This window comes from Pseudoalteromonas sp. PSi26 (assembly GCF_054960575.1).
On sequence record NZ_JBHNYT010000018.1, the window covers coordinates 1 to 57,671 of the forward strand.

Annotated in this window: 48 protein-coding genes and 6 tRNA genes (1 of these 54 running past the window's edge); 31 read left to right on the forward strand and 23 right to left on the reverse strand. The window is 39.5% G+C overall.

The window, feature by feature from the left end:
* Positions 1-128: 128 nt before the first annotated feature.
* From ACFI34_RS16455 to murB, 7 genes are all read right to left on the reverse strand, one after another.
* Positions 129-204: transfer RNA gene (locus ACFI34_RS16455), tRNA-Thr, on the reverse strand.
* A gap of 11 nt (positions 205-215) precedes the next feature.
* Positions 216-290, reverse strand: a tRNA-Gly gene (locus tag ACFI34_RS16460).
* Between the two features lie 45 nt (positions 291-335).
* Positions 336-420, reverse strand: a tRNA-Tyr gene (locus tag ACFI34_RS16465).
* A gap of 40 nt (positions 421-460) precedes the next feature.
* A tRNA-Thr gene (locus ACFI34_RS16470) sits at positions 461-536 on the reverse strand.
* 126 nt (positions 537-662) lie between these two features.
* On the reverse strand, positions 663-1,373 hold the full coding sequence (locus tag ACFI34_RS16475) for a type III pantothenate kinase (protein WP_462674268.1): 711 nt from the start codon (positions 1,371-1,373) through the stop codon (positions 663-665).
* Entirely contained in the window at positions 1,370-2,374 is a 1,005-nt protein-coding gene (gene birA, locus ACFI34_RS16480; RefSeq protein WP_462674269.1) for a bifunctional biotin--[acetyl-CoA-carboxylase] ligase/biotin operon repressor BirA, read from the reverse strand. The genes ACFI34_RS16475 and birA overlap by 4 nt, the downstream gene beginning before the upstream one ends.
* On the reverse strand, positions 2,371-3,381 hold the full coding sequence (gene murB / locus ACFI34_RS16485; protein ID WP_462674270.1) for a UDP-N-acetylmuramate dehydrogenase: 1,011 nt from the start codon (positions 3,379-3,381) through the stop codon (positions 2,371-2,373). Before murB ends, birA begins: the two co-directional genes overlap by 4 nt.
* Before the next feature lie 142 nt (positions 3,382-3,523).
* Between murB and ACFI34_RS16490 the strand changes: the two genes are divergently transcribed.
* Positions 3,524-5,365, forward strand: a complete 1,842-nt coding sequence (locus ACFI34_RS16490; protein ID WP_462674271.1) for a M1 family metallopeptidase — start codon at positions 3,524-3,526, stop codon at positions 5,363-5,365.
* Positions 5,366-5,426: 61 nt separating this feature from the next.
* On the opposite strand, the gene ACFI34_RS16495 is transcribed toward ACFI34_RS16490, so the two are convergent.
* Positions 5,427-6,029, reverse strand: coding sequence for a DUF2057 domain-containing protein (locus ACFI34_RS16495; protein WP_462674272.1), 603 nt, complete (start codon positions 6,027-6,029; stop codon positions 5,427-5,429).
* Between the two features lie 92 nt (positions 6,030-6,121).
* On the opposite strand from ACFI34_RS16495, the gene ACFI34_RS16500 reads away from it, so the two are divergent.
* The 3 genes from ACFI34_RS16500 (at position 6,122) to ACFI34_RS16510 (ending at position 9,626) form a co-directional block, all read left to right on the forward strand.
* Positions 6,122-6,493 carry a histidine triad nucleotide-binding protein gene (locus tag ACFI34_RS16500; RefSeq protein WP_462674273.1) on the forward strand — a complete coding sequence of 124 codons (372 nt, stop codon included), beginning with the start codon at positions 6,122-6,124 and terminating at the stop codon, positions 6,491-6,493.
* A gap of 196 nt (positions 6,494-6,689) precedes the next feature.
* Positions 6,690-7,346: a helix-turn-helix transcriptional regulator gene (locus ACFI34_RS16505; protein ID WP_008132268.1), complete on the forward strand. Its 657-nt coding sequence runs from the start codon at positions 6,690-6,692 to the stop codon at positions 7,344-7,346.
* A gap of 123 nt (positions 7,347-7,469) precedes the next feature.
* The gene (locus ACFI34_RS16510; RefSeq protein WP_462674274.1) at positions 7,470-9,626 is read left to right on the forward strand and encodes an ATP-binding protein; all 2,157 of its coding nucleotides are present in this window, start codon (positions 7,470-7,472) and stop codon (positions 9,624-9,626) included.
* A gap of 28 nt (positions 9,627-9,654) precedes the next feature.
* Here ACFI34_RS16510 and ACFI34_RS16515 read toward each other — a convergent pair whose 3' ends face one another.
* The 5 genes from ACFI34_RS16515 to ACFI34_RS16535 form a co-directional block, all read right to left on the reverse strand.
* Positions 9,655-11,070: a mannose-1-phosphate guanylyltransferase/mannose-6-phosphate isomerase gene (locus ACFI34_RS16515; RefSeq protein WP_462674275.1), complete on the reverse strand. Its 1,416-nt coding sequence runs from the start codon at positions 11,068-11,070 to the stop codon at positions 9,655-9,657.
* A 76-nt stretch (positions 11,071-11,146) separates the two neighbouring features.
* Positions 11,147-11,920, reverse strand: coding sequence for an amidohydrolase (locus ACFI34_RS16520; protein WP_462674276.1), 774 nt, complete (start codon positions 11,918-11,920; stop codon positions 11,147-11,149).
* Positions 11,908-13,050 (reverse strand): methionine aminotransferase, encoded by a 1,143-nt coding sequence (locus ACFI34_RS16525; protein WP_462674277.1) that lies wholly within the window; start codon positions 13,048-13,050, stop codon positions 11,908-11,910. The genes ACFI34_RS16520 and ACFI34_RS16525 overlap by 13 nt, the downstream gene beginning before the upstream one ends.
* Before the next feature lie 71 nt (positions 13,051-13,121).
* Entirely contained in the window at positions 13,122-14,603 is a 1,482-nt protein-coding gene (locus tag ACFI34_RS16530) for an FMN-binding glutamate synthase family protein (protein ID WP_462674278.1), read from the reverse strand.
* 88 nt (positions 14,604-14,691) lie between these two features.
* Positions 14,692-16,473, reverse strand: a complete 1,782-nt coding sequence (locus tag ACFI34_RS16535; RefSeq protein ID WP_462674279.1) for a DUF885 domain-containing protein — start codon at positions 16,471-16,473, stop codon at positions 14,692-14,694.
* A 533-nt stretch (positions 16,474-17,006) separates the two neighbouring features.
* On the opposite strand from ACFI34_RS16535, the gene ACFI34_RS16540 reads away from it, so the two are divergent.
* The 14 genes from ACFI34_RS16540 (at position 17,007) to mdoH (ending at position 33,411) form a co-directional block, all read left to right on the forward strand.
* Positions 17,007-17,993, forward strand: a complete 987-nt coding sequence (locus tag ACFI34_RS16540; protein ID WP_006793865.1) for a GGDEF domain-containing protein — start codon at positions 17,007-17,009, stop codon at positions 17,991-17,993.
* A gap of 83 nt (positions 17,994-18,076) precedes the next feature.
* Positions 18,077-18,832: a bifunctional demethylmenaquinone methyltransferase/2-methoxy-6-polyprenyl-1,4-benzoquinol methylase UbiE gene (gene ubiE, locus ACFI34_RS16545; protein WP_006793864.1), complete on the forward strand. Its 756-nt coding sequence runs from the start codon at positions 18,077-18,079 to the stop codon at positions 18,830-18,832.
* 11 nt (positions 18,833-18,843) lie between these two features.
* Positions 18,844-19,518: a ubiquinone biosynthesis accessory factor UbiJ gene (locus tag ACFI34_RS16550; protein WP_462674280.1), complete on the forward strand. Its 675-nt coding sequence runs from the start codon at positions 18,844-18,846 to the stop codon at positions 19,516-19,518.
* Positions 19,519-19,527: 9 nt separating this feature from the next.
* Positions 19,528-21,129, forward strand: coding sequence for a ubiquinone biosynthesis regulatory protein kinase UbiB (gene ubiB, locus ACFI34_RS16555; protein ID WP_462674281.1), 1,602 nt, complete (start codon positions 19,528-19,530; stop codon positions 21,127-21,129).
* 80 nt (positions 21,130-21,209) lie between these two features.
* Positions 21,210-21,449, forward strand: coding sequence for a Sec-independent protein translocase subunit TatA (gene tatA / locus ACFI34_RS16560; RefSeq protein WP_033035675.1), 240 nt, complete (start codon positions 21,210-21,212; stop codon positions 21,447-21,449).
* Positions 21,450-21,454: 5 nt separating this feature from the next.
* The gene (gene tatB / locus ACFI34_RS16565) at positions 21,455-21,787 is read left to right on the forward strand and encodes a Sec-independent protein translocase protein TatB (protein ID WP_462674282.1); all 333 of its coding nucleotides are present in this window, start codon (positions 21,455-21,457) and stop codon (positions 21,785-21,787) included.
* 48 nt (positions 21,788-21,835) lie between these two features.
* A complete protein-coding gene (gene tatC, locus ACFI34_RS16570) occupies positions 21,836-22,576 on the forward strand; it encodes a twin-arginine translocase subunit TatC (protein WP_462674283.1) in 741 nt (246 codons plus the stop codon).
* A gap of 1 nt (position 22,577) precedes the next feature.
* Positions 22,578-23,081, forward strand: a complete 504-nt coding sequence (locus ACFI34_RS16575; protein WP_462674284.1) for a hypothetical protein — start codon at positions 22,578-22,580, stop codon at positions 23,079-23,081.
* A complete protein-coding gene (locus ACFI34_RS16580) occupies positions 23,081-23,866 on the forward strand; it encodes a TatD family hydrolase (RefSeq protein ID WP_462674285.1) in 786 nt (261 codons plus the stop codon). Before ACFI34_RS16575 ends, ACFI34_RS16580 begins: the two co-directional genes overlap by 1 nt.
* A complete protein-coding gene (locus ACFI34_RS16585) occupies positions 23,866-25,719 on the forward strand; it encodes a sensor domain-containing diguanylate cyclase (RefSeq protein ID WP_462674286.1) in 1,854 nt (617 codons plus the stop codon). The genes ACFI34_RS16580 and ACFI34_RS16585 overlap by 1 nt, the downstream gene beginning before the upstream one ends.
* Positions 25,720-25,731: 12 nt before the next feature.
* Positions 25,732-26,742 (forward strand): porphobilinogen synthase, encoded by a 1,011-nt coding sequence (hemB, locus tag ACFI34_RS16590; RefSeq protein ID WP_462674287.1) that lies wholly within the window; start codon positions 25,732-25,734, stop codon positions 26,740-26,742.
* A gap of 130 nt (positions 26,743-26,872) precedes the next feature.
* The gene (locus ACFI34_RS16595) at positions 26,873-29,599 is read left to right on the forward strand and encodes an ExeM/NucH family extracellular endonuclease (protein WP_462674288.1); all 2,727 of its coding nucleotides are present in this window, start codon (positions 26,873-26,875) and stop codon (positions 29,597-29,599) included.
* A 259-nt stretch (positions 29,600-29,858) separates the two neighbouring features.
* Complete coding sequence (locus ACFI34_RS16600) at positions 29,859-31,478, forward strand: OpgD/OpgG family glucan biosynthesis protein (RefSeq protein ID WP_462674289.1); 1,620 nt, start codon at positions 29,859-29,861, stop codon at positions 31,476-31,478.
* A complete protein-coding gene (gene mdoH, locus ACFI34_RS16605; RefSeq protein WP_462674290.1) occupies positions 31,450-33,411 on the forward strand; it encodes a glucans biosynthesis glucosyltransferase MdoH in 1,962 nt (653 codons plus the stop codon). Before ACFI34_RS16600 ends, mdoH begins: the two co-directional genes overlap by 29 nt.
* 149 nt (positions 33,412-33,560) lie before the next feature.
* On the opposite strand, the gene fusA is transcribed toward mdoH, so the two are convergent.
* Entirely contained in the window at positions 33,561-35,645 is a 2,085-nt protein-coding gene (fusA, locus tag ACFI34_RS16610) for an elongation factor G (protein ID WP_058404706.1), read from the reverse strand.
* 505 nt (positions 35,646-36,150) lie between these two features.
* Here fusA and ACFI34_RS16615 point away from each other — a divergent pair.
* Positions 36,151-39,129 carry a DUF3857 domain-containing transglutaminase family protein gene (locus ACFI34_RS16615; RefSeq protein WP_462674291.1) on the forward strand — a complete coding sequence of 993 codons (2,979 nt, stop codon included), beginning with the start codon at positions 36,151-36,153 and terminating at the stop codon, positions 39,127-39,129.
* 374 nt (positions 39,130-39,503) lie between these two features.
* Here ACFI34_RS16615 and ylqF read toward each other — a convergent pair whose 3' ends face one another.
* Positions 39,504-40,448 (reverse strand): ribosome biogenesis GTPase YlqF, encoded by a 945-nt coding sequence (gene ylqF, locus ACFI34_RS16620; protein ID WP_462674292.1) that lies wholly within the window; start codon positions 40,446-40,448, stop codon positions 39,504-39,506.
* A gap of 91 nt (positions 40,449-40,539) precedes the next feature.
* Here ylqF and ACFI34_RS16625 point away from each other — a divergent pair, with 91 nt between their 5' ends.
* Both ACFI34_RS16625 and ACFI34_RS16630 read left to right on the forward strand, forming a co-directional pair.
* Complete coding sequence (locus tag ACFI34_RS16625) at positions 40,540-41,076, forward strand: YaeQ family protein (RefSeq protein ID WP_462674293.1); 537 nt, start codon at positions 40,540-40,542, stop codon at positions 41,074-41,076.
* A 22-nt stretch (positions 41,077-41,098) separates the two neighbouring features.
* A complete protein-coding gene (locus ACFI34_RS16630; protein ID WP_058404709.1) occupies positions 41,099-41,704 on the forward strand; it encodes a PGAP1-like alpha/beta domain-containing protein in 606 nt (201 codons plus the stop codon).
* Here ACFI34_RS16630 and ACFI34_RS16635 read toward each other — a convergent pair.
* Positions 41,701-41,910, reverse strand: a complete 210-nt coding sequence (locus tag ACFI34_RS16635) for a hypothetical protein (RefSeq protein WP_008128335.1) — start codon at positions 41,908-41,910, stop codon at positions 41,701-41,703. The genes ACFI34_RS16630 and ACFI34_RS16635 overlap by 4 nt on opposite strands.
* 312 nt (positions 41,911-42,222) lie before the next feature.
* On the opposite strand from ACFI34_RS16635, the gene ACFI34_RS16640 reads away from it, so the two are divergent.
* Positions 42,223-42,696 carry a Dps family protein gene (locus tag ACFI34_RS16640; protein WP_010558088.1) on the forward strand — a complete coding sequence of 158 codons (474 nt, stop codon included), beginning with the start codon at positions 42,223-42,225 and terminating at the stop codon, positions 42,694-42,696.
* Between the two features lie 256 nt (positions 42,697-42,952).
* On the opposite strand, the gene ACFI34_RS16645 is transcribed toward ACFI34_RS16640, so the two are convergent.
* Entirely contained in the window at positions 42,953-45,895 is a 2,943-nt protein-coding gene (locus ACFI34_RS16645) for a TonB-dependent receptor domain-containing protein (RefSeq protein WP_462674294.1), read from the reverse strand.
* A 225-nt stretch (positions 45,896-46,120) separates the two neighbouring features.
* On the opposite strand from ACFI34_RS16645, the gene ACFI34_RS16650 reads away from it, so the two are divergent.
* Entirely contained in the window at positions 46,121-46,879 is a 759-nt protein-coding gene (locus tag ACFI34_RS16650) for a LytR/AlgR family response regulator transcription factor (RefSeq protein ID WP_462674295.1), read from the forward strand.
* A 43-nt stretch (positions 46,880-46,922) separates the two neighbouring features.
* Here ACFI34_RS16650 and ACFI34_RS16655 read toward each other — a convergent pair whose 3' ends face one another.
* The 3 genes from ACFI34_RS16655 to ACFI34_RS16665 all read right to left on the reverse strand — a co-directional run bounded on the left by ACFI34_RS16655 (position 46,923) and on the right by ACFI34_RS16665 (position 50,554).
* Entirely contained in the window at positions 46,923-48,998 is a 2,076-nt protein-coding gene (locus ACFI34_RS16655) for a S9 family peptidase (protein ID WP_462674296.1), read from the reverse strand.
* Between the two features lie 144 nt (positions 48,999-49,142).
* Positions 49,143-49,703 carry a chitin-binding protein gene (locus ACFI34_RS16660; RefSeq protein WP_462674297.1) on the reverse strand — a complete coding sequence of 187 codons (561 nt, stop codon included), beginning with the start codon at positions 49,701-49,703 and terminating at the stop codon, positions 49,143-49,145.
* A gap of 194 nt (positions 49,704-49,897) precedes the next feature.
* A complete protein-coding gene (locus ACFI34_RS16665; RefSeq protein WP_462674298.1) occupies positions 49,898-50,554 on the reverse strand; it encodes a cytochrome b/b6 domain-containing protein in 657 nt (218 codons plus the stop codon).
* A 98-nt stretch (positions 50,555-50,652) separates the two neighbouring features.
* On the opposite strand from ACFI34_RS16665, the gene ACFI34_RS16670 reads away from it, so the two are divergent.
* The 3 genes from ACFI34_RS16670 (at position 50,653) to ACFI34_RS16680 (ending at position 52,370) form a co-directional block, all read left to right on the forward strand.
* Entirely contained in the window at positions 50,653-51,357 is a 705-nt protein-coding gene (locus ACFI34_RS16670) for an AzlC family ABC transporter permease (RefSeq protein WP_462674299.1), read from the forward strand.
* Positions 51,354-51,653 (forward strand): AzlD domain-containing protein, encoded by a 300-nt coding sequence (locus tag ACFI34_RS16675; protein WP_462674300.1) that lies wholly within the window; start codon positions 51,354-51,356, stop codon positions 51,651-51,653. The genes ACFI34_RS16670 and ACFI34_RS16675 overlap by 4 nt, the downstream gene beginning before the upstream one ends.
* Before the next feature lie 219 nt (positions 51,654-51,872).
* A complete protein-coding gene (locus ACFI34_RS16680) occupies positions 51,873-52,370 on the forward strand; it encodes a glutathione peroxidase (protein WP_462674301.1) in 498 nt (165 codons plus the stop codon).
* A gap of 115 nt (positions 52,371-52,485) precedes the next feature.
* Here the strand turns inward: ACFI34_RS16680 and ACFI34_RS16685 are convergent, their stop codons facing one another.
* Entirely contained in the window at positions 52,486-52,671 is a 186-nt protein-coding gene (locus tag ACFI34_RS16685) for a PA3496 family putative envelope integrity protein (RefSeq protein ID WP_010558095.1), read from the reverse strand.
* A gap of 381 nt (positions 52,672-53,052) precedes the next feature.
* Here ACFI34_RS16685 and ACFI34_RS16690 point away from each other — a divergent pair, with 381 nt between their 5' ends.
* From ACFI34_RS16690 to ACFI34_RS16710, 5 genes are all read left to right on the forward strand, one after another.
* The gene (locus ACFI34_RS16690) at positions 53,053-53,850 is read left to right on the forward strand and encodes a YggN family protein (protein ID WP_462674302.1); all 798 of its coding nucleotides are present in this window, start codon (positions 53,053-53,055) and stop codon (positions 53,848-53,850) included.
* Between the two features lie 784 nt (positions 53,851-54,634).
* Entirely contained in the window at positions 54,635-54,775 is a 141-nt protein-coding gene (locus tag ACFI34_RS16695) for a hypothetical protein (protein WP_008128321.1), read from the forward strand.
* Positions 54,776-54,992: 217 nt separating this feature from the next.
* Positions 54,993-55,083 (forward strand) — tRNA-Ser (locus tag ACFI34_RS16700).
* A 49-nt stretch (positions 55,084-55,132) separates the two neighbouring features.
* A tRNA-Ser gene (locus tag ACFI34_RS16705) sits at positions 55,133-55,225 on the forward strand.
* Between the two features lie 309 nt (positions 55,226-55,534).
* Positions 55,535-56,023 carry an RNA-binding protein gene (locus ACFI34_RS16710; RefSeq protein ID WP_462674303.1) on the forward strand — a complete coding sequence of 163 codons (489 nt, stop codon included), beginning with the start codon at positions 55,535-55,537 and terminating at the stop codon, positions 56,021-56,023.
* Here the strand turns inward: ACFI34_RS16710 and ACFI34_RS16715 are convergent.
* Both ACFI34_RS16715 and ACFI34_RS16720 read right to left on the reverse strand, forming a co-directional pair.
* Positions 56,007-57,131 (reverse strand): aminotransferase class V-fold PLP-dependent enzyme, encoded by a 1,125-nt coding sequence (locus ACFI34_RS16715; protein ID WP_462674304.1) that lies wholly within the window; start codon positions 57,129-57,131, stop codon positions 56,007-56,009. The genes ACFI34_RS16710 and ACFI34_RS16715 overlap by 17 nt on opposite strands.
* Position 57,132: 1 nt before the next feature.
* Positions 57,133-57,671 carry the end of a PrnB family protein gene (locus ACFI34_RS16720; protein ID WP_341219111.1) on the reverse strand. 631 nt of this gene lie beyond the right edge of the window, so the window shows 539 of its 1,170 coding nt (coding positions 632-1,170); its start codon lies off the right edge, out of view; its stop codon occupies positions 57,133-57,135.

The following is a 57,671-nucleotide window of genomic DNA, read 5'->3' on the forward strand; positions in this document are numbered from 1 at the left end:
GACGGAACCTATCAGTTTTGTGTATCTAGATTACATATGAAAATAATCCACCGAAGGTAGATTAAGTTAATTTTTTCAAATAGTATTTTCTGACAGATAAAGGAAGTAATCAAGAAGATTCTTAAGACTGGTGCTGATAGGCAGAGTCGAACTGCCGACCTCACCCTTACCAAGGGTGCGCTCTACCAACTGAGCTATATCAGCAACACAAGAACTGGAGCGGGCAGCGGGAATCGAACCCGCATCATCAGCTTGGAAGGCTGAGGTAATAGCCATTATACGATGCCCGCGTTAGGAATCTGTTCTTAATCTACCTCTAACCGTCAAGAATAAAGTGGTGGAGGGAGCTGGATTCGAACCAGCGAAGGCTGAGCCGTCAGATTTACAGTCTGATCCCTTTGGCCGCTCGGGAACCCCTCCACGATAATTCTCTACTAATTCACTTTCGGTAAAAGGAAAGTGGTGCCGACTAACCGAGTCGAACGGTTGACCTACTGATTACAAGTCAGTTGCTCTACCAGCTGAGCTAAGTCGGCACTGCTTTAGTACGGGGCGAGATATTAGAGTAAGGTTTATTGGGATGCAACTATAAAATTAAAAAAAATGCGATTTTATTGGTTAAATGTTCAATATTCATGCAAAAGTTGCTTATTTTTCTATTTTTAGCTTGTTTTGCTTAAATTTCGCCAAAAATTTAAGCCTTTCATTACTAATAAAGAATCAAAAATACTACCTTCAAATTGCTGCTGTAATAACGCGCCATAACCACCAGCAAAAACAATTTGTATTGTTTGGGTGCTATTTTTTGCACCTAAATGTAATTTAGCTTGTTCAACTGCGCCTATAGTGGCCACTAGCGCACCATTTTTTAAGCCGTTAGGGGTGTTTTTCCCTAATTGATTCTCAAAGGGGGTTTTTTCGTCATCAAATACTCGTTGGGTGTTTTGTGTCAGCGATGAAGTCATTAAATCGAGCCCAGGTAAAATCCACCCACCTAAATGCTGACCTTCACTGGTTAACACATCAATCGTTGTGGCGGTACCCGCATCAACCACTATGCACGCTTTATTTGGGTGCAATGTAAATCCAGCAATAAGCGCAAGCCATCTGTCTATACCCAGGTTACTTACTTGCTCGTATGCGCAGCTTAATCCTTGAAGTGTTTTAGTTACCGTGGCTTCATAACATGTCACTTGATGCATAGCAGCTTGAGCTAATATTTTATTGAGTAAATCATTTCGACCTACACACGCGTATACAACTTCTGTTATTTTCAGCCAGGGTAACTTATTTAAATCGGCTGGTTGTGCCTGCTCGTTGAACCAAAGCACGGCTTTTAAAGATGTGTTACCTACATCGATGAGTAATCTCATAGCTGTGCCTTTCTCAGTGATATTTCACCGCCATAATAGCTTTTTACTTCGCCGTCTTGGCGAATACGAATCCCTCCTTGAGGGTCAATTCCTTCGCATATTCCTCGCCAACTTCTATGGCCTGTATTTAACTCTACGCACTCACCGGCAAATGCATTAAGCGAATTCCATTGCTCGTGCATTGTGTGTAACCCACTTTTACGATACTGATCTAACCGGTGCTCTAAGTGGTAGGTGAGTGATGCCACCAGCTCGTTTTTATCTAGCTGCTGGGTATGCTGGCTTAGATCAGTCCATGCTTGATCTATGTGTTGACTAAAGTTCTGTGGCATTTGCAAATTAATACCAATTCCTAACACTAACTGACACGGCCCTTGCGGCTGCCCATCTAGCTCCACAAGTACACCAGCAAGTTTTTGTTTATTTAGGTAAATATCATTTGGCCACTTAAGCTCTAACTCTATGTCGTAAAGCGCTTTAATTGTATCGTATACCGCTAATCCGACCGCAATCGACACCCCCATAGCCGCTTGAAGACCATCATCTAAACGCCAAAAATAGCTGTAATAAAGGTTTGCACCAAACGGTGACTGCCACACACGGCCTCGTCGTCCTCGGCCAGCCTGCTGCATTTCAGCCACAATCACGGTACCCGACTCAAGCGCTGTTTTAGCTTGTATCCGCCTCATAAGTTCGGAATTGGTTGAGTCGATTATAGGGTGTACTTCTACGTTCGCTGGCTGTGACTTTAACTGGCTAGTTAATTGATTAAAATGCTGCTGTATTTTGGTTTGATTTAAAAGCCCAGCATGGTTATTTAAGCTATAGCCTTTACCCGTTACTTTAAAAATATCTAAACCCATAACTTGTAAGCTATTTATGTGTTTACTCACTGCCGCGCGACTAATACCGAGCTGCTCACCTAGCGCTTGGCCAGATACAAAACCGGGTTGATTTAACGCATTCAATATAGCGAGTTTATTGCCATCGGGTGCTTTCACTGTGTAACGTCTCCTTGTATGTAGCATTCATCGGTTGTGTTTATTAACCGTACTTCATGCTCAAGCAGTATGTTGTAACGCGAATGCACAACATGCTGAATATGCGTGATCATAGCAATCAAGTCTTTACCTTCACTGTTACCATGATTAACCAATACCAGTGCTTGTTGTCTATGAACCTCAATACCCGCTACGCGATAACCTTTAAGGTTTGCGTTATCGATTAGCCAACCCGCAGCTACCTTATGCTCACTTTGCCCATAGGCGTAATACGGTGCATCAGGAAACTGCTTTAACAACGTTGCTAACTGTTGACTGGTAATTATCGGGTTTTTAAAAAAACTACCCGCATTTGGTAACGTGTATGGATCTGGCAGTTTACTATTACGAGTTTGAATAACGTGCTCAAATACAGCGCGTGGAGTCACGTTTGTTAGCTGTTTTAATGGCCCATAACTCAGTACAGGTTGCCATTGCTTTGGCAATGCTAGCAATACACGTGTGATAACGGCTTTATTTTTTAGTCCATGTTTAAATACAGAGTCGCGGTAGCCAAACTCACATTGCGCGTTAGTCAAACAAACAAGTTTCTTGCTGTGTATGTCAAAGTACTCAACCGACTCTACAAATTTAGAAAGCTCAACACCGTAGGCTCCAATATTTTGTACAGGTGACGCCCCAACTGTACCAGGTATAAGTGCTAAGTTTTCAAGCCCTGGTAAGTTTTTATCAAGCAAGTAACTTACTAATGCGTGCCAATTTTCACCAGCGGCAACGCTTATTAAAGTATCGGTTTCACGGGGTGTAATAGTAATCCCTTTGGTGGCCATTTTAATAACTGTACCGTGGTAATCGTTTAAAAAAATGGTATTACTCCCCTCCCCCAACAAACAAAATGGTGACGAAAAGCTTTGAGTATAAAGTTGCTCAAGGTGAGTAATTTTAACTAAATTTTGGCATTGATTATGTAATGCAAAGGTGTGTAAAGGGTGTAATGCGTACGCCACAAAGCTCTCAAGATAAACCGTTAACTAATCGTAATAGTTTACCTCATCGTCGCAAAATGCGCATCAGATTGTAAAAATTGCTCAACCCACCCAGCCAATCGTGATATAAAACCTGCACTTTTTATTTGTGTTCAGGGTAATTATGAAAATTAAACCTCTCTTTTTAAGCCTCGCTATGGCAGGTATGTGTTCGCAAGCAATGGCGAATGCGGTTGATCAAAACTCATACGCCAATCTTGACGATGTTGTTACAACTCACCTTAGCCTTGATTTAGATGTCGATTTTGACGACAAGCAATTAGAAGGCTTTGTTGAGCATACGCTTAAATGGAATAACAGCAAAAGCAAAACACTAGTGCTTGATACCCGCGATTTAGATATTGATAAAGTAATGTATCAAACACAAACAGGCAGCTGGCACAAAGCTAAATTCACTTTAGCGAATCGTGATGATGTTAAAGGCTCAAAGCTGACTATTGAATTTAAAAGCCAAGCTAAAATAGTGCGTATTTATTATAACAGTCGCCCAGAAGCATCTGGTCTACAATGGTTAACACCTACGCAAACTGCAAGTAAAACGCATCCGTTTATGTATAGCCAATCACAAGCAATTCATGCTCGTAGCTGGTTACCAGTACAAGACACTCCAGCAATGCGTGTAACGTACTCTGCGCGAATCACTACGCCTAAAGATATTCGTGCGGTTATGAGTGCAGACAATAAAGATGCGCTTTATAAAGATGGCGACTACCATTTTGAAATGCCGCAAGCTATTTCGCCATACCTAATTGCCATTGGTGCAGGTAACCTAGAATTTAAAGCAATGTCTCATCAGACGGGTATATTTGCAGAGCCTGAAATTTTAGAAGCCTCTGTTGCTGAGTTTAACGACACGCAAGCCATGATCGATAAAACCAATGCCATGTATGGCGACTATGCTTGGGGCCGTTACGACTTACTCATGCTTCCGCCAAGTTTTCCGTTTGGTGGTATGGAAAATCCACGTTTATCGTTTATTACCCCTACCGTTGTCGCTGGCGATAAAAGCTTAGTTAACCTTATTGCGCATGAGCTTGCTCACTCTTGGTCTGGTAACTTAGTGACTAATGCAACGTGGGAAGATTTATGGTTAAACGAAGGTTTTACCTCATACGTTGAAAACCGCATTATGGAAGAAGTGTTTGGTCGCGACCGTGCCGTTATGGAACAAGCACTCGATGCAGCAGGTCTTCGCGCGCAGCTTAAAACCATTGACGCGCCAGACACACGCCTTAACTTAAAGCTTAATGGTCGTGATCCAGACGATGCGTTTAGCTCGGTACCATACACTAAAGGTCAATTATTCTTGATTTACTTGGAAAACAAGTTTGGTCGTGACAAGTTTGACCCTTTCGTAAAAACTTACTTTGACGAGTTTGCTTTTAAATCGTTAACGACTGCGCAATTTGTTACCTATATTGAAGCTAATTTAATTAACAAGTACCCAGGTATTGTTAGCATGGATAAAATAAACGAGTGGATTTTTGAGCCAGATTTACCAACAGATGCTCCTAACCCTACGTCTGATGCGTTCGATAAGGTCGATACTGCAACTACAGCCTGGTTGCAAGGCGAAAAAACAGCTGCTCAGTTACCTACAGCAAACTGGACCGTACACGAGTGGTTGCACTTTTTAAACAACTTACCACGCGATTTAAGCATTGAAAAAATGACTGAATTAGATGATGAGTTTAACTTAACGCAGTCAACCAACGCAGAACGTGCATTTGCATGGTATATGCTAGCAGTAGGCAACGGTTATCAGCCCATTTACCCTGCACTTGATGCGCATTTATCAGGTATTGGTCGTCGTAAGCTAATTGTGCCGCTGTACAAATCACTTATCACTAACGGTAAGAAAGACTGGGCGCAGAGTGTTTACTTAAAAGCACGTCCGGGGTACCACCCACTCGCTCAAGGCACTATTGACGCATTATTTGAATAATAAATAGTGTAAAGTTAAAAGGGCCAAGTTTGGCCCTTTTTTAATGCTTATCTCAAACAGCTTATTTTGTTACTTTAGCTAAAAACGCTTTGCGCTCAGCAACTGTTGCTTGCTGCCACCAAAAGTCGAGCATTTGCGCCGCACTTGGCATGCCTTTTCCTGTAATGGGTGTAATTGGTTTAATTGGCCTACTTGGCTTTTCTGGACCCGCAGGTGCTTCTCGCATAGTTCTAACAGGCGTTTCGCTAGCAAGTTGGTTATTAGAGACAACACTCAATGGTGCAGCTAATGCACTGCCTTTTGCTTTTAAACTTACCATGGGCGATTGAGCAAATACTTTAGCCGCTACCGCATTTTCAGCACGATTAAATACCAAGGTGTAATCTGTGCCCGCCTCAATCGTAATATCAACCCAAAAAGGCTCTGACTCAACCACCTCATGCATATCGTAATCTTCATCGTATAAGTCGGTATATTTAAGCTTTAGCCGATACGATCCCGGCGCTAACTCTAAATCTTCTACACGGCTAAACAAAGAGCTTTCTATTATTCGCTCACCGACTTGCAACGGTACAAACTCTTCAGGAAAGTGAATATTTTCTGCCATACTCGATACACTAAATAGCAATGCAGCTACACTGCTCATTAACACTGATTTACGCATATTAACTCCTTTGGTTGATTTGAGTTTGACACTGCTTTGAAAATTTGTCATTAGTGAATCTAAATTTCATACCACTTGATAAGGAACACACAATGAGCCAAGAGACTATCTTTACAAAAATAATCAACCGCGAGATCCCAGCAAACATAATTTACGAGGACGAAAATACTCTCGCGTTTGAAGATATAAACCCTCAAGCTCCTTTTCATGTGTTAATTATCCCAAAAATTGCAATTCCTACCATAAATCATATAAATAATGATAATGCATATTTAGTAGGCAACTTATATGTTGTTGCCGCTAAGCTTGCAAAAGAACATAACTTTAGCGATGACGGCTACCGTGTTGTTATGAACTGCAACGATCATGGCGGCCAAACCGTCTATCATATCCATCTTCACATGCTTGCCGGTAAGCAAATGGGGTGGCCTCCTTATCAAGATAACAAAAAAGAAATCGTTTAATTAAGCTCGGTTACTACATACTATGTAAAAGCATGTGTTCCTATAAATTAAAAAATAATTACTTATTTGCAACATTTTATGTTTAAATAATCATAAAATTGTACTTGTTTTTAAGTACGATAGCGGTTTTCTAATACTAAAGATGTGGGAATCGTGATAAACTTAATCAGTCAGCTTTATAAAAGAGTATAAAAACATGAGCAGTTCTGCCTTTTTGTTATTAGATAAAGATCCAATTAATACTATTGGTATTAACGTATTAGAGCCATTGCTAAAAACGCAAGGACTAGACGTAACAACAGGTACTAATATATTGGATACACCTGAAGGGACTCGCTTACTTTTTATTGAAACATCTAGCAATGACGCGTGGGGGAAATTAAAAGAACAACTAGTAAACCTTCGTGTTAAGTGCGATATCATATTATTTAACTTAGATGAAAACCCAGAGCTTGCTAATCGAGCACTACTCAGCGGTATTCGTGGTGTATTTTACACGACCGATAATGCAGATGTGCTAATGAAAGGTATTCGACTCTTATTAGAAGACCAGCTTTGGTATCGTCGCGACATCATGTGTAATGCATTAAATCGCATGTTGCAGTTTAATAAAGACGCACTTCACAAGCTGACAGAGGGCGATATTGAACCTGTCAAACTTACTAAGCGAGAGAAAGCGATTATTTCATTAATGAGTAACGGTTCTAAAAACAAAGAAATTGCTGAAGAACTTAGCATTAGCCCACACACTGTAAAAACTCATCTATACAGCGCATTTAGAAAGACCAAGTGTCGTAACCGCATTGAGCTTTTGTCGTGGGCGCAGCAAAATATACCAGACGAAATTCGCTAAACGCTGACTTCGACTGAAATACACAAACAGACACTTAGGTGTCTGTTTTTGTATTTAATATAAGCGTTTGTTAAGTTTATAAGTTTTAATTAATCTAATCAAAAATCACCTGCTGGAAAACCCATGCTTGACTCATACACTTTATATTTTGCCAGCATAGCCGTTATTGTCGTCATGACTTTTTTGAATATTTTAACTTGGCGAACCAATAAACAAACCCCTGGGACACTGATATACATTTTTTACCCAGTATTGATGCTATGCGCTGTCGTTGCATTTGCGCTTGTAAGTAGCTCACATAATTTACTTGTTATAAATGCAGCGTGTAGCTTAATGTTTGCAGCCTCTGTTGTGCACTGTTTTGCTATTAGTCAATTTTTAGATTATCGCGGACCTGGATTTAAGCTTCTTTGTTCAGTCACCGCATTTAGTGCAATGGTATTTGGTTATTATAGTTTTTTTGATCCTACTTTAGCTGGCCGTGTTATCGCCTCCGACTTACAACATATTTCAGAAGCCTTGTTTTTACTGTTTATATTTATAAAGTACGCCCGTAAACCTTACCCCAACGGCAGTATTGTATACATCACAATTTTAACACTCGTGGTGTTAGCCTTTATTGCGCGCTCACTTTTTATGAATGACATTGAGCAAAAAGATCTCGTCTCAAGCAGTTGGTTTAGCACTGTATTATTTTTAAATGGCATCATTGCACCTATGTTCTATGCCGCTGGTATGGCACTGTTATGTAATGAACGCCGAGAGCATCACCTTAATACGCTCGCCGATAAAGCGCAGAAAGATTTAGAAATACGAGGGCTATTTTTATCGACTATTAGTCACGAAATACGTACACCACTCAATGGTATTTTAGGTAGTGCACAATTGGTCATGAACCAAACAAGCGATACGCATAGTAAGGCCTATTGCGAAGCAATTATTAATTCTGCCGAATCACTAAACCTACTGGTCGATAAAGTACTTGAATATGCGAGTCTAGACCAAAGTGACGAAGCCCTTTATGAAGAAGATATTGAATTTAAAACATGGCTAAATAACTTATGCTTATTGCTCAGCCCATTAGCAGAACAAAAACAGCTTAAATTTGAGCTTATATGTAATATTCCTGAACAAGCATGCTACTACTGTGACCAACAAAAGCTTCGACAAATAATTATTAACTTAGTTGGTAATGCTATTAAATTTACTGACCGTGGCGTGGTAAAAATTCAGGTTGATTTGATTTTAGAAAAACAACTAGAACACACTATACAAGTGAGTGTTAAGGATTCAGGCCCGGGTATTGAAAACGATGAAATTGCATACTTAACCGAGCCCTATGTACAAAGTAGTGCAGGTAAAGAAAAAGGTGGCACCGGCCTTGGACTTGCAATTACAAGCCGCTTATTAGAAAAACTCGGTAGTCGCCTTGAGATTTCTAGCGAACTGGGTATTGGTAGTGTGTTTAGCTTTACGATTACTTTTGCGCTGGGTGAGTTAAGTCTTGTAGAGCAACGCCATCAAACAAAAGATTATTTAACAGGGCTTGATGTTCTTTTAGTGGAAGATTTAGACCTAAACCAAAAAATTGCTATTGAGTTTATGGCCGACGACGAACACAAAATTAAGCTCGCTAAAGACGGTAAGAGTGCCATTGAGTTAATGCAAGCTCATCATTTTGACGTCGTCTTACTTGATATGAATCTACCCGATTTAACAGGCCAAGAAGTTCTTAAACGCCTTAAACGCCTTGGTCACAAAAACCAGCGTACACCAGTACTCGCCTTTACTGCGAGTTTAAGCCCTGATGAAGTTAAAGAGTATTTAGCGTTGGGTATAAAAGACATTGTTGGTAAGCCAATAAAACACCAAAAACTGCGCCAGGCATTAAGCGATTCTCAATCAAATCAAACCACAAATATTGCAGTAGAGCTTATAGATACCCTGTATGATAAAACGGCTATTGAAACACTCGCCAGCTCGTTTAGTGAGGATGAGGTATCATCTATTTATAATGAGTTTGTCCTCTCTGCTCGTAATAAGCTGATACGCTGCCAAGATTTAATAGACCAGCATCCTGAACAGTGCATTAAACTTTTACACCGCCAAGCGAGTACTGCATTGCAATTAGGGTTTAATCGTTACGGTATGGAACTTAAAAAAATTGAGCGCCGCCTACTCGACAATAAGCCTCATAACGGCATGCTTGATGAGGCACTCGATCTTTGGCAACGCAGCCTTGAGAGGTACTTAAAATTTGTACGTAGTGAATTAGGTTAAGGCGGTTTACTTTTAAAAGTAAAGCAGCTTAATACCTTCCGTACATATCATTAAATCGCTCAATGTCATTTTCATCAAGTATGGCACCCGTTTGTACCTCAATAACAATTAACGGCACTTGCTGGTTATTCGTTAAGCTATGCAGTTGTTTAGCGGCAATATAACAAGATTGATCTTGGGTGAGCGTTAATACTTGATCGTCAATACGCACATCTGCCCCCCCAGATACAACAACCCAATGCTCTGCACGATGCTGATGACGCTGCGTTGAGAGCTTAGCGCCAGTATTTACAGTTATTTTTTTTACTTTAAAACCAGCGCCCGCAACTAATGTGTGATAGCTACCCCAAGGGCGGTACACTACTCGATGATGATTAAGCTTATCACTGTGCCCTAGTGCTAATTTTTTTAATAGTAAAGGTAACTCATCAAGCTCTTTTTTATTTGCAACCAGTGTGGCATCGTGGGTGTGGATAATAGCCAAATCACTTACGCCAAGCGTAGCCACCGTATGGTCGTTTTCACTTATAACAAAATTATTGGTACTGTTTTGTGTAGTATGATTTTCGCTTTTGTTATTGCCATAACTATCTTTTTTGCTCAGGCTGGCAAGCGCACTAAAGCTGCCCACATCATTCCATTGAAGTGCTACAGGCATAACAGCAACATTGTTACTACGCTCTAAAATAGCGTAATCAATTGAGTCACTAGGGCAAAGCTCAAGCGGTTTACTATCGGGCCTAGTAAAACCTAAGTCATGTGAAAAATGAGAAGCCACTTTGACGCTGTGCGCAATTTTTGGTGCGAAGCGTTCCAGTTCATCCAAATAGGCTTGTGGTGTAAATAAAAACATCCCACTATTCCAGCTATACCCCCCTTCAGCTATATAACGCTCAGCGGTGGCTAAGTTTGGCTTTTCTTTAAATTCAGCGACTTCAAAACAGTTTGAGCCTGAAATTTTACTGCCTTGCTTTATATACCCAAACCCTGTGTGGGCCAATGAAGGTGTAATTGAAAAAGTAACTAACTTTCCTTGCTCTGCCAGTATTACAGCATCGTTTATTTGTGATGTTAGCGGAGAAAAATCCTTTATATGATGATCAGCAGGCATCACCAACATAGGGCCTTTAAGCCCACTTTGAATTGCGTAATGGGCAGCAAGTGCAATAGCAGGAGCCGTATTTTTACCTGTAGGCTCAAGTATCACCCCAAACACATTAGCTGCACTACTTTGATCTTTAGCAATAAATCGGTGCTGTTCATTACACACTAAAATTGGCTGTGAAAACTCAGCCCCTGAGACGCGATTTAATGTATTTTGCAATAATGAGTTTTCATTATTCAATAGTGGCAAAAATTGCTTAGGCATTGCTTGGCGTGACAAAGGCCACAACCTAGAGCCAATACCACCAGCTAAAATAACAGGAGTGATTAAAGTGTTCATATTGTTAATTGGCCGCCAATCAATGTAATAGCGCCTATTTTAACACTTAATGTATTTAGTGCTATGTGAAGATGATTTAAGTCAGAGTAAACGTATCGGCATCTAAATAAGCAGGGAAAGCCGCTTTAAAGGCCTCCAAATGTTTTTTTTCAAGCCTCACTGTTACTAGCTGCTCTGTGTTATCGGCCGCCTTAGCTAATACCTCTCCCTTAAAGTTATAAACTGCGGTGCCACCAGTGTGGGCAACACCATTGCCATCGTCGCCTATACGGTTAACCCCTACCACATAACATAAATTTTCTATTGCACGAGCTGCTAATAGTGTATCCCAAACAGGCCGTCGCACCGCTGGCCAATTTGCTACATTTACCATTATGTCGTAGTCATTTTTATTGCGCTGAAACACCGGAAAACGCAGGTCATAGCACACTTGAGGCAGTAGTTTAAAGCCATTAATTTCAAACACTTTTCGATCATTTCCTGCTATTACATGGTCTCCCTCATTACCTAAGCGAAATAAATGGCGTTTATCGTAATAGCTCACTTCACCACATGGTTTTACCCAATAAAAGCGGTTGGCTTTTTTATTACCTTGCGCCACCAGCACCGACCCAGCAATCACTGCATCATGTTTTTTTGCTTGTTGTTTTAACCATGTAAGCACTAGGCCATTTTCTGGCTCCGCGCAGTCAAGATTTATAGCGAAACCAGTGGCAAATGTTTCAGGTAACAAAATAAGGTCAGGGTTTTCTATTAGCGCCTCGAGCTGCTTATCAAGCATCGCTAAATTAGCGCTTTTATCAAGCCAGTGAAGAGAGCTTTGTACTAATGTAAGCGTTAAAGTTGACATAAAATATGGGCTGCCTCTTTTAGGGTTTCATCATTTTTTGCAAAACATAAGCGAATAACTTTATCGCCCGGTGGCGTTTGATAAAAAACACTTAAAGGTATTGCCGCAACACCTGCTTGCTCAACTAGCCAATGGCAAAATTCAACATCGTTTAAATCAGATACATCACTATAATCTAACAATAAAAAGTAGGTTCCTTGACTTGGTAAAATTGTAAATCGACTTCCATGTAAATGACGTATAAGTAAATTACGCTTTTGTTGATAAAAATCACTGAGCGAATCTACATGATCGCCTTGTTGTTCTAACATGTCGGCCAATGCATGCTGAGCTGGTGTAAAGCTAGAAAAGGTGACATATTGATGAATCTTTCTAAACTCACCTGACAAGTCATCAGGGGCAATGCAGTAACCCATCTTCCACCCTGTGCAATGAAATGTTTTACCAAAGCTCGAAATAACAAAACTTTTAGCTAATAATTCGTGATCACGTAATACACTTAAATGTAGTTGCTCATCAAAAGTAATGTGCTCATATACCTCATCGCTAATAACATAAAGGTTGTAAGTACCAACCAACCTTTTAAGTTCTATAATATCGTGATGTGTAAATATTTTAGCGCTTGGGTTGTGGGGCGTATTTATAATAATAGCGCGTGTTTTTTTTGTGATTTTTTGCTCTACCTTATGCCAATCAATCGTAAAGTCTGGCGCATTTAAAGCAAAATGTACTGACCTCCCACCAGCAAGCTCAATTGCTGGCTTATAGGAGTCGTAAGCAGGATCAAATACAATGACCTCGTCGTTTGGGCGAACTACTGTTTGAATGGCAACAAAAAGTGCCTCGGTTGCCCCTGATGTGATGGTTATTTGCTTGGCAGCATTAAGCTCTGTAGCGTATTTATTTTGTACCAAATTTGCAATTTGCTGCTGTAATTTAGGCACACCACTTGAAGGAGAATATTGATTAACACCATGTCGAACATAATGAGTGATCTGACTTTTTAAAAAGTTTGGAGTGTCGAATTCCGGAAACCCCTGCGAAAGGTTAAGTGCAGAGAACTGATTCGCCAACTCACTCATTTGACTAAATATACTCACACCAACGTCAGGTAATTTACTATTGAACACGCGCTTTCCTTACTTCATTTTTAGAACCACTCAAAATAAACACGCACCTATAACATCTGTTTATTTTTAAGCTATTTATAATTTTCGTAAATTTTATCTAATGGCTCCGAAAGGCCACTTTCTTGAACTATGCGCACATGCTCACGTTTAAGCTCTCGCGCGCTTGGTACGCCACATGAGTGAGCAATGAGCCCCGCGCCGTAATGAATATACTTGTTGTAATTAGCCACTCGCTGCGATTTATCAGCAACGTTTAAACCGCGCTGCAGGCGTTCGTTATGAGTAGTAATACCAGTAGGGCAAGAATCTTTGTTACATTGCATTGATTGAATACACCCTAATGCAAACATATGTCCGCGAGCCGACACAACAAAATCAGCCCCAAGCGCTAACGCCCAAGCAACTTTCGAAGGCACAATAAGCTTACCCGAAACAATGATTTTAACGCGATCTCTCAGTCCGTGTTTTTCAAGCATATTGACTACTAGCGGTAAACTTTCACGAAGCGGTAATCCCACAGAATCCATTAAGGGCTGAGGAGCAGCACCGGTTCCACCGTCGGCACTATCAATAGTAATAAAGTCAGGAGCTGACTCTATACCACGGTGATTTATTTCAGCAAATAAGGTTTCTAACCAGCCATACGCACCAATAACGGCCTTAAAGCCAGTTGGTTTACCTGTAGTATTTCGTACCGTTGCAATCATATCGAGAATATCACTGGGGTTTTTAATTTCAGGGTGCCCATTTGGACTAATAGAATCTTCCCCCTCAGGAATACCGCGTATTTTTGCTATTTCAGCATTCACTTTGCGCCCAGGAAGCATGCCTCCCTTACCGGGTTTAGCGCCTTGGCTCATTTTAAGCTCAAACATTTTAACCTGCTCGTGTGCTGCAATCTGTTTGAGTTTTTCGATACTTAGCTGGCCATTTTCATCGCGTACCCCGTATTTAGCAGTACCAATTTGAAAAACTAAATCTGCGCCCCCTTCAAGGTGATAAGGGCTCAAGCCACCTTCACCCGTGTTCATCCAACAGCCTGCGAGCTTTGCTCCTCTAGAAAGAGCACGCACAGCGGGTTTAGACAGCGCACCAAAGCTCATTCCTGATACATTAAATAACGAATTGGTTGAATAAGGTGTTTGGCAATAGGGCCCAAGCGTTACCTCACTTGGCGCAAGCGCTTCTTCATCAAGCGTAGGGAAGGCGCAGTTCATAAACATTACTGTACCTGTGACCTCTAAGCTTTGTGTAGATCCAAATGCCGCGGTACGGTCTACATTTTTTGCAGCGCGATAAATCCAACTACGTTCGGCACGATTAAAAGGCATTTCTTCCCTGTCGAGGGCAAAAAAGTATTGTCTAAAAAACTCGCCTTGACGTTCAAAAAAATACCTAAAGCGTCCAATTACAGGATAATTTCGTCTAATTGCATGCTTTGTTTGTGTAACATCGCGGATATAAAAAACAGCCACAATTAAAACTAATAAGCCTAAAAAAACAATAAATAGACTCGCAAATACGTCAATACTAAACATTATAAAGTTGTTCATTGGTGACCCGCTGCTGTAAAAATAAAAAAAGTGCTATGTCCAACATGACATAACACTTTTATGCATTCAAGAATTAACCATTTGTAGGCTAACTCTTCTGTTTGGCTAACTCTTCATTAATATATAAACGTACTTGCGCCTCTAAAACAGATAAAGGGACAGAGCCATGGCGTAATACCTGATGATGGAACTCCCTAATATCAAAACTTTGCCCAAGAGCTTGCTCAGCCTCTTTACGTAAACGTTTAATCGTGAGCTCACCAATTTTGTATGACAGTGCTTGGCCAGGCCAAGTTATATAGCGATCGGTTTCGGTTTTCACATTGTGTAACGACAACGCTGTATTTTCGCTCATAAACTGCATAGCGCGCTCCCTGCTCCAACCATACATGTGCATACCGGTGTCTACCACTAAACGAGCAGCTCGCCACATTTCGTAAGTTAAACGACCAAATCGGCTATATGGACTTTGATAAAAGCCCGCTTCAATGCCTAAGTACTCAGAGTAAAGCCCCCAACCTTCACCGAATGCCGATAAATACGCATCTCGGCGATAGCTTGGTAGGGTTTCTAGTTCTGCATTCAATGATATTTGTAGATGATGACCAGGTACCGCTTCGTGCAAAGTGAGCGCTTCTAATACATACAGTGGGCGTTTATCAAGTGCGTACGTATTCACCCAATAATAGCCAGCCTCATCATCTCTATTTGACCCAGAGTAGCGACCCGTTGTGTATTTGGGCGCTATGTTCGCGGGTACCGGCGCAACACCATACGGTTTACGAGGTAAGGTATGAAACAGCTTAGGCAGTTGTGCGTCCATTTTTTTTGCTATGTATGCTGCTTCTTTAAGTAGTTGCTCTGGTGTGGTTGCATAAAATTGTGGATCGGTTCGTAAAAAGTGAATGAACTCTGCAAATGTTCCCTCAAACTCGACTTCTTTTATAATAGCTTCCATTTCGCCGCGAATGCGTGCAACTTCCTTTAACCCCAGCTCGTGTATTTCTTTAGGGGTCATTTCGGTAGTGGTGTAATATTTAGCCCTATTCTTATAAAACGACTCGCCGTTTGGCGTATTTGAAATACCTATCGAAGTGCGCGCACCAGGGCGATACACCTGTGTAAAAAAAGCTAAATAATTTTTATATGCTTCAATTACTTTATCTTTTATTACCGACTGCGCCTGTTGCTGAAGTGATTTAAATTCACTCTCTGGCAAGCCTGCGTTATTTTTTAAAAAAGGTTTATAAAATTCAGACGTTGTAACATCCTCAACTATATAAGCTGATATTGATTCTTCGTATCCTTCAAGCACCGCTTTAGGTTGCGTTAAACCTGTTTCAAGACCTTTTTTCATCCAATAAATATTTTGTTCAAAAAAGCGAGGAACCTGAGCCAAACGTGCTAAATAAGTTTGATAATTTTGCAGCGTTTTATATTGGCTGCTGTTTACAATATATGATAAGCCAGAATGAAAACCGTACTCAGAAGTTAGCGGCATGTAATGAGTATTAAATACATATTCGTCAACACTGTTTTGTACTTGCGCCCGAATAATACTGAAGTTTATTTGGTTTTCATCACTGAGTGACGCTGCATCTATGGCGTCTAGCTCAGCCAAGAACTGAGTTTTTTTATTGTATTGTTGCTCTAAAAACTCAGGCGATAGGTTCGCTAACAAATAACCATTAACACCCTCAATGTTGCCGTAAGGGTTGAAACTTTGTCGGTAATCAACAATGCTATCTGCAACCGCTGTAAACTGACTATCGGCGTTATAGTTTGTGGTTTGACAGGCACTTAAAGTACATAAAAGCGTCATGCTGATAAGTGTATTGCGGATTGGCTTAAGTAATAAATTATTCGTCATAATAAAATTTAGTCAGATAATGAATTTCACAAAGCTATCTCAGACTCAGTAAATAGCAAGTAAATGAGACAAGTATCGTTTATGATAACGCCCTACCTGGCTTAAAGCTTATTCAATAAAAGGGCGCAAGCTATGGTAGCAGCATAGAGCTATTACACTGCGTTATAAGGCTCATTTGCAATAGCGTCTCTTTATAACATGCCTTTATCTTTATACTAAACCAACCACTATAAGATGAAGCTTTAAATAAAAAACAACTCTAAAAGTACAGTTTTAAAAGTGTTTATTGAACGATAAACCATATTAAATGAGTTAAAAACAAGCCTAATTGATGAGAAAAGCAGCTATTAAGCGACTAAAGTAAAATTTAAGTTCCCTTGGCCCTATTTTTGCTTTTTAATAGCAGTTATAACAAATACAGTAGTAAAAAATAATAAAAAAGCTTGGACGCACAATCGACTCATGGAATGAAATTATAAATTAAGCATTGATGCGTACTTAGTTGGTATTAAATAATGATGTTCCATGATTCCATGGCTATTGCTCAAGAGAAAATGACTCAAGTGTGTATGTTCTTAGAACGCTATGCACTGCCGCCAACGCCCCTGAACTTTCAAGTTGTTTACACCTACGTTAGCCAAGCAAATTTAAAATTAAATAAAACATTAGATCGCGCTATTTCTACCGATGAAAACATTGATGGCGTATTAATAGAGCAACTTTACTTTGAATTTTTAAATGTCGGACACAATACGCAAGTGTCGATGATTCAAAACGTAGACGGCGTTATTACTTCATTGTCTAACAATGCGCAAAATACAGAAAAACAAATCAGTCGTTTTGCAGATCAAGTGAGTGAATGTGTTCATTCGCTTGACGAAAACAATATAGAACAAAGCCGCCAAGCACTTAACAAACTTGATAAGCAAACTGCTGAGTTACTCGCTCAACATAAAAAGTTTAAGCAAGAGCTAACGAGAGCAAAAAAACTACACGAAAGAACACAAAAGCAACTTTCTCAACTTCGTAAGCAACACATTATAGATAGTCAAACTGGCTTATTTAAACGCCATTACTTAACCCAACAAACTGAATTATGGGCGACTCAAGACAAGTCTATTTGCGCCATTGCCATTCAAATCGATAATTTAGCGCATTTTGTTGATAACTTTGGCGATATTATTGGTGAAGTGATTTTAAATAAAGTTGCTAAACAAGTTCAAAAGTATGTAATGCAAAGTGGTTTACCGGGGCGTACCGCTAAAGATCAATTTACTGTTTTATTAGCTGACATTGACCCTGAAACAGCGATTCTCATTGCTGAAAAAGTTCGTAAAGGTGTAGAAAAGCTGCGGTTTGTAAGCTCAAAAAGTGGCGCAAAACTACCTAGTATTAATTTATCATTAGGTATTGCCCAGCATCAGCAAAAAGAAGACTTTAACCAACTGGCTAAAAAAGCATCCCATGCGGCATTTAAAGCCCGCTCTCTTGGTCAAAGCAGTTTTACCGCCGGCCAATAAAACACCTGATAAATCATATTCAAATTGCACCTTTGGTGCACAATAAAGTACACTAGTACTTATTGCCACGATAGAGATTAATCATGAACGAAACCCCTGAAAAGACCACGCACTTTGGCTACAAAACCGTTGCTGAAAACGAAAAAGCATCAATGGTTGCAGACGTATTTCACTCTGTTGCAGCCAAGTACGATGTAATGAATGATTTAATGTCTTTTGGTGTACACCGTTTATGGAAACGTCAAACTATAGCCAGTTCTGGCGTTCGTAAAGGCCATCATGTTCTCGATTTAGCAGGTGGTACAGGCGATTTAACGGCAAAATTTAGTCAACTAGTCGGTGAAACTGGTCAAGTGGTATTGGGCGATATAAACTCATCTATGCTGAAAGTAGGCCGTGAAAAGCTTCATAACTTGGGCCTTGTAGGCAATATTGACTACGTACAAATGAATGCTGAAATGCTGCCATTTCCAGATAACAGCTTTGATGTGATCACCATCGCCTTCGGTTTACGTAATGTAACCGACAAAGACAAGGCGCTGCGCTCAATGTATCGCATATTGAAGCCAGGTGGTCGTTTATTAGTTTTAGAATTTTCTAAGCCAAAACACGAAGCACTTAGCAAGGCATATGACTTTTACTCGTTCAATTTACTGCCAACAATGGGCAAGCTAGTTGCTAACGACAGTGAGTCTTATCAATATTTAGCAGAGTCGATTCGTATGCACCCAGACCAAGATACGCTTAAAGCAATGATGGATGAAGCTGGATTTGAACAAACAACGTATCAAAACCTAACTGGCGGAATTGTTGCCCTTCACCGTGGTTTTAAATATTAAGGCACAGAGTCATGGCGCTTGATCAAGCAACTGAAAAAACCAGTGATGATACAAATACATCAACTTTTTTGATGCTACCCAACTTTGTACTTTCGCTTGTTGAGCGCATTTTAAACCAAACACTTAAACTCGACCCTAACGTTGCCCAAAAGCTAAACACGGTAAAACAACAGCGTTTACTTGTTGAAGTTAGAGACTGGCAACAAACCATACAGGTTGTTTTTGCTGACGAAAAATTACACCTTTATGCCGCTGACAACAGCGATTATAGCGATTGCATGATCAGCGCCGATATAGACACGCTTGTTGCTCTTAAAAATCCGGCCATACTTACTCAGTTAATTCGCCAAGATAAACTTGATTTACAAGGTGACTTGAATATAGCTCAAGCATATAGCGGTGCATTTTCGGAAATAGACATAGATTGGCCTGAGCAACTGTCAGCGTATATCGGCGATGCGCCAGCTCAACAACTTTATTTGCATATTATGTCGCTAAAGCGCCATGGTAGCAAAATTAACGCGCAACTCAGCACCACGTTAACAAGCTTATTTCAAGACGAGCTAGCTATTACAATTCACCCTTTAGAACTTGCACAATTTAAACAACAAAACCGAGAGCTAAAAGGCCAAGTTGCCGCCATAGAGCAGCGTATAAACACTTTATTAAGCGCCAAAACACGCTAAGGACTTTTTGTGTCTTCTTCACGATTGTATTACATCACTAAAACATTACTTAGCTATGGTTTAGACGAATTAGTGCCTAAAAGTAAAACCCCTTGGTTTGCAAAAATTGCCAGAGGGTGTTTATTTTGGCTACGAAATCAGCATAAAGAAAAACCTGCAGGACTGCGCCTACGTTTAGCATTACAAGAGTTGGGGCCTGTATGGATTAAATTTGGCCAAATGCTGTCAACACGTCGCGATCTACTTCCTCACGATATCGCGCAAGAGCTTGCCTTTTTGCAAGATCAAGTGCAGCCTTTTGAAGGTGAATTGGCACAACAAATTATAGAAAATGCACTCGAGATTAATGACATTAGCGAGCTGTTTAGTGAATTTTCACAAACACCATTGGCATCTGCATCAATAGCGCAAGTGCATACTGCAACACTAGTTGACAACGATAATATTGAGCAAGATGTTGTTATTAAAGTAATTCGCCCAAACATCCATGAACAAATAAATGCAGACTTAGCATTAATGGAAAAGCTTGCTCAGGTGCTTGCTAATGTTCATACCGAATCAAAACGTTTGCGCCCTGTTGAAGTAGTAAAAGAGTATAAAAAAACACTGCTTGATGAATTGGACCTAATGCGTGAAGGTGCCAATGGCATTCAATTAAAACGTAATTTTGATGATTCAGATGCACTCTATATTCCTACTGTTTTCAGTGATTACAGCCGAAGCAACGTGTTAGTGATGGAGCGTATTTACGGTATACCCGTGTCAGATACCGAGTCGTTAATAGCGCAAAATACAAATATGAAATTGCTTGCAGAACGTGGTGTAGAAGTGTTTTTTACACAAGTATTCAGAGATAGCTTTTTTCATGCAGACATGCATCCCGGTAATATTTTTGTATCTCGCGAGCATCCCGAAAACCCTAAATATATTGGTATTGATTGCGGTATTGTTGGTACCTTAAGCAAAGAAGATAAGCGCTATTTAGCAGAAAACTTTATCGCCTTTTTTAATCGCGACTATCGCCAAGTAGCCCAACTGCATGTTGACTCTGGCTGGGTTCCTGAAGATACCAGTATCGAAGAGTTTGAATTTGCTATTCGCACTGTTTGCGAACCTATTTTTAATAAGCCACTTGCTGAAATATCATTTGGGCATGTACTGGTAAATTTATTTAACACCGCGCGTCGATTTAATATGCAGGTGCAACCACAATTGGTGCTACTTCAAAAAACATTACTCTATGTTGAAGGGCTGGGAAGACAGCTTTATCCTCAACTAGATTTATGGAAAACGGCTAAACCCTTCTTAGAGCAATGGGTTAAAGAACAAGTAGGGCCGTTATCTGTCTTAAAACAAATGTATGCAAACCTACCATTCTGGGCAGAAAAAATGCCTGAGTTACCTGACTTGATTTATCAAAACTTAAAGCGCCCAGTGCGCACCCACGCACCTGTAAAGCCTGCTTCTCATAAAGCGTTAGTGCTTAGCTTGTTGGGGAGCGCTACTTTGGTGGTGTCTGCACTGTGTTATTTGCAACATGATTTAATTGCTGCGGGCATTACAGCGGCCTGTTCTGCCACGTGTTTTATTGCGGCATGGCGGCACACATAAACAAAGTGCTATTTACGGTTTAGAGCGTATAATTAGTATTTAAAATATACATTTAATCATTTTATTATTTGGAGAGAACCATGGGATTGGGCGGTATTAGTATTTGGCAATTATTGATTGTTTTGGCAATCATTGTACTTCTTTTTGGTACTAAAAAATTACGCGGCATGGGGGGTGACTTAGGCGGTGCTGTTAAGGGGTTTAAAAAAGCAATGTCGGATGAAAAACCAACTGAAACAGACTCCCCTGAACAAATTCAAACGTCACAAAAAACGACGACTACTGATACCGAAAAAACAAAAGACACCGATAAGGCTTAATTAACATGGGCATGTGGGAGCTAATTGTTGTTTTTATTGTAGGGCTTATTGTATTGGGACCTGAACGTTTACCCGTTGCAATAAGAACGGTTAGTCGCTGGATCAAAACTGTTAAATCTCTTGCTAATTCAGTTAAAGCTGAAGTGAGTGAAGAATTGCGCGTACACGAGCTCCACGAAAACCTAAAAAAAGCTGAGCAACAAAACCTACAAGATTTAAGCCCTGAATTACAAAGCTCATTAAGTGAGCTAAAGCAGGCTGCAGAATCAGTAACTCACAGCTATAAAAAACAGCCACAAGAATCAGAACCTAACCAACAAATTGATGAAAAAAAGTGAATTTAATTTACCTTTCTATGGTCAACTTACTAAATGGTATAAATAAAAATGGTTGAGGAAGTAAAATCGGGGTTTGTAGCTCATTTAATAGAGTTGCGTGACAGGCTTATAAAATCACTGTTGAGTATTTTAGTTATTTTTATTGCAATAGTGTATTTTGCAAACGATATATACGCGTTTGTTGCACAGCCGCTAGTCTCTCATTTACCAAGCACTGCAACCATGATTGCAACCGATGTCACTGGCCCCTTCATTGCCCCATTTAAGCTGACTTTATTTGTTGCATTATTTGCGTCTATACCTTGGATATTGCATCAAATTTGGGGGTTCATAGCGCCGGGATTATATCAACATGAAAAGAAAATGCTGATGCCTATTCTTGCTTCCAGTATTTTACTATTTTATGGCGGTATCGCATTTTGCTATTTTGTAGTGCTACCCATTATTTTAGGTTTTTTTACCAATACGGGGCCTGAAATGATGACCCTAGCGCCAGATATAAGTAGTTATTTAGGGTTTGTATTAAAGCTGTTTTTTGCGTTTGGCGTCGCATTTGAAATTCCAGTTGCTATTATGCTTTTGTGCTGGAGTGGTGCAACGACAACAACGAGCTTAAAAGAAAAGCGCCCTTATATTGTGGTGGGTGTTTTTGTTGTGGCGATGTTTTTAACGCCGCCCGATGTTTTATCACAGACATTATTAGCATTTCCGATGTTGCTTTTGTTTGAATTAGGTTTAATTTTAGCGAAATTTTACACCGCTAAACCACGAGAAGAAGTTGAGGAATAAAATGAAAAAACAAATACTCTCACTACTGGTTATATTGAGCGCACCCGTATTTTCTGCGCAGTCAGACATTAATACACAAGCACTAAAAGCATGTAGCTTTATCGAAAATGATTTTAACCGCCTATTGTGTTACGACAATACAATGGCTGGAAAGCCACTTACAAAATCAACGGTAACTCAAAAACTTACAGATCCAAGCGCTTCAACAAGTACTCCTGCTGTAGCGGCAGTTGAGGGGCCAAAAGATGACTTTGGCCTAGAGCATAAAGAAGATCGCACAGAAAAAGACAGTGAAATTAAAGCAACTGTAACTTCAGTAGATAAAGCCCCCTATGGTGAACTCATTATTACATTAAATAACAACCAAAAGTGGCGTCAAATTGGTTCTGATAGCATGCGTTTGAAAGAGTCTGATTCTGTAACCATTACCCGCGGGGTATTTAATTCATTTTTACTTAGTAAAGATGGTCAAAACCGTTCTATTCGCGTTAAACGAACCAAGTAATGTCTTATATACTGGTTGATGCTGGCGTTAACTTAACAAACCACCAGTTTGATGATGAGCATTTGGATGTCATTACTCGCGCTAAAAGTGCGGGTGTTGAAAAAATGCTGCTTATTGGTTGCGACATTTCATCGAGTGAGCAATCTTTAGCACTTGCTAAAAGCTATCACTTGTTTTCAACCGCCGGTATTCACCCACATGATGCCAAAACAGCAACTGATTCATTAGAAGACCAATTAACATTACTTGCCACTCAACCTCAGGTTGTTGCTATTGGTGAATGCGGGCTTGATTATAACCGTGATTTTTCGCCTCGTAATATTCAACGTAGCGTATTGAGACGCCAACTTGCACTTGCCAAACAGTTAAATTTACCGGTTTATTTGCATGAACGTGATGCGAGTGATGACATGATCAATATTCTTACGGAGTTCAATGTTCGCGGTGTACTTCACTGTTTTACAGGAGACGAAAGCGCACTCAAAAGCTATTTAGCATTAGGTCTATACATTGGTATCACAGGGTGGGTTTGTGATGAAAGACGCGGACAAGCATTGCAAGCTTTAGTTCCAAGCATTCCCTTAAACCGCTTACTCATAGAAACTGATGCGCCTTTTTTAATTCCACGCACAGTTAAACCAAAGCCTAAGTCGCGAAGAAATGAGCCAGCACTATTAACGCATGTCTGCCAAACACTTGCTGAGCTATATCAAATAGATGCCAAGAGTGTGGCTAAGCAAACAACAGATAACTTTTATACTGTTTTTGGTTTAGAAGCCCGTTAATGAACAGTTTAAAGGCTGCTATTTGCCTACTTATAGTGCTTTTCACTTTTAAAAGCTTTGCGTCTACCGTAGTAATAAATTCAGATTTTTCATCCCATATCGTTACAAATCTTACTTATTCTTTTGAGCCTTCATCGATAGAAACAGCTTTACAACTTGAGCCTAATAAATGGCATTCGGTTAACACCAAACTGTTAAATTTTGGCCTAGAAAGCCGCCCTGTTTGGGTTACGTTTGAAATAAATAACACGTTAAATAGTCGCTTTAGTCCATTAATTTTAATAGACAATCCATTTTTAAATGAAGTTCAGCTGTTTCACTTGAGAAATGCACAAATACTGTCAGAAATGCGGCTAGGTGATTCATTCTCACTTGACGAACGTACTATAAAGAGTGAGTTTTTGTTAACTAAATTAACGCTTCCAGCAAGCTCCTCCACTCGGGTTATTCTCAAAGTTAGTAACCCATCAGGTTTACGTATCCCTATCAGTTTATGGCAACAAGATGTTTATTTAACTCAAAAAGAGGGTTTTAACTTAGTTTATGGATTAATGGTCGGCTTTTTAGCAGCACTGGCATTAAGCTGTATACTTTTGTATGGATTTACTCGAAAGCGCTATTTTGCACTAGCGGGAGCGATCACTTTCACGCTAGGGCTTTTTTTAGCGTACCTTGGCGGCTTTGGATTTCGTTACTTGCACCCAAATATTCCCACAATCCAACAAGTAATAATGCCAATATTACTTATTTTAATCGCGCTATTGTTTTTCCCTCTTCAACAACAAATGTGCAAGCCTCACGCTCAAAAAATTATACGTGTGCAAAAGTTAATAACAAAATTGCTTGCTGTCTCTCTATTATTTATTTGGCTACTTCCTAACTGGTTGGTCACTGCATATTGCCTAATATTAACCCCTCTTGTTTTAAGTCTGTACTTTTTAACAACCTACTTATCTACTCGCTCCCACCCTTCAAAATCTATAAATGCATTATTACTAGCTTTAGGCTTTTTTAATGCAGTAACGGTTTATTTTATTATAACCGTGATGGGATGGTACACCTTTGAAACGATGGGGTTGGTCATTATATCGGTGTTATTTTTTAGTTGTACATTTTGCTTGTGTTATGCAGTTATGAAGCAATTTATAACTGAACGAGATGAGCAGATAATCGAACAGCAAACTGTGATTGCAGAAAGTACGGCTCAAGACACACTGTTAAAAGAGCGGCTCGCACTTCAAGAAGAAGCTCAGTACGAACTTGAATCACAAGTAGATGAGCGCACGTTTGAACTACAAGTAACACTTAGAGAACTTGAAGAAAAAAACAGAGAGCTTGAACAGCTAAATACAGAAGATGCGCTAACAGGCGCTAAAAACCGCCGCTTTTTTGATAAGAAACTGGTAATGGAACTTCGTCGTTCACGAAGAGAACAAACACCGCTAAGTATTATTATGATTGATATCGATCACTTTAAAACAATTAACGATACCTACGGACACTTAAGCGGTGATAACGTCATAAAAGCAACTGCTGATATTATTAAACGCTTTTTGAAACGACCGCTGGATGAGGTCGCTCGCTATGGCGGTGAGGAGTTTGTAATTTTACTCCCTAACACTGCAAACCAAGGCGCCTTTGATATAGCAGAACAAATACGACTACATATATACCAAAACCCAGTCATTGTTGTAGGTGCTGAGATTAAATTTACGATTAGTGCCGGTGTATATACATTTATCGCTGATGATATAAATACCCCTGAATTATTTACTGAACGCGCAGATAAAGCACTTTATAGCGCTAAACAACATGGCCGTAATCAAGTTGTCAATTTTGAAAACCTACAATAGGAGCATAGTAATATGGCCCAATCTGGACTAGACCTTTTTCCATATACTCGTATGCGCAGAATGCGCCGCGATGACTTTTCTCGTCGTCTAATGGCCGAAAACCACCTTAGCGTAAATGACCTCATTTACCCTGTTTTTGTACTAGAAGGTAAAAATCGTCGAGAAATCATCGAATCAATGCCTGGAATTGAACGTTTATCGATTGATCAGCTTTTATTAGAAGCACAAGAACTTACCGATTTGGGCGTTCCGGCCATTGCTATTTTTCCGGTGACACCTGCAGATAAAAAATCACTCCACGCCGAAGAAGCCTACAGTGAAGATGGCTTAGCACAACGTACGGTGCGCGCTTTAAAAGAAGCTTTTCCTAAGCTTGGGGTTATTACCGATATAGCCCTTGACCCATTTACTACTCACGGTCAAGACGGCATTATTGATGATGAAGGTTATGTAATGAATGACATAACCACTGAAATTCTTGTTAAGCAGGCGCTTTCGCACGCCGAGGCAGGCGCAGATGTAGTTGCGCCATCTGATATGATGGATGGGCGTATTGGCGCTATTCGCGAAGCACTTGAAGCAGATGGCCATATTCATACACGTATTATGGCTTACTCAGCTAAATATGCTTCTAGCTACTACGGGCCTTTTAGAGATGCTGTAGGCTCTGCAGGTAACTTAAAAGGGGCCGACAAAAAAACCTATCAAATGGATCCTGCCAACTCAGATGAAGCAATTAGAGAAGTCGCGCTTGATTTACAAGAAGGTGCCGACATGGTGATGGTTAAACCCGGCATGCCCTACCTAGACATTGTACGCCGCGTAAAAGATGAATTTGGTGTACCTACTTTCGCATATCAGGTCAGCGGAGAATATGCAATGCACAAAGCCGCTATTGATAACGGTTGGCTGAGCGAAGAAGCCACAATTATGGAGTCTTTACTCGCTTTTAAGCGCGCAGGTGCTGATGGCATATTAACCTATTTTGCTAAGCAAGCCGCGCAATACCTCACTAAAAAGTAAGTAATTGATAAAAAGGCGGTTAAACCGCCTTTTCGTTTACATTCATTAACATAATTGTATTATTTTTGTCATTTAGATTCTCTAAACTGGTGTCCCATTTTGGGATTTAAATACACGGGAATAATAAAAAATGTTAAAAACAAAAATAACGCCACTGGCGCTTGTACTAGCAGGTCTTAGTGCACCAGCGTCCGCTAACTTAATCATATCTGAGTATGTTGAAGGTAGCAGTAATAATAAAGCCATTGAAATCTACAATAACGGTACCTCTGAAGTATCTCTAGATGAAGTAACTCTAAATGTATTTTTTAACGGTAAAACCGAAGCCAGTGGAGTGGTTACGCTTGAAGGAACTTTGGCAGCTGAGAAAACATATGTAATTGCGCATACAAGTGCAAATGACAACTTAGCAGCCCTTTCTGATTTACAAAGCAGCAGTATCGGCTTTAATGGTGATGACGCTATCGTATTAATGCTAGGAGATACAGTGATTGATAGCTTTGGCCAAGTGGGGGTTGACCCTGGTTCATTTTGGTCCGATGCTACGGCACAAACACAAAACAAAACGTTACGTCGTAAGCTAAGTATAACGTCAGGTCGCACCGATTCAACTGCTGAATTTTTACCAAGTGAAGAGTGGGAACAGTATGATATTGACACCTTTGACGGTCTCGGTTCTCACGCGGGTAATGGTGGCGGAACAGAGCCTGAACCAGATCCAATTGATCCAATCGTATGTGCTGCAGACAAAACACTAATTAGTACTATTCAAGGCGAAGGAAACGAAAGCCCACTAGTTGACACACTAGTAGAACTAGAAGGTATTGTTACTGCCGACTTCCAAGGCGATGATGAACTTAAAGGTTTCTTTGTAACTTCTCTTGCCGCTGATGAAGATACAAACCCACTAACTTCTGAAGGTGTATTTGTTTACTTTGCAGATACAGATGTAAACGTTGGCGATCACGTACGCGTTCAAGGTACAGTTGATGAATACTTCGATTCAACGCAAATATCTGATGTTGTTCAAGTTGCGGTATGTGCAACGGGTCAATCAGTAAGTGCCACTAAAATTTCTTTACCTTTAGCAAGCCAAGATGATTTAGAAGCCTTTGAAGGGATGCTGGTTACTTTAGACCAAGAGTTAGTTGTAACAAATAACTTTGGTTTAGGCCGTTACGGTGAAGTTGAGCTTGCAACAGAACGTTTATACCAAGGCACACAAGTTGCTATGCCTGGCGATGCAGCTAACGCTGTTGAAGTAGAAAACCTAACTAAAAAAATCTTAGTTGATGACGGTTCAACTGTTCAAAACTCAGATCCTACTGCTTACCCGACCCCAGGTTTATCAGCAGAAAACACATTACGTACAGGCGATAGTGTGAACAGCGTAACAGGTGCATTAGCGTATAGCTTTAGCACATATCGTATTCACCCAACAGTTGCACCGCAATTTATTGCAACTAACCCACGTGAAGACGCACCGGAATTACACCCTGAAGCAGACCTGCGAGTTGCAAGCTTTAACGTTCTAAACTACTTCAACGGTGACGGCCAAGGCGCTGGTTTCCCAACTAGCCGCGGCGCTGACTCACTTGAAGAATTTGTTCGCCAAGAAGCTAAGTTAGTAAGTGCAATTAGCGCAATGCAAGCTGACGTTGTCGGTTTAATGGAAATTGAAAACGATGGCTTTGGTGAGTTTAGTGCAATTGCAAGTTTAGTAAACGCACTAAATGATGCTGACAGTGCTAACGAATATGCTTTTGTAGACTTTAATGTTAACCAAGTAGGTACTGACGCAATAACAACAGCACTTATTTACCGCGCAAACAAAGTTGAAGAAGTAGGCTCTGCTGCTATTACTACCGCAGCACCATTTGATTTCAGCAACCGTACACCTATCGCACAAAGCTTTAAATCGTTAGAGTCGCAAGAAGTATTTACTGTTGCAGTTGCGCATTTAAAATCAAAAGGCGGTTGTCGTAGTGCAAGTGGCGCTAATGAAGATCAAAACGATGGTCAAGCATGTTGGAATGAAATCCGTACAGAAGGTGCAAGCGCATTTGCTGATTGGTTAGACAGCAAACCAACAGGTGTAGACGACGAAGATATTATCTTAGTGGGTGATATGAACGCCTACGCGATGGAAGATCCAATTCGCAAATTTGACGAAAAAGGCTACAAAAATGTTGTTGCTGAGCTTGATGGTAACACACTAGCTTACTCTTACAGCTTCTCAGGCCGTGCTGGTAGCCTTGACCATGCAGTGGCGACTGAGTCTTTACTGAGCAAAGTAGTGGCTGCTAAAGATTGGCACATTAATGCCGATGAGCCTATCGTACTTGATTACAATGTAGAGTTTAAGAGCGAAGGGCATCAGTCTACTCTTTACTCAGAAAGTGCATACCGCGCGTCTGATCATGACCCTGTGATTGTTGATATCAAATCTGAAGTTGTGCTTACACCAGAAGAACAAACTCCTGTGGTTGCCCCAGATCAAGTATTCTCTATTGATGAAAACAGCGCTGTAGGTACTGTTATTGGCATGCTTGATTACTCAGATCCTAACCCTGAAGATTCACCTGTTGTTAAATTTATCGTGTCTGAAAACGATAGTGTGTCAATTAATGATCAAGGTCAGCTAATTGTTGCTGGTGAAATTGATTATGAATTTGAAAACCGCATTACGTTTACTGTACAAGTTGAAGATAGCGTTGGTAATGTATCAAAAGCTGAAAAAGTTGCTGTGAAGGTAAATAACTTGCGTTCAGATGATGATAACGATGCTGGCTCATTGCTTTGGTTATCTCTTCTTTTAGCACCACTTTCTATAGTGCGTCGCTTTAAAAAGAAATAAGTAACATAAAGTAATTAACAAAAAGCCGCTCTTGCGGCTTTTTTTATTCCTCTGTAAAAATAATTCAGACAAGCTTCAGCTATCCCCCCTTAATATCTTTTGTGTTAGGTAGAACATATTTAATTTTTTATTAAATACAACTTTGCGACCCCCTCAAAGTTAGTACTTAACATCAAATTAAATATTAATTTAGGCTTACCCATTAAGTAAAAAAATCACTTTTAAATGTGACCTAGCCGTTTTTATAAAGGAAGAAAAAATGAAGCAACTTATCAAATTTACAACACGATGGCAGTCTCATACTAAATCGATTTTGGGTTTATTTATTGCACTTTCAACATGTGCAGTTAGTAACCAAGCATTAGCAAGTACCACCAAAGCCTCTATTTCACAAAGTAGTTTATTTGATGTTATCAGCGCACGTGCAAAAAAATTAGCCAGTGAAGACTATAAAGCGCCAAACAATATTGAACTTGATGCACTAAATAACATTAATTATCAGGATTACCGCTCCATTCGTTTTAAGCAAGATCAAGCTGTTTGGAAAGATGATGGTTTGTATGAATTACAGCTATTTCATCCAGGCTTTTTATACAAAACACCGGTGAGAATAAATACTGTTGATAGCGACTCAAAACACAGCAGACTTCCCTTTAATACTGACTTTTATAATTACGATGGAACGGCTGCACCGCTAAAAGATGAGTTAACTAAAAGCACAGCCAATACACGGCTTGGCCACGCAGGGTTTAGACTTCATTACCCTTTAAATACTGATAGTTATAAAGATGAGATTATGGTGTTTCAAGGTGCGTCTTATTTTCGTGTTGTAGGTCCAAACCAAGTTTATGGCCTTTCAGCTCGCGGATTAGCAATTGATACAGCGCTAGCATCTGGCGAAGAGTTCCCTATGTTTAAAGAGTTTTGGCTAGTAAAACCTGCAGCAGAACAAACTAACATTGTACTGTTTGCATTACTTGATAGCCCATCTGTATCTGGCGCTTATAAATTTAATATTGACCCTACTACCAACACAACCGTTAAAATAGACATGCAAATATTTGCCCGTAAAGACGTGAAAAAGTTAGGCATCGCACCACTAACAAGCATGTTTTATCATGGTGAAAATAGCACAAAATTTTTTGATGATTATCGTCCTGAGGTGCATGACTCTGATGGTTTGTTAACTCAATCACAGGATGGTAAGTGGGTATGGCGCCCACTGAACAATCCATCGCAACTAAGTGTTACGTCATTTGCGTACGAAAACCCGAAAGGTTTTGGGCTTGCGCAGCGCGACCGTGACTTTAATAACTATTTTGATATAGAAGCACATTACCATGATCGCCCAAGTCTGTGGATTGAACCTCAGGGTGAATGGGGCAATGGCCGTGTTGAGCTAGTAGAAATTCCAACAGATACCGAAACAAACGACAACATTGTTAGTTACTGGGTACCAGAAAACCCCCTCAAAGCAGGTGATTCATTAAAACTTAGCTACAAAATGAGTACGTTTAATAGCAGTTTAAACAAACATGAAAAAGCACATGTAGTGCGTACTCGTATCGGCAGCGCAGCATTGCCCGGTGAAGATAACCCGCCACCACAAAGCCATCGTCAATTCACTGTTGATTTTTCAGGCCCTGCTCTAAATGCTCTCTCTGAACAACTTAAGTTAAATGCAGATATTCAGCTTACTACGGGTGAAGTAAGCGATGTATCCGTTCAAAAGTTACCAGAAGGGTACGGCTGGCGTGTTGCTTTTAAAATTGCACCACAAGACGACAAACCCGTCGATATGCGCTTATCGTTAAAACTACGTGACAAAGACATTAGTGAGGTATGGAGCTATGTTTGGTATCCAAATGACATCAAGTAAGCAAAACAAAGGAACACCTATGCCATTTAAAACAGCTCGTGTATGGCTTTTTGCAATTGCCGCTATATTCATATCAGGCTATGGTATATCAATCATGTTCGACATACTTAACTCTAACGGCATGACTTTGCTTGAGTATGCACTACTTGTCTTATTTTCTATTACATTTGCATGGATAGTGACAGCATTTTGTAGTGGCACAATAGGGTTTGTTTTACAGCTATTTCGTATCGATCCACTTACCTTAAAGCGCATAAAACCTATCGCGATTCACGCCCAAGCTATTGCTAAGCAAAAAACAGCGGTTGTAATGCCTATTTACAACGAAGACACCCACCGTGTGATTGCTGGCTTTGAAGTAAGTCTTGCGTCGCTTAAGGAGACCGGACAGCTCGAACACTTTGATTTTTACTTACTAAGCGATACACAAGACCCGCAGATAGCCGAGAATGAACTTAATGCATGGCACGCACTGTGCGAACGCTTAGGAGATACTGCCAAACATATTTTTTATCGCCGCCGTGAAGACAATAAACACCGCAAAGTAGGCAACCTAACGGATTTTTGTGAACGCTGGGGTAGTAAATACGATCATATGATTGTACTCGATGCAGACAGTATAATGACTGGCAGGTGTATGCTTGAGCTAACAACTAGCATGCTCAATAACCCGCAAGCAGGTCTTATTCAGACAATCCCTATTCCGGTTCGCCAAGATACTTTTTTTGGTCGCTTTTTACAATTCGCATCGGTACTTTATAGCCCAATGCTTGCTACTGGCTCTGCTTTTTGGCAAACCGATCAAGCTAACTACTGGGGGCATAACGCAATAATTAGAATCGATGCCTTTATGAAATGTTGTGGCTTACCTACGTTAAAAGGGAACGCACCCTTTGGTGGTGAAATTCTCAGCCACGACTTTGTTGAAGCTTCTTTACTTCACTCAGCAGATTGGGATGTATTGCTGTTATCTGAAATTGAAGGTAGCTATGAAGAAGTTCCAAGCAATATATTAGACTACGCAATTCGTGATAGGCGCTGGGTACAAGGCAATATTCAACACCTTGGTTTATTGTCATCAAATAAATTAAAGCTTATGAGTAAGTTTCATTTTTTACTGGGTGCCATAGCATATATATCGTCGCTTATTTGGCTATCTATGCTCGCATTAAGCACTATTGATGCCGTTACCCGTGCATTAAACAGTGATGTCTATTTTAATCGTGCTTATCAGTTATTTCCTACATGGCAAATAGCTAAGACAGATTTAATTGACTCATTACTTTATTTAACCATTATTATTTTGTTACTGCCTAAGTTAATGGGGGTCATTGTTACCCTAGTCCACAGAAATAAGCATTTTGGTGGGTCAATTAAACTCATAGCTGGTTCAGTTATTGAAACTTTATTTGCCGTTATTGTGGCCCCGCTGATGATGGTTTTTCATGCTTACTTTGTAGTATGTGTGTTTTTAGGTAAAAAAGTAACGTGGGATGCTCAGCCACGAGAAGGCCGCATGGTGTCGTGGAAAGAAGCCTTTGGCTATACACTATTTTCGACTGTCGTTGCGGTTGTTTGGGGCTCTGTAGCTTATTATTTTACCCCTGTATTTTTCTGGTGGTTATCCCCTATTTTATTAGGGTTGCTACTTGCAGCGCCTATTGTTCGTTACTCGAGTAGTATTAAGTTTGGTGTAGCGCTCAGAAAACTAGGTATATTTATATGCCCTAGTGAAGTTGATAACAGCAAAACACTCGCTGCACTTAAAGTACATTTACAAACAGTATCAGTACCAAGTAAAGGGCAATACCCTGAAACTTTGCCAGCACTACCTGCAGAGCAATTAACAACAATGCCAGTACAACGCTTTCATCGTGTTCGTAAACTAAAAATCAAAACCCTTAAAGCAAAGCTAATTAGAAAGTTTAATTAACCGTATATCACACTAAAAAGGAGCGCTTAGCGCTCCTTCTTTTATGCTTAAAATATATTCTAACTATAGATTACACAGAAGTTAGAAAAATTTTTAACCAATAAAAAACCCGCAACATGTGCGGGTTTTTTTAGAGTTTAAAAGGCTAATTACTTAGCCGCTTTTTTCTCTTTTTCTGCAGCGATTACCGTTTCAGATACGTTAGCTGGACATGGTGCGTAGTGTGAGAACTCCATAGAGAACTGACCACGACCTGATGTCATAGTACGTAGTGAACCGATGTAACCAAACATTTCTGATAACGGCACGTCAGCTTTGATGCGAACGCCTGTTAAACCAGCTTCTTGGTCGCTTAGCATACCACGACGACGGTTAAGGTCACCGATTACGTCACCAACGTGATCCTCTGGCGTGAACACGTCAACTTTCATGATTGGCTCAAGAAGTTGTGCGCCCGCTTTAGGGATCGATTGACGGAAAGCGCCTTTAGCAGCGATTTCGAATGCGATTGCAGATGAATCCACGGCGTGGAAGCCACCGTCGAAAAGTTCTACTTCAACGTCAAGTACTGGGAAGCCAGCTAGCACACCCTCTTGCATCATTGATTTAAAGCCTTTCTCAACTGCAGGCCAGAATTCTTTAGGTACGTTACCACCAACAACTGATGATGTGAACGTGAAGCCTGAACCCACTTCGCCTGGCTTGATGCGGTAGTCGATTTTACCGAACTGACCAGAACCACCAGATTGTTTCTTATGCGTGTAGCTATCTTCGATTTCACGAGTGATAGTTTCACGGTAAGCAACCTGTGGTTGACCAACAATAAGGTCTACACCGTAAGTACGCTTAAGGATATCTACTTTGATATCTAAGTGAAGCTCACCCATACCTTTAAGGATAGTTTCGCCTGAATCTTCATCAGTCTCAACTTGGAAAGATGGATCTTCTGCAACCATTTTACCGATAGCAACACCCATTTTCTCATTACCGCCTTTATCTTTAGGCTGTACAGCAATCGAGATTACTGGCGTTGGGAATACCATTGGTTCAAGTGTTACTGGGTGCTTAGGATCACAAAGAGTGTGACCAGTTTGCACGTTCTTCATACCAACGATTGCAATGATGTCACCAGCTTGTGCGCTAGTTAACTCTTTACGCTCGTCAGCTTGCATTTCTACCATGCGGCCAACACGTTCTGTTTTACCTGTAAACGCATTAAGGATAGTGTCACCCTTGTTAAGCTTACCAGAGTAGATACGTACGAATGTTAATGCACCAAAGCGGTCATCCATGATTTTGAATGCAAGCGCTTTGAAAGGTTCGTCTGCAGATACAATTGCGAACTCGCCGTTTTCGTTACCTTCTTCGTCCATAAGAGGTTGAGGATCAACTTCAGTTGGAGCCGGTAAGTAATCAACAACAGCGTCAAGTACTAATTGAACACCTTTGTTTTTGAACGCTGAACCACAGAACGTAGGGAAGAATGCAAGGTCACGAGTACCTTTACGGATACAACGTTTGATATCTTCAACAGAAGGTACTTCACCTTCCATGTACGCTTCCATTAGGTCATCGTCTTGCTCAACAGCAGTTTCGATAAGCATTTCATGGTATTCTTCAACTTTGTCAACCATGTCAGCTGGAACGTCTTCGATTGAGTAGTTTTCTGGAAGACCAGTGTCATCCCAAACGTATGCTTTTTTCTCTAATACGTCTACAACACCAACAAAATCATCTTCAATACCGATTGGTAAAGTCATGATTAATGGTACTGCACCAAGTACTTTACGTACTTGCTCAGTTACACGGTAAAAATCAGCACCCATACGGTCTAATTTATTTACGAAAATAATACGTGCAACTTCTGATTCATTCGCGTAGCGCCAGTTAGTTTCTGATTGTGGCTCAACACCACCAGAACCACAGAAAACACCAACACCGCCATCTAATACTTTAAGTGAACGGTAAACTTCAACAGTGAAGTCAACGTGTCCAGGAGTATCGATAACGTTGAAACGGTGATCTTTCCAGAAACAGCTTACTGCCGCAGACTGGATAGTAATACCGCGCTCAGCTTCTTGATCCATGAAATCGGTAGTAGATTCACCATCATGAACCTCACCTGTTTTGTGGATAGTACCTGTAAGCTTCAGGATACGCTCAGTAGTAGTGGTTTTACCCGCATCAACGTGCGCGAAAATACCAATGTTTCTGTACTTCGATAAATCTGCCATTATTTTACTCTTAATAAAGTCGATAAATTATTCGGCGGGAGTATAGCATTACTTAAAGCGAACATCACCATAGAAGTCGCTTAAAATGCAATCAATTCACTATATTTTTTTTACAAAGAGAATATATTAACGACACAACACGCTGTTTATTATATAAACCAATAAAAACGTTAGGCTTTATTTCATAAACATAGCGTTTTAGATAATGCTTTTTAATTTTGTATCGGTAACTTAAAAGGCCTTATTGATATCGAGCATATTGTTATGTTTAATAATTTTTACTGCAGCTGCGCCCTTTAAGGTATAAATAAATAGTCGTAAATTTTTCCATATACACATTTAAGAAAAGTTTATTTAATTAAAATCAAAGCAGAGCGAGCATTTAAAAATAACACAATACTAAAGCTCTTCACATTGCATTCCATATGGTAATATTAACTAGAAACAGGCCACTATATGAACCTAAACGTGGTATAGCTTTAATAAAAAATAATAAGAATTAACAATGAAACGGATATTTCTATACTTTATCTATTGGCTGCTAATATGTAGTTCTTTTCTGATTAATGTACCTGCTTATGCTACGCAATATAAAATAGATGTACCTGGTGATTGGGTCACCCTACATGACGTAAAACAACCCCAAATAAGTGATATGACAAAAGTGCGAGATGGCACACTCTACCTATTACTCGACAACCAAACCTATGTCCCCGAACGTAAAAAGCAACAACGTTACACACGCCTAGTAATGCAAGCACTTAATCAAAGTGGCGTTGACTATATAAGCCAGTTAAGCCTCGATTTTGACCCAAGTTATCAGACACTAACATTGCACACACTCTCCATAATTAGAAATGGTAAGCACATAGATAAACTTTCAACTGCAAGGTTATCGGTTATCCAAGGCGAATCTGAACTAGCTGATAAAATTTATAACGGTAGGCTGTCTTTAAATATTATTGTTGACGATATGCGAAGCGGAGATATGCTCGACTATAGCTACAGTGTTATCGGCAGCAACCCTATCTACGCCAATAAATTTAGTACTCGGCGCACTCTTAGATGGTCTGTGCCTGTAGTACAACAAAAAATGCGTGTTTTATGGGGTAAGCAAACACCTCTTAATATAGCAACCCTGAATGGCACAGCCCAAATAAAACAAACTAATAATCAATACGGTACTGACTACTCTATTTCTGAATTGGAAGCACCATTACTCACACAAGACTCTGAAACACCCATCTGGTACAACCCATACATGCAAGTTTACCTCTCTGAATATAGCAGTTGGGACGAGGTTGTTAATTGGGCATTACCACTATATAAATCGGCAATCGAAACACCTAATAGCATTAACGCCGTAGCACAATCTATACAGGCACAGCATACTAATACAGCCGATAGAATTACCGCAGCATTACGCTTTAGCCAAGACGAAATACGCTATTTAGGCTTAGAAATGGGCACTAATTCTCATCAGCCAACACCTGCTTCAGAAACGCTATCTTTACGATATGGCGACTGTAAAGACAAAACAGCCCTACTTATTTCGTTATTAAAAGCGATGAAAATAGAGGCGCATCCTGCCCTTGTAGACACAGAAGAAACAAAGCGCTTAATAGACCTACCGGCTACCGCAAGTGTTTTTAACCACGTTATTGTTACACTTACTCACGAGGGCAAACGCTATTGGTTGGATCCAACCATTAGTTATCAACGAGGTACACTTCCCTATTTAGCACAACCTGATTACGGTTATGCCCTTATTATAAAAAATGGCGAAAGCACCTTAACCTCCATGGCACAAACGCCTGTGCATAAAAAGGTAATAGTAAACGATCAATTTTATATTCCTAAAACAGTAAAAGAACCGGTCCTATTTACTACCGAATATTCTTATGCCGAGTTTCAGGCTATTAATCGCAGAAGTAATTTAGCGCGCAACGGGCTAGACAGCGTTGCAAAATCATACCTTGAATACTACCAAGGTTTTTTTGACGAGCTCAAAATCGACAAACCTATGGCAGTAAGTGAGGACCAACAAACAGGTCAGTTTATTACTAGCGAGTCGTACCTTATTGGCCAGTTTTGGGAAAAAACCAGTGACGGATATGAAGCTGATTTTTACGCCTCTGAAATACAAAACAGTGTTTACGAGCCAAAGCAAACTAATCGCACAGACCCACTTTATTTTGAATACCCCAATATAATCGACACCAGCATAAAACTTCATTTTACTGAAAAAAACTGGGCGTTTGACAATAGCCAAGACGAGATTGATAACGACTACTTTTATTTAAAAACATCCGTTAGCTTTAATGATAATATTTTAACGCTAAGCTATCACTTTTACGCAAAGAAAGACCATATTCCCGCTGATAAAATCAGCGACTACCTAGCGCAACGAAACAAACTTATTTCAGCCACGCACTACTCAATTTTAAAGTACGCAAACACAACTGAGGCGCCTCAAACAACGGCCGACATACTCGATAACCTTGGAGGTAACTGGCTTAAATACGCACTTGCCGGTTACCTTTTATTATTTATTTTCTTTATTGCAGACTGGCGACTCGAGTCGGCAAAGCGCCCTACTTTTGAAAATAACCCCTTTTACGCTGTATCGGTCAGCAAGTTTATTATTTACAGCATTTTAAGCTTAGGTATTTATATTAACTATTGGTGCTACCGCAACTTTAAAGCTATAAAGCAGCACAGCAATGCCAATATAATGCCTATTGCTCGCGGTATTTTCGCCATTTTATGGTATTACCCCCTTTATCAAGCACTGAAGCAACACAGTGAATTGCAATCAAGTAAAAGTAAAATAATCCCAAGCTGGGGGGCTGCTGTTTTATTTTTATTAGTACTTGCAACCACATTGGTTTACCGCATGGAAGAATACGCCACTATCGCATTGCTGGTTATGCCTTTTCTATGGCTTCCATTAGTGAGTTACATAGAGCACGCAAACACCAACCAAAAAGCTTTGCATTACAACTCTTACTGGCGAGTCAGACAGTACTTTATGTCTCTGGCGCTTACGCCAATATTACTCTTCGGTGTACTTCAAGAAGCTAATATTTTACCTGGTAGCGCTATAATAAAAGGCGAAAAGTTATGGGCTTATCAAACTCACTTTTTAAAACGTAACCGCCTAACACCAGAAAGTGAAGACGTTCTCTATTTTTATAGTGATGCCATGTTTGACTATCGAGACGATGGAAACGGAATAACTGATAATTATATTTTTAGCTACTACAAAAACGATGCTGGAAAGCTTGAGTCAGACCTTAGTCACTTTAATGACATTGATAAAATAGAAACCTCATACGGTAAAACTGAACTAGATAACACCACTATTAAAGTAATAAAAACAGATGGAAGTGATTTTTTACTTATTGTTAGCAGGTTTAATAAGCTCGATGAAGTGCTAGTTGATAAAATAAATTTACGCTTAAGTGAAAATAAAAAAGAGTAGTTATTTAACGCTAACATACCGATTTAAAAGAGAATAAAAAACGCGATACAAGATAATGATAATTATTTGCATTTGATTATTGACAGATACTTAGATCTAATTGATAATCACTATCAACAAGGCGGAACATACAGCTTTGTAACGGAATGAATAACTTTTTCTCGACCCTGAAACAACGTGTGGCGCACGTTAACAGCTATGGTTACTTGTTATTAACCGCAACGCCCCTTGATGTTGATGATAAGTAACCCCCCTGCTATTTTACTTGCTACATTGCTCATATCGGTGACGGTAGATATGAAACTAAAAAAGCCCTTACGGGCTTTTTTTATGTCTGTAATTTAGTGAGCAACATACTCACATAAGCTCACAATTTAACGGCGGTTTTTTCGTGCGCGTGCACGGCGCTGTTTTTTCTCTTCTTCTTTAGCTGCTTTTTTAGCTTCTGCAGCGGCGCGTAATCCGGCAACCATTATTTCTTCTTCTTCACGCATAGCTGGTGTTTCCATGGTAATGCGACCAATAATGCCATCTCGAAGTTCGTTAATGAGTATTTCAGACATTTTATATGTGTCTATTTGGTTACCACCACGAATACAACCACGCTTTTTACCCGCCATTTCCACAAATTCCCAATCGTTTTCTGGCAATTCATCTAATTTATAACGCGCTTTTAGTAGTTCAGGATAAGCATGCAGTAGATATTCAGCGGTGTAACTAGCAACTTCTTCGTACTCAAGTGCAGTGTCGCGTATTGCACCCGTTGCACCTAAACGATAACCTGAATTCTCGTTCTCTACTTTTGGCCACAGCATCCCTGGCGTATCGTATAGCATAATGCCGTCTTCAAGCTTAATGCGCTGCTGCGCCTTGGTAACCGCAGGTTCATTACCCGTTTTTGCCACTATACGACCAGCTAATACATTAATTAATGTAGATTTACCCACATTTGGAATCCCCATGATCATGGCTTTAATTTGCTTATCGGCACCCACCTTATGCGGCACTAACTTTTTACAAAGCTCATTAATACGGTGTACTTCAGCGGCCTTATCATGTCCAAAAGCAATCGCTTTAACACCACTTTCTTGCTCAAAGTAGTCTTTCCATACTTGAGTCATTTTAGGATCGGCTAAATCAGCCTTATTTAAAATTTTGATGACCGGTTTGCCTTCGCGTAAGGTTGTCACCATTGGGTTTTCGCTACTATAAGGAATGCGTGCGTCAAGCACTTCAATGATCACATCCATTTGTGGCATTATTTCTTTAATTTCATTTCGGGCTTTATTCATATGCCCAGGGAACCACTGGATAGCCATTTTTAACTCCTAACGTATATTTAAACGCTATTTTAACTGGCAATTCATTTAATTGCGCTATACTGGCGAAAATATTTTTAGATAAGTTGTTATGGCTCTTAAATCAACCATTATGAAGGCACAATTATCGCTTAGCGATATGGATCGCCATGTTTATCAAGATACAAGTTTAACTCTGGCTCAGCATCCATCGGAAACTGACCAGCGGTTAATGATTCGCCTGCTCGCGTTTGCACTTAACTATTGTGATGGTTTAGAGTTTACCAAAGGGTTGAGCGCTGATGATGAACCAGAGCTTTGGCACGTTAATTACAGCGAAGAAATAGAGCTGTGGATTGAGCTGGGTTTACCAGACGAAAAGCGCCTAAAAAAAGCCTGTAATAAATCTAAAAAGGTTGTGCTTTATACCTACGGTGAGAACAACCAAGCAATATGGTGGCAAAAACACCAACCAAAATTGTACGAATTTAAAAATTTAAGTATTTTTAGTTTAGACTATGTAGCAACACAAGCACTTGCAGCCCTAGTTGATCGCAACATACAGCTTACAGTCACCATTCAAGATGGTGAGGTATGGGTGAACACTGATAATACGAATATTGAGATAAAACCACAGCAATTAATGTAATTGCAGTTGCTTTAGGGGTTATATGAAAGTTAAACACGTTATTGTTTTACATGGCTTGTATATGTCTGGCTTTGTTATGCGCCCCCTTTGCTCTAGGCTAGAGAGCTCAGGCGTTAACGTGTTAAACCTTACATACAATACGCTTGACCCAAATCGTGATGCTATTTTTACACAAATAGATGAGTTTATTGGTAATGAGCCCACAGCTTTAGTATGCCACTCTATGGGTGGGTTAGTAGCAAGAGCTTACTTGGAAGCTAACTCAGGCGCCAGCCAATTCGTTACAAAAGTAGTAACGCTTGGTACTCCCCATCAAGGCAGTCACATTGCACAAAAAATGAAGCAAAAAGGATTTGAGGCTTTTTTAAAAAATAGCGTTGAGTTTTTACTCACACAAAATGGTAACTGGCCATTTAAAGCAAAGCTTTATAGTATTGCTGGCGACCTACCAATCGGCTTAATGCCTCTTATTGTAAAGGGTAGCAAGTCAGACGGAACGGTTCTTCTTGACGAAACTAAACTCAAAGGTATGGCAGAACACAAAGTGTTTCACTTAAGCCATACCAGTATGATTTACTCACGTGAAGTGGTCGATTATATTTTAAAGTGTTTAGGCGAAGGCAGTTAATCTTCTGCCGCCTCAGCTATTTTATAACTTAGTATAACAATAACCCCGAGCACCAACGGAATTGGCGCAGCTATATAACCAAACACGTCTGAGTTAGCGATACTTGCACCCGCTAGATGAGCTACTAAACCAAGCACAAATGCCACCAGCGCAATACATACCACAATTAACTCTGCTTTATTTTGTTTGCCTGTTTTTGCATACATGTTCACTCTCCTAATTAATTCAACGCCATTATTATGCGCTTTCAAAAAGAGTGATTTTTGACCTAAATCAAAAAATAAATTAACAAATTTAATAACACCTTCTAAGCTTGTTTCAGATCATATTTTACGCAACAAACTGGTGAATTTTAATAATTACACCCCATATCTATATATATTGAATAGAAACTTTTTCACCAATCGCGCAATAGGTTTTAACTATCAACTATATAGATATAAACAGTTTTACTAATCTAACTAAAAAAGTAATACTTTACTCAAGTTAACAAACAAACGGTTTTTAAGGAGCAAGTTATGTCACAAGTAAATGCAATTGGTTTAAACAGCGCAAAAAGCGACGATATTGTAAAATCACTTAATACTCTGCTGAGCAGCTACCAAATACAGTATATGAATGCTCGTGGTTTTCACTGGAACATTAAAGGCCGTAACTTTTTTGAATTACACGTTAAGTTTGAAGAAATTTATAATCTGTTACTTTTAAAAGTAGACGAAATTGCAGAGCGCATTTTAACGCTCGATGGCGCGCCATTACATGCATTTTCAGATTACCTTGAAGTCAGTGAAATTAAAGAAGCAAAAGGCATAAGTGATGGTGTTACTGCCGTAGAAAACATATTAGCGGGCTACAGTACACTAATTAAAAAGCAACGAGAAATTTTAAACCAAGCGGGTGATGCAGGCGATGAAGGTACAGCATCATTAATGGGCGACTACATCTCTGAACAAGAAAAACTAGTTTGGATGCTAAAAGCTTATTTAGATTAAATTTAAGCAAAAAACCCTCAATAATGAGGGCGCAAATAGGGATAAATCGTTAAACAGCTGAACGATTCGGTTACAATATTAGCCACCTTCAAATACTAAACAATACCACTATTACCAGTGGTATTGTTTTTGGTTTAAGCGAAAATTAAATTATTTGAATAACCATAGTTAACCACTCAAATAATATAGCCCCATTATTTATTGGGGCTTCATTAACGTAATTAATTAAACAACGCTATTAAAATAGATCTTTTAGTTAGAACTTACTTCTGAATCCAACATAGAAAGTACGGCCGATTGGATCGTATGTACCTGCATCGGTCTCAGTACCAGTGCTAGAACCACTTACACCAGACAGTATTCGTGGTGGCTCTTTGTCAAAGATATTATTTGCACCAGCATAAAACTCAACTGAGTCATTTAGATGGTAACTACCTTGAAAGTCATGGTAAGTTACTGAACCGATACCTACACCACCTGGTGCAATTCCAAAACCACTTAAGAACTGATCATCGAAGTCAGCTGAGCCAATGTATGTCATGCTCCAGTTAAAATCAAAGTCATCAAGGTTGTAACCTAAGTTCCAGTTAGCTTTATGCTCCGAAGCACCAATTTCGCCAGCAAACTCGTCTTTGTCAGCACCTGGAAGTGGGATAGAGTAACCATCCATAAGGTATGTGTAAGCTAGGCGAGTTTTAAATGCTCCTGGCCCAATATCTGCTGAGTAAGTAATAGTTAAATCCACTCCTTCTGTGCCTAAACCACCACTATTTGATACACCACTATCAATAAACTCTAATGAACCTGCGCTGTTGTTACCTGAAGGGCCACTTCGACGAGTTATGAAACTACAGAAGCTATCATCACCTCCACCATAACATTGATCTAATATAAATTGACGAGGTGTAGATACAATTGCATCATCTATTTCAATATCAAAGTAATCAAGAGTGATATCTAGTCCAGAAACCAACTCTTCAGGCGTAAATACAACACCGACAGTTACAGAGTTACCAACTTCTTCTTTCAAATCAGGGTTACCGCGATTGAAGCCACTGATGCCCTGAATATCAGACTGGTTTAACGTGAACACACCGTTCGTAGCGATATTGTTCGCTACACCAGCGTCTGCTCGACAAGCATCACCTAGTGCACCGTCACCACTATTGCCAACACCCGAACAAGGATCTGTTAAACCACTTGGGAATGTTTGTGAAGGAGGTGAAAACAGTTCGTCAATATTTGGAGCACGTGTAGATTGAGCTCGGGTAGCGCGTATACGTAAACTATCCATTACTTCCCAATCAACGCCTACATTCCAACTTTCAGTATTACCTACTGTAGAGTAGTCTGACAAACGAACCGCTGCATTCATTGTCACCGATTCAAGTACTGGAATATTTGCTTCTAAGAAGTACTCTGTCACATCGAAAGACCCTTCAGTTGCAGGGATCGCATTACCCGCATTTAAACCAGCTTGTTGAAGAGCGTCAAACTCACTGCGTGAATACTCTTCACGGTATTCAAAACCCGCAGCGATACCAACCATACCTGCAGGTAGTTCGAACAAATCACCTGAAACAGTACCACCAATGATTTCTTGTTCAACAGAAGTAGAAAGTGAGCTAGGAGCACTTACAAAATCAACTGCGCTCTGTGAAAGTGAATCAAAACCGTAGATATTTACTGGTGCGCAGCTGAAACCACGTGCTGTTGCATCAATACAAATAGCTTCATCAGTGATTCCATCACCGTCTAAATCTTGGCTGTCAATTACAGCTTCTAAGCCTTGGCGAAAACTTTGAACATTTACTAGACCACCAGAAACTTGAGACTCTTTAGTCTTACCGTATACATAATAAGTATCATAGAACCAATCATCGTTTATTTCGCCTTGAAACCCTAAAGCTATTCGGAATGTGTCACGTTCCGCTCGCGCACCACGATTACCAACATCACTTAAACGTTTTGCAAAGAAAATATCTCTAGCGCCATCACCATCAGTGTCTGTCGCAGCATTGTAAATATCATCTGGTACAAATGCATTTCTTAGCATTTCGCCATTCACATTAAATTCAATTGGAACTCTGCCGTTTGCATAAATGTCATCTGAAGCAAATGGAAAAGGCTCTAGCTCAGAAACAGTTGTGCTTGAAGCATATGTACCCTCAAAAAAGAAACTATGCTTGTCTGACAGCTCATAAGAACCATTAGATGCGAAAAGATAACGCTCTGTCGGAATTGCAATTGTGCGTTGTCCACTTCGGTTAAAACCATTTGCACCAACTCCATCAACACCATTGGTGCTGAATGAATCTTGTAAAGTATTATCAGGACTGAATGTGAAGCGAGTATCACCTGCATCAAAACGGCCTTGAGGTGGGAATGATGAAAAAAACGGACTGACTGCTTCGAAGATAGAATTTGGATTCGCTACTGGATCTGCCTCAAAATAAATTCCAGAAAGTTGATCTACTGCAGAACGATCTCGGTCACGAGAAAAAACTGAACCTTGGTCAGAGTAGCCTAAATGAAACATAACCTGACCATTACCATCATTGCTAGACAAGCCAGACGTAAAAGCAAATTGGCGTGATTGATCATCACCCTCACTAGATTCTCCGTATTGACCTTCAAACTCAATACCCTCGAAGTCATCTTTTAGTACAAAGTTAACAACACCCGCAACCGCATCAGAACCATATACTGATGACGCGCCACCAGTCATAATTTCTACACGCTTAATAAATTGACTTGGAATCGTATTCAAATCAACTGCTGTACTGCCTGGTACACCAGACACATAACGACGACCATTAACTAAAACTAAAGTACGATTTGACCCTAAATTACGTAAATCAACGGTTGCAACACCTGCACTGGCAGTTGAGAAGTTAGAATTTGTTCGGCTGATTGCAGGTGAACCAAAAGCAGGATTATCTAGCAGTAAGTTTTGAATGTTTAATGAACCAGAAGCATCTATAGCTTCACCACTAACAACCTGAATAGGTGCAGAAGACATTGCCTCAGCAGAACGAATACGCGAACCAGTTACTTGAACACGCTCGATTTTTTCAATTTCGTCACCTTCAGCGGCAAAGCCTTGAAATGAGAAACCTGCTAAAACGGCGCTACTTAAAGCCATTGCTACTGACGATTTTTTAAAAAATCGGTTACCTCTGTTATCTATTTTTTTCATTGCAATTCCCCTGAATTGTTATTTTTGTAACTATTACGTAAGAGAAGGAAACACTAATTGTTAAAAACCTAAGACTCCATGGGGGTTATTTAATCGGCTTAAAATTTGATGTCGGGGGCATGATTGATGGGATAAAATTTTTTTATTGATAATTATTAATTATTGCTCACATTTTTTTTTAAATAAACGGTCTTTACTTTTATAGACTGTTGGGAGTACATAATTATGAAAGCTTCTTTTAATGCTTTAATTCGAGTAACTACATCTGAATTTTCTAAATTTTTAAATAAAGAAATAAAATTACACAGACATTTTAATTCTCAACTCTTTATTACAGAGAAGCGCTTAGACCAAGTAAATCCTACAAAACATAACGTTTTATTTTATGAACTAGCTGACCTATCTGACCCGACCCAAATTGTTTATTTGACCGAGCTTTCTAAAAAATTGAAGCTAGTTATAATTGCCCAGTCAGCTAAACTGGCAAGTTTTGCTTTTGAAGTAGGTGCTGTAGACTTTTTAACAACAGATAGCACTTCCGCAAGAATAGAAAAGTGCTTTGAAAAGCTAGTTCACCTTTGTCCTTTAGCAAATTTAGCTGAGAAAAGATTTCAGCAAAGCATTAATACTAATAATGACCTAAAATCATCTTCACATATCGTTGTAAAAGATGTAGGGAAAGTAAGGCTTATAGATGTGAAAGACATTATCTGGGTCAATGGAGCTGGTAACTATGTCGAATTGCATTTTAGTAAATGTGACACACCGGTTCTACATCGTGAAACAATGAAAAACATTGAAAAAAAGTTAGAGCCTGAAGGCTTTATACGTATTCATCGTTCAACATTAGTAAGAAAACAAGCTATTTCTGAGCTTATGCCAACAGATAGCGGTGATTATAAAATCAAACTTAAAAACGATATATATCTCAACCTTTCAAGGCGTTATAAAAGCTGTTTAGAGAGTATTATGAGCCCTAGTTAGGAGTCCTCATAATACTCAGTAGTGCAGATGCTTCTAAAAGTAATTACTGAACTAACGCAATAAAAAATGCCATTTCAAGGGCTTTCTCTTCCAAGCTTTTAAAGCGTCCAGATGCGCCACCATGACCTGCATCCATATCAGTTTTAAATACCAAAATATTATTATCTGTTTTGTATTCTCGCATTTTAGCAACCCACTTCATGGGCTCCCAGTACTGCACTTGCGAGTCATGTAGGCCGGTAGTGACTAATATATTAGGGTAATTTTGTGCGCTTATATTGTCATAAGGCGAATACGATTCTATTACATTATAAAACTGTGGATCGTTCGGGTTTCCCCATTCATCGTACTCGTTGGTGGTCAGTGGAATACTCTCGTCCAACATCGTGGTGAGTACATCTAAAAATGGCACATGACACCCTACACCACAATATAACTGTGGAGCTTGATTCAGCACCGCCCCCATAAGCAAGCCACCCGCACTACCACCGGATGCAAATACTTTGCTGCTATCACAGTATTTTTGTTCAACCAGCGCTTTTGTTACGTCGATAAAATCACTAAAACTATTTTGTTTATGTGTTTTTTTACCTTGCTCATACCAATTGCGGCCTAGCATTTCGGAACCACGCACATGTGCAATGACATAAACAAAACCACGGTCAAGTAAGCTGAGCGACGTGCTAGAGAAGCTCGGATCAATGGTGTAACCATAAGCCCCATACCCATATTGAAACAATGGGTTGGTGCCATCTTTTTTAAAACTATCTTTTCGGTATACAACAGAAGCAGGTATTTTGACGCCATCACGCGAAGTAATCATCAGCCGCTCAGACTTATAATCTGTGGCTTTAAAGTCACCTAATACCTTTTGCTGTTTAAGCAATGTTTTTTCACCCGTTATAAGGTCAACATCGTACAAAGAACCTGGAGTGGTTAAGCTTGAGTAATAAATGCGCGCCGTTTTAACATTGGGCTCTGGGTTCATTGCAACAGCAGCGTAATAACAAGGATCGTCAAACTCAAGCGCCATACGCTTGCCTTCTTTGTTTACTACAACAAAACGTGTTTGTCCTTGCTCTCGTTCGCTGAGCACTAAGAAGTCATTAAATAGCTCAACGCCTTCAAGTAATACATGTTCCCTGTGGGCTGTATGCTCTTGCCACTGAGTTTTATCAGCAATAGTCTGCTCGGTTGCAGTCATCAACCTGAAGTTTTTAGCTTGCCAGTTGGTGACAATATAAAATGTGTCGCCTAACTTATCGATATCAAACTCATGGCCCTCTTCTCTTTGCATAAGTGCACTAAATTGACCTTGCGGATTATTGGCATCAAGCACCCATGTGTCGTTGGACTCAGTAGACGCCAAATCAATTATAATTAGCCCTTCATCTCGGCTTTTACCCAACCCCATAAAAAAGCTGCTGTCGTGTTCTTCATATACCAACACATCTTGGCTTTGCGCACTTCCCAGCTCATGCCTAAATACTTGGTACCCTAATAAAGTTTGCAGATCTTTTTTAACATAAAAAACGGTTTTATTGTCGTTTGCCCAAACAACTTGCCCTTCTGTATTTTCAAGCTCATCAGTGAGCATTTCGCCTGTTGATATATTTTTAAAACGAACGTTATAAATACGGCGACCTTCAGTATCTTGTGAATATGCCATAAGCTGCTCATTAGGGCTTAGTGCAACTTCCCCAAGGTCAAAAAATTCAAAACCTTGTGCAAGTTCGTTTACATCTAGCAAAAGGGCTTTATTTTCAGCTTTAATACTTGTGCTACGATAATGACGCGCATATTCATCGTCACCGCGCACTTCAGAGTGATACCAGTATTTTCCATCTTTGACGGGCACGGAATTGTCGTCTTTTACAATACGCGCTTTTAACTCTTCGAATAAGGTATTTTGCAAGGGTTTAATACATGCTAATTGCTCATCGCAATAGTTATTTTCGGCTTGTAAATGTGCGAGTACTTTTTCATTTTTGCGCTCATCATCACGCATCCAATAGTAATGGTCGGTTCTTTTTTTATTATGTGTAGTTAATGTGTGGGGTTGCTTTTCAGCAACAGGGAAATGAGGCAACAAGCTTAAAGAGTAGTCTGAACTAGGCACAAATAAACCAAATTAAAGAAGTAATAATGCTCGCAGTTTATCATAAAAATAAAAAAGCCCACTCAATAGTTGAGTGGGCTTAAAGGCAACCGATTTATTCCTAAACCTGTAATACCTATGGGAAGAAACATGTATTTAACTAATTTATAATTGCAGCCAAGCCATAGCCCAACTTTTACCTATCCCTGGTTCAAATATTGACTGCTTATCCTTTGCCTTTCGACAAAACTCATTAAAAGGCCAAGGCCTACATTGATATATGCACCCATCTTTTGGCTGTAATACTTTAGTACCCGCGTTATAGCGCTCGCTATGTTCAGGGTAAACATACTCATAAGGTTGCGAACTTACTTCACGCTCGTCGCATTTCGCAATACAATGAAAATCAATATGTGCTTTGTATATACCGCTACTTTGCAATGCAAAGATTTTATTATTCCGATAAGCGACGATTAAACCGTGTTCAGTCATTTTTCCTGCACTAACCAAAGGAATATGAACATTAATGTATTCTGCTATCAAACGCGGCCAAGCGTGAGGCTCCCCTTGTTCAAATGAAGTAATTTTAAAATCAAACGATAAGCTAATTAGCTCTCCTTGCATGTCATAAAAAGTTACTTTCACCACATCACCAATAAATAATTGAGTGTGATGATTTAAGCAACCAATTGTTGACCATTCCCCGCAGGCCAACGACGTATGCATAAACACGGCTACACCTTAAGAGTGATATAGTTTATTCATTATGAATAAACAACAAGCACCAATAACAAGTAATACTGCAAACCATTCACTTGCCAAGGAAGTGCTAATTATAAGTACCCACTCCCTAACAATCAAACAAAAGAATGTAACCGAGATTTAAAACCAGTAATTAAGAATCACTTTAAAAGCTAAATTTATCCAAATAAGTACTGTAAAGGCTCTTGCCCCCAAGTAAATGCGAGTATAAGCAGTAAGCCTGCAAATATAGCCCACGCGAGCCAAGGCGACTTAGTTACGGAGCTTTGTACACCGTTTGATTTTGATGCTTTTTCTCCAGTAATCATTGCTTTTACTAAAGGCTTACCTTTAATTTTGTACACAACAATTGCCGCTAAATGCAAGCCTATTGCATACAGTAATATGTCAAAATTGAGGTGATGCAGCCAATTAGCAAAATCTACCGTATCACTCGATACATATTCAACAAGCGGGCCGTCAGTTAAAATACCGTCACTACTCATCAACCCGGTAATTAATTGCGTTGATATAAGCGTAAAAAAAGCAATAACCATATAGCTACCAGGAGCAGAGTGTCCAATGGTGTCAATCGGTTTTTTAAGCCCCTTTAACACAGCCTTAGGTGAGTGAAACAAACCACTTAATTTTGCTGTTCGGCTACCCACAATCCCCCATACTATTCGCGTAACAATGAGCGCTAAAGTAAAAAACCCGGCAACAAAATGCAGCTCAATCATGCCTTCTTCTACACTAAAATATAAAACGGCAATACTTATGACTAACAGCCAATGAAAACACCGTATAAACCCATCCCATACTTTTATCGTCGTCATTGTGTTTACCCTCAAAAAAACAGTATTATTAAAATGCTCATCAACCTCATAATAAGGTGTCATTATCTGCCATTCTACAAGCCAGCAAGGTAAATGCTATGCAACCAGTTAAAAAAGCGATAATAAAAGGCTTTTTAGATATGCTTCCGCTTTGCTTAGCCGTTATTCCATGGGGAATACTCTGCGGCTCTTTAGCTATTCAAAATGGATTTACAGCTCTTGAAACACAAGCCATGTCGTTACTGGTTTTTGCAGGTTCAGCTCAACTTGTCGCTATTGAACTTATGGCGGGTAACACCCCCTTACTTACCATATTATTCACTACGTTTATAATTAGCTCTCGGCATTTTTTATATGGACTTGCTGTTAGGCATAAAGTCATAGATCAACCAATGCGATGGCGCCTACCTGTTAGCTTTGTATTAACCGATGAATTATTTGCGTTTTCTCATCACCGCAAAGCTTATCGCACAAAAGTGCGTTTAGTTTATGCGCTTAGTGCAGGCTTTAGTTTTTACATCGCATGGAATATATGGACATTAATAGGCATTGTTGCTGGTTCTATGCTTCCTGATTTAACTAATTTAGGACTCGACTTTGCAATTGCAGCTACTTTTATCGCCTTAGTTATTCCAGGTATTAAAAATACCGCCTCTTTGGTGACTGTTATTGTGGCAGGTATTACTGCTACGTGGTTAAAAAGCACAGGGTTTGAATTATGGCTAGTGTGCTCCGCATTATTAGCAATGAGTGCAGGTTATACAACGGCAAGGCTAACAGCGAAAAAGGACAATAAAACATGATGACCACTATTTTACTCATGGCCTGCATTACGTTTTTTACGCGTTATTTATTTTTACACCGTGCATTACCTTTTAAAGTGGGCCCTAAAATGCAGCAATTTTTAAGCTTTAGTGCACCTGCCGTGCTTACCGCTATTTGGGTTCCTATTGTATTTTTGGGTAAAGAAGGCATAAACCTGCATTGGCAAAACCCTTACTTAAGCGCCGCTATTGTAGCCATTATTGTAGCCTATAAAACACATAACATTTATTACACAACACTTGCCGGTATGGGTTTGTTTCTAATTTTAAATTAGGGTTTATTAACCTCTAAAGTTAAGTTTTAGCGGCCTGAGGATTGTTTATTATTTTTCACCTACAAGGATGTGGAATTAGGTAGAAGCAATACGCAAAATTTAGCTCAGGCTATACCAAGGCCGTTAGGTCACATGTCTCGCGTCACGAATAAACTTTATACTTTATGTAAAACCTTTACCGCGTTAAAGTATGCCTAACAACAATAATAAGAAGCCACCATGCAAAAGTTTCATCAATTAAGCGCAACAAGTCTACAGGGCCAACCTATTAACTTTGATGACTTTGAGGGAAAAGTTGTACTCATTGTTAATACTGCAAGTAAATGCGGATTTACCTACCAGTACGCATCTTTACAAGCGCTTCATGAAAAGTACGCCAGTCAAGGACTTGTGATTATAGGATTTCCGTGCAATCAATTTGGCCAACAAGAGCCTGGAGATAGGTCGCAAATAGAGCAAGGGTGCTTGATAAATTACGGAGTCAGCTTTTTAATAACAGACAAAGTTGATGTGAATGGTAAAAATGCACACCCTGTATTTCGATTTTTAAAGTCAGCATTACCGGGATTTTTAACTCGAAAAATAAAATGGAATTTCACTAAGTTTTTAATTGCAGCCGATGGCACGCCAATTAAGCGCTATGCCCCTTTTACTAAGCCAGAAAAGATAGAGCTCACTATACAAAAAGCATTAAGTAAGGCAAAAAGCACGCAGTAAAAAGTAATAAAGAGGCACATAGCCTCTTTATTGCCAATGTAACAGCCGATTAAGCGCACTTTTTTGTGCACTTAGCCGCCGTTATTAATTGGTATTGTATTTATACTAGTGCGATTTAATCGATGTAATCGCTTAAGTCATCTTCGCCTAGATTTTTACGCAAGCGTTTTTGCTCAAGGTAGTCTTCCAACTTTTTCTTAACCTTTTGCTTGTTTTTATCGTGTTGATTACGACCGACCATTTCGTATTCGTCTTCAACAAAATCATCATCTAGCGCATCGTAACTAAATGTCTTACCCACAACCCACTCCATAAAGTGTTTGAGACCAATTACGCTTTATTTAATGTAATTGGTGAATTAAAAAATTTAACACCAATATGCTGTGCAAATTAGCATCAAAGTAAAGCCACAAAGCCATAGTAAATAGTCTTCATGTCATTAATGTGAATAAATAGCGCTAAATTGCAATTGTGGAAAGTGAGAGTTTTTTATCGTATCGATAAAAATTTTTTATAAATTTATATTCGTTGGTGAATTTCACCAAAATATAGTCTAATAATAAAAATAAAACAGACCTTTAACCCCAGTAAAAAACACAAACCATTGCTTTTATTGATAAAAAAATAGTGGCACCAAACTTGTTATTAGTTATTTGTTATCAACAAAAAATAGAGTCATCACATGAAAAAATTACTATTAGTTAGCGCATTAATCTGTACACCTGTTGCTATGGCAAACAACGATAATGATTCAACAATTTCATTTAGCAACGATCAATGCGACGTAGAGTTTAAAAATGACGTTCGCATCAAGCCAAACGAACTAGAAATTTTTACAGCAAAAAACCAAGCTATGCAATTCAACAGCAATGGCGATTTAATGGTAAACGGTGAGTTTGTAGCGCTTAATAACTCACAACGCCAAGCTCTTACTCAATACTCTGATAGCTTACGTATACAGCTACCCGAAGTCGCTAATATTGCATTAGACGGCGTAAAAATCGCCGGTGTTGCTTTGGAAGAAGTCGGTAATGCTTTTAACATTAATGGCTTAGACGATATGTCATCATTAATGGACGATATACGCTTAGAAGTAGAAAACACGTTTTATAAAGAAGGCACCTTTGTTATGGGCCAGCAAAGTTTTAACCAATTTGGTGAAAACTTTGAGCATCAGTTTGAAAAACAAATAGAAACAGCCGTTGAATCAGCAGTCATGCAATCTATGGGTAGTATACTGGTCGCGCTTGGATCGGAGTTATTAGGTTCTGGCGGCGATATGGATGCATTCGAAGAACGCATGGAAAATATGGGCGCACAAATTGAAGAGAAAGTAGAGTTACACGCGAACAATTTAGAGCAACGAGCTAATTCTTTATGCGGTAATTTTGCTGAAATTGCAAAACAAGAAGAGCAGCTAGTAACGTTAGTTCCTGAGCTAGAAGGTTATCAATTATTTACCTTTAAACACGTTAAATAACCCGCAATTAACTCACTATATTTAACATCCCTTCAGCAGCATTTTATTTTATTGAATGCTGCTTTTTTGTATCTGTTCTGTCTCTTTTTTTCTCGTTCATGTTGTTCGGCTAAGAATAAGGGTCATTGGTCTAGTTATTACTTGCCTAAGTAAACAACTTTTTGGCTTTATACAAACATAGACTGCGTTCGTTATTTATCGTTATAAATAATAAAGATAAAAGCAGCGTTTTATGGACATAAATTTAACTCATATGCCCCCCTATTTTTGATAACACTAAAGATTTAATCATCCAATTTTTAGTGGCTAAGCAAGACTAAAATATTCAACAAGCAATTTGCTTCAAAATTTATGCCCTTAGCAAAAAGCTGAGAGGCTCCATCCCCAGTTAGACACCTTTAAACGTAACTAACACTAAAGCGCCTGCCTCATAGCAGGCGATTTTTATTGCACTAAGCATAACTACTAGCTGCTATAAAAAAACCACAAAAATAACAATTAAAAACCAAAATAAAATAATCTGAATAATTACCCATTTAAAACAATCGAATATGCATAAATAAAAAACAAAAATAGTAAAAACACATTTAAAACAACAAACTAATAAATAACCGAGTAAAATAAAAATTAAAAAACAGAAAAAACACAATTAAACATTTGATTAACAATCACCACTTCAGATAAAAATAACTAATGCCTCACAGGTAATTTTTATCGTTTTATTTTTGTACACTTTGCATGCAAAATGCGCATGTTTTCAACAGACCTAAACCGGAGCCAAGTGATGAACCCTATAAATACATTAAACCAAACAGCAAACACACAAATTGCAGTTAAACCAACCAACCGAAAAGCAAAAATGCTAGCTAGACTTAATACGCTTGGAAAAAAATTAGCACTTGGCGGCGCAGCGCAATATAAATAATCACCCAACCATGGTTATTTATTCGGTGCAGCAAACACCCAACCACTAAAAAGTCTCTTTTTTAGCTCCCACAGTTTGCTGCAACCTCTTTATTTTATTAATAATTGCCTTATTTTCCCCTAATTTATAAAAAAACACGTATTTACGTCTATTTTTTAGGCAAACAGACATTTTGCTATTTACACACCCCCATCTCCTAAGTATTATTCTGCGTCACGGAGAGATGGCAGAGTGGTCGAATGCACCGGTCTTGAAAACCGGCATAGGTTTGTAGCCTATCTAGGGTTCAAATCCCTATCTCTCCACCATATTTTAGTTGGTGGTTTTTTATATCATCAATACAACCGGTTATGCGTTGGAGAGGTGTCCGAGTGGCCGAAGGAGCTCCCCTGCTAAGGGAGTATAGAGTTTGTAGCTCTATCGAGGGTTCGAATCCCTCCCTCTCCACCATATACTAGATATAAACCACTTAATTGTGGTTTTTTTGTGCCTGAATTTTAACTCCGTTAAAAACTGGGAGGGTGAGAACTCTCGACAGGGTTCGATAAAGTGTCGGGAACAGTTTAGGCCGCGGCAAGCGTCGCGCAGCGATTGATTACATGGATGTAAGCAAGTCTATCCCTCCCTCTCCACCATATACTAGATATAAACCACTTAATTGTGGTTTTTTTGTGCCTAAAATTTATAAAAATTAAACAAATTGTAACCCGCTATGACTTAGTGCATTATTACTAAAACGATAGCCACTTTAGGTTTGCTATGAACAGGTTCATATTGTTAATTACATGCACAGCGCTACCTTTTTTTTCTTTTTCTCAAAATACAACGGTATTTAAGTGTGTAATTAAAGGTGTTCCTACCTTTAGCCAAACACCTTGCTCAAAAGATGCCGAACAGATCACACTAAAAGAAATCAATATAATTGAAGCCTATAAAAGCCCCACTCAAGCAAATAATGTTACAGATAGTTCAGTAGACAATTTTTTAGAAGTTCAGCAAATAGAACGTGAAATAAGCAAGCTACAATTAACACTTAAACAAACAGAAAAAACCTACCAAGAGCAAATAAAGCAAGCCAGCTATGTTACACAAGATCAGGCTAACCGGTTAGGCGCCTCTTCTATTGCTGACGCCATTGCTAAAAAAACAGCGCCAATTACCAGCGCATATGAATCAAAAGTTACGCGTACACAACAACAAATAGATGCTTTACGTCAACGAAAGCAGTTGCTTAGTCAAATTCCTTAAGCGCTTGCTTTATGGTATTGATAAGCGCGTTTACATCTTCTTCCGTTGTATAAATATGCGGTGAGACTCGTATTCCGTATTTGCGCTCGTCAACACTCATGTTTGCTTTTCCCAGCGCTGCTAATATTTGCTGCTGTTTATTCTTAAAAAACATAATAACGGTACCACTACATTGATTGCTTTGTATTGGTGATACAACAAATTCACTTAAATGCTGATGAATATTCGAAATCATCGCGAGATTATGCTCTCTTACCTTTCTAACTGTTAGATCTGCAAAGTAATTTATACTATTTACAGCAATCACATACGGGGCTATAGAAGGGGTGCCTCCCCAAAATCTCAGCGCGCTGTGATGATAACAAAAATGGTTAATATTAAACTCAAAGGGGTCTTCATGAGAAAACCACCCCACATCTTTTGGCTTACACTGCTCCAGCTGGTTTTGATTAACCCATAAATAGGCTGCACCTGGCCCGCCGCACAACCATTTAACACTTGAGCCAATCATGAAATCGGCATCAAGCGTTGTTAAATCCAAAGGCAAAACTCCAGCAGATTGCGCTACATCAATTATTGAAAGGCTATTAGTCATCTTAGTGCGTAATACAATATCGCTTATCGGTGCTTGAACACCCGTATTTGAATAAACATGACTTACAAACACCATATCTATATCGGATGTTAAATAACGCTCCCATACAGCTATATCGCTTAGATTTTCTTCTTCAGGGATAAACATTATTTCTGCACAAGGCGGTAACGCCTTTTGCATTACAAACCCCATACTTGGAAAGTCGCTTTGTGCCATAAGCACTTTGCAGCGTGCTTGTTGTAATTGAGGGTGCGACATAACTAACTTAGTTAAACCGCTTGATAAGTTAACTTGCGGGCAAAATTGTGAACTTGGCGAATTAAATAACTTACCTAGTGCAGAAGTAAACGCATCTATTTGAGGTAACCATTGTTGCCATGGCTCTTTATTTGAATCTTGCCATGGTGATAGGTAATGCTCTGTAAAGTACTGTTGAGAACTTTTTAATGGTCTGCCGACGGAGTGGCTTAAAAAGTAGCAACCTTCAGGTATACAAAAATCATTTTTAAGCATATTACTTCACCCACTCTTTTAATGAATTGAGATCATCAAACCGCGTTTTTATATCGTCCCTTTTTGCCGCTGCGCGTCTATCCCTCAACTTTTCTAACGAATCGAGTAATACATGAAGTGGCGGTCCACTTGCCGTTACTTTACTTAAATGTTGCTCTTGCATCTGCTTTGACGGTTGCGCAATAAATTTTTCTACCAATTGGTTATGATGTCCGATTGCTGTGTCACCATGTAACTTACATACTTGCATAAATAGCTTTCCATGTGATTTAAACCAGTTGCTATTTTTATATTGCTGCGCTTGTAAAAAATCGTCCATAAAGCTTTGTATTCGCATTGACTCTCTTAATATTTGCTGATCTTCTGGCATCATATACAAAAACTTATCCACCAGCATTTGTGAGTAGCTTGGCTCATTTGCACTACAAAGACCAAGCAACATATCAATTACGTTAATTCCGGCAAAATCGCCTGCGTTTGCACCTCGATAAATCTCTTTACCAACACGGTATGGCTTGTAGTAAGGGCGAACACAGTTAA

Bases quoted from the DNA above. Each gene is read 5' to 3' on its own strand.
- ACFI34_RS16475 (WP_462674268.1), bottom strand. From the start codon at position 1,373: ATGAGATTACTCATCGATGTAGGTAACACATCTTTAAAAGCCGTGCTT.
- ACFI34_RS16490 (WP_462674271.1), top strand. From the start codon at position 3,524: ATGAAAATTAAACCTCTCTTTTTAAGCCTCGCTATGGCAGGTATGTGT.
- ACFI34_RS16495 (WP_462674272.1), bottom strand. From the start codon at position 6,029: ATGCGTAAATCAGTGTTAATGAGCAGTGTAGCTGCATTGCTATTTAGT.
- ACFI34_RS16500 (WP_462674273.1), top strand. From the start codon at position 6,122: ATGAGCCAAGAGACTATCTTTACAAAAATAATCAACCGCGAGATCCCA.
- ACFI34_RS16505 (WP_008132268.1), top strand. From the start codon at position 6,690: ATGAGCAGTTCTGCCTTTTTGTTATTAGATAAAGATCCAATTAATACT.
- ACFI34_RS16510 (WP_462674274.1), top strand. From the start codon at position 7,470: ATGCTTGACTCATACACTTTATATTTTGCCAGCATAGCCGTTATTGTC.
- ACFI34_RS16515 (WP_462674275.1), bottom strand. From the start codon at position 11,070: ATGAACACTTTAATCACTCCTGTTATTTTAGCTGGTGGTATTGGCTCT.
- ACFI34_RS16520 (WP_462674276.1), bottom strand. From the start codon at position 11,920: ATGTCAACTTTAACGCTTACATTAGTACAAAGCTCTCTTCACTGGCTT.
- ACFI34_RS16530 (WP_462674278.1), bottom strand. From the start codon at position 14,603: ATGAACAACTTTATAATGTTTAGTATTGACGTATTTGCGAGTCTATTT.
- ACFI34_RS16535 (WP_462674279.1), bottom strand. From the start codon at position 16,473: ATGACGAATAATTTATTACTTAAGCCAATCCGCAATACACTTATCAGC.
- ACFI34_RS16540 (WP_006793865.1), top strand. From the start codon at position 17,007: ATGGCTATTGCTCAAGAGAAAATGACTCAAGTGTGTATGTTCTTAGAA.
- ubiE (WP_006793864.1), top strand. From the start codon at position 18,077: ATGAACGAAACCCCTGAAAAGACCACGCACTTTGGCTACAAAACCGTT.
- ACFI34_RS16550 (WP_462674280.1), top strand. From the start codon at position 18,844: ATGGCGCTTGATCAAGCAACTGAAAAAACCAGTGATGATACAAATACA.
- tatA (WP_033035675.1), top strand. From the start codon at position 21,210: ATGGGATTGGGCGGTATTAGTATTTGGCAATTATTGATTGTTTTGGCA.
- tatB (WP_462674282.1), top strand. From the start codon at position 21,455: ATGGGCATGTGGGAGCTAATTGTTGTTTTTATTGTAGGGCTTATTGTA.
- tatC (WP_462674283.1), top strand. From the start codon at position 21,836: ATGGTTGAGGAAGTAAAATCGGGGTTTGTAGCTCATTTAATAGAGTTG.
- ACFI34_RS16575 (WP_462674284.1), top strand. From the start codon at position 22,578: ATGAAAAAACAAATACTCTCACTACTGGTTATATTGAGCGCACCCGTA.
- ACFI34_RS16580 (WP_462674285.1), top strand. From the start codon at position 23,081: ATGTCTTATATACTGGTTGATGCTGGCGTTAACTTAACAAACCACCAG.
- ACFI34_RS16585 (WP_462674286.1), top strand. From the start codon at position 23,866: ATGAACAGTTTAAAGGCTGCTATTTGCCTACTTATAGTGCTTTTCACT.
- hemB (WP_462674287.1), top strand. From the start codon at position 25,732: ATGGCCCAATCTGGACTAGACCTTTTTCCATATACTCGTATGCGCAGA.
- ACFI34_RS16595 (WP_462674288.1), top strand. From the start codon at position 26,873: ATGTTAAAAACAAAAATAACGCCACTGGCGCTTGTACTAGCAGGTCTT.
- ACFI34_RS16600 (WP_462674289.1), top strand. From the start codon at position 29,859: ATGAAGCAACTTATCAAATTTACAACACGATGGCAGTCTCATACTAAA.
- mdoH (WP_462674290.1), top strand. From the start codon at position 31,450: ATGTTTGGTATCCAAATGACATCAAGTAAGCAAAACAAAGGAACACCT.
- fusA (WP_058404706.1), bottom strand. From the start codon at position 35,645: ATGGCAGATTTATCGAAGTACAGAAACATTGGTATTTTCGCGCACGTT.
- ACFI34_RS16615 (WP_462674291.1), top strand. From the start codon at position 36,151: ATGAAACGGATATTTCTATACTTTATCTATTGGCTGCTAATATGTAGT.
- ylqF (WP_462674292.1), bottom strand. From the start codon at position 40,448: ATGGCTATCCAGTGGTTCCCTGGGCATATGAATAAAGCCCGAAATGAA.
- ACFI34_RS16625 (WP_462674293.1), top strand. From the start codon at position 40,540: ATGGCTCTTAAATCAACCATTATGAAGGCACAATTATCGCTTAGCGAT.
- ACFI34_RS16630 (WP_058404709.1), top strand. From the start codon at position 41,099: ATGAAAGTTAAACACGTTATTGTTTTACATGGCTTGTATATGTCTGGC.
- ACFI34_RS16635 (WP_008128335.1), bottom strand. From the start codon at position 41,910: ATGTATGCAAAAACAGGCAAACAAAATAAAGCAGAGTTAATTGTGGTA.
- ACFI34_RS16640 (WP_010558088.1), top strand. From the start codon at position 42,223: ATGTCACAAGTAAATGCAATTGGTTTAAACAGCGCAAAAAGCGACGAT.
- ACFI34_RS16645 (WP_462674294.1), bottom strand. From the start codon at position 45,895: ATGAAAAAAATAGATAACAGAGGTAACCGATTTTTTAAAAAATCGTCA.
- ACFI34_RS16650 (WP_462674295.1), top strand. From the start codon at position 46,121: ATGAAAGCTTCTTTTAATGCTTTAATTCGAGTAACTACATCTGAATTT.
- ACFI34_RS16660 (WP_462674297.1), bottom strand. From the start codon at position 49,703: ATGCATACGTCGTTGGCCTGCGGGGAATGGTCAACAATTGGTTGCTTA.
- ACFI34_RS16665 (WP_462674298.1), bottom strand. From the start codon at position 50,554: ATGACGACGATAAAAGTATGGGATGGGTTTATACGGTGTTTTCATTGG.
- ACFI34_RS16670 (WP_462674299.1), top strand. From the start codon at position 50,653: ATGCAACCAGTTAAAAAAGCGATAATAAAAGGCTTTTTAGATATGCTT.
- ACFI34_RS16675 (WP_462674300.1), top strand. From the start codon at position 51,354: ATGATGACCACTATTTTACTCATGGCCTGCATTACGTTTTTTACGCGT.
- ACFI34_RS16680 (WP_462674301.1), top strand. From the start codon at position 51,873: ATGCAAAAGTTTCATCAATTAAGCGCAACAAGTCTACAGGGCCAACCT.
- ACFI34_RS16690 (WP_462674302.1), top strand. From the start codon at position 53,053: ATGAAAAAATTACTATTAGTTAGCGCATTAATCTGTACACCTGTTGCT.
- ACFI34_RS16695 (WP_008128321.1), top strand. From the start codon at position 54,635: ATGAACCCTATAAATACATTAAACCAAACAGCAAACACACAAATTGCA.
- ACFI34_RS16710 (WP_462674303.1), top strand. From the start codon at position 55,535: ATGAACAGGTTCATATTGTTAATTACATGCACAGCGCTACCTTTTTTT.
- ACFI34_RS16715 (WP_462674304.1), bottom strand. From the start codon at position 57,131: ATGCTTAAAAATGATTTTTGTATACCTGAAGGTTGCTACTTTTTAAGC.